The sequence below is a fragment of the Sporosarcina sp. FSL K6-5500 genome (assembly GCF_038005665.1).
Lineage (GTDB): Bacteria > Bacillota > Bacilli > Bacillales_A > Planococcaceae > Sporosarcina > Sporosarcina psychrophila.
In genome coordinates this window covers 1,818,015-1,875,685 of the sequence record NZ_JBBOTP010000001.1, presented here as the reverse complement: position 1 = coordinate 1,875,685, position 57,671 = coordinate 1,818,015, and the positions used below count along the sequence as shown (strand labels likewise).

Below are 57,671 nucleotides of genomic sequence, written 5' to 3'. Positions count from 1 at the left end.
TACAGGGACTGTATTCGAGGATGGGCTAGGACTCATATTCAATTCCAAAGAAGAAATACTCAAGGCAATGGATCATCACCATGTTTCAAAATCGAACTTTCATCATATTATTTCATCCGCAAACATCCCAGAAGCACTTATTTGCGTACCCATTTCCATTGAAGACAAAAGGATTGGCATCATGATTACTCATCAATGGCATCGAAAAAAAGTGTTAGATGAACATGATCTTCTCCTACTGCAGGCGTTTGCTGAACAAGCCGCTATCGCCATTCAAAATGCACAGTACTTTACAGAAGCAAATAATCGAATCGAAAAAATTACGCAGTTAAGTGCGCAGCTGGAAGAACGAAATATTCAACTTCAAAAAAGGCATAAAGTGCATGAAACATTGACCACTATTTCGTTGGAGAATAAAGGTATCGAGGCAATCGTCCATGAATTCAACCTAATGCTCAATTCACCCGTTACCTTTTTCAACGTCATTGAAGACAAATTCTATTTACATGACCCTAATGAAATACCTAATTTCGATCAATTTGAACTGAAAAAAATCTTTTTAACAAGAAGGAAACCTATCCACCTCAAAGCGAATCACCCTTCCGTAAAAACCTATTATATCTACCCTGTTTATAATGGCCCTGTTTTTCTTGGGTGTTTCCTGATTCACGTGACCGAAGAAATTTCCGAGTCAGACCGAATTGCACTCGAACAAGGGAGTTCCATATTAGCTTTGGAATTAATCAAAAATCAAACCGTCACTGAATACTTTTATAAAAAGACGCACGAACAGTTCCTTGCGCTGTTAAACGCAAAAAACGATGATCATCTTGAAACACTAGCAAAGGAGTTCGGTCTAAACGCCTCCACATATTGGTTTATGGCGATTTTTGAAATACCGAATTACACAGATTTGCAGCTACTGGAAATCAAGATTCACCATCTAGTACTGAAATTAAAAAACGAACTACCCAAGACTGAAACAATGATTTATGGGTTACAAAATCGAGTCATCTTCTTCGCCTCTATAACAGAATCCAGCCACTTTAAGATCTTCCAACAAAAGTTCAACGTCGTCAAAGAAGAGTGGGATGCGAAGGATCAACATTCTTTCCGCGCTGGCATTAGCTCGACTTATAAAGGATTACACGCCATTAAAAAGATTTACGAAGAAGCGAACAAAACACTGACAAACCTAACCTCACGTAATCGGCTAGATATCATTCGTTACGAAAACATTGGGTTAAACAAGCTCTTTTTAAATCAGTCGCCCAGGGAAATCCAACAATTTATCGATGAGGTCTTTCTTCCCCTATCCTACCCTCATGAAAAAAAGTCCGAGTTGGAAGAAACCTTGCTGACCTATTTCGAATCAAACCGTTCCGCTACAAAAACAGCTGAAAAACTACATATTCACATCAACACACTATACCAGCGCATTCGGAAAATTGAACACGTACTGCAACTCGACTTAAACGACAATGAAGACTCCTTGAAAATACACCTAGCCTGTCATCTACGTTCTACTTATGTATAAAAATCGAAAAAGCCGACCCATCATAAGGTCGGCTTTCTTCGTATTACGTGTTATGCGTTCATACTTTTCAATGCTGTTCCAACTTTTACTGTACGTCCCGCCTGATGAGCAACTGCCGCTTTAATTGCCGCTTCGTCATCCGCTATTTTTCCATCTTGTCCGACAGTTACGCTTGTACCGTACGGGTTACCACCAGCTGCAAATGTAACTGCGTCGGTGAAACCTGGTGCCGCAACAATTGCTCCCCAGTGGTACATTGTTGTGTATAAGGAAAGAATTGTTGCTTCCTGACCGCCATGTGGGTTTTGTGCTGAAGACATTGCGCTTACTGCTTTATTAGCGAGCTTGCCTTGGAACCAAAGACCACCTAATGTATCGATGAAACTCTGGATTTGCCCAGGTACATTACCGAAACGTGTCGGTACACTAAAGATAATTGCGTCCGCCCACTCAAGATCTTCTCCTGTTGCAACAGGTACATCTTTCGTTGCTTCAGCATGCGCTTTCCAGCCCGGAGATGAATCGATTGCAGCTTGTGGAGCTGTTTCAGCTACTTTCATCAGTCGTACTTCAGAGCCTGCTGCTTCAGCCGCCTCAGCAGCCCACTGTGCCAATTGGTAGTTCGTACCGCCTGAACTGTAATATACGATTGCTGTTTTTGTTTTTGTCATGTTTACCGTCTCCTCTTTACTTGTTGTAGTGTTTTTGCCGAATAACCTGTCTAAAAAACTCATCTTTTTATCTCCGCTTCTTTTTTCATTTCACAAATGTTGTTTTGTACCACTCTGCCGCTGCGTCCACTTCCGTACGTGTTAGCGAATGACCATTCATTTCCCAGTGAACTTCCGTCACCGCGCCCGCACCTGCCAATAATTCCTCGAGATCCTCTGACTCCTTCGCAGGGCAAATCGGATCATTTTTTCCTGCGGTGATGAACACCGGAATGCCGGCTAAATCAGGCAAGTCGATTCCACGCCTTGGGACCATCGGGTGATGAAGAATTGCGCCTTTCAAAGCCTCTGCATAATGGAACAGCAGACTTGCTGCGATGTTCGCTCCATTAGAATAACCAACTGCAATGATATTCAACCTGTCAAAACTATTTTCTTTTGCAGCTTCATCCAGAAACGCATTCAATTCCTTCGTACGGAAGATTAAATCCTCCTCATCGAATACCCCCTCCGCCAATCTACGGAAGAAACGCGGCATGCCGTTTTCAAGGACATTTCCTCGAACACTTAGTACGCCAGCATCGGGGTCAATTAAGTCGGCAAGTCCCAGTAAATCCTGTTCTGTGCCTCCTGTGCCGTGAAGCAAAAGTAACACCGGTTTTGAAGCATCTTTTCCTGGTTTATAAATATGTTTCATAGTATATCTCTCCTCGTATCAATCAATTTCTCGCACTTCAAAAGGGATCAAAGAAGATTCCAGCTGTTCGCGACTGTGCTCATATTGCGTTGGAAGCATAAGATTTTCTCCCATCGTCTCCACGGACTCGTCATGTGCAAAGCCTGGCGCATCCGTTGCAATTTCAAACAAAATATTTCCGTGTTCTCGGAAGTAAATCGCATTGAAATAGTTTCTGTCTTTCACCGGAGTCACGCCATAACCATTCTCTTCAACAAGTGATTTCCAGTCCAGTTGATCCGCATCATCTTCAGCGCGCCAAGCGATATGGTGTACTGTGCCGACACCCATTTGTGCACGACCTGATGATGTTGTTTTCAAATCGACGACATTGCCAATGTCCGCTGTTGAGCGAAACCGGATGTATTCGCCTTCTTCACCGATTTTTTCAAGCCCCATAACTTGTTCAAGAAGATGAGCCGTTTTTTCAGGTTGTGTAGATAATAGCGTTGCGCCGCCAAACCCTTTTATAGCGACATCCGCTGTTATTTCACCAACCATCCATTCATTCTTTACCCCATCTTCTCGCTCGACAATCTCAATTCTCAAACCGTGTGGATCATCAAATGATACATACGTTTCACCAAAGCGGTTTGATTTGCTAAACGCAATCTTAAATTTCTCAAGACGGTTTTCCCAGAAAGTCATTGCCCCGACCGGTACTACGTACGACGTAACACCGACTTGACCATCCCCAATTGTTCCTTGGCGAGCATTAGCCCATGTGAAAAATGTAATGATCGTACCCGGTGCACCGTTTCCATTACCAAAGTAAAGATGATACGTCCCCGGATCATCGAAGTTGACGGTTTTTTTGACAAGACGCAACCCCAGAACACCCGCGTAAAAGTCGACGTTTTCTTGCGGATGTCCGACGATTGCAGTTATGTGATGAATGCCCATTGATTTTTTCGTCATATCAATTCTCTCCTCGAATTAGTAGAAAGTTATTTATCTTGAATTCAAGGTAATCATATCAAGCAGAGTTTTCTTTGTCAACGAGTTGGCTTGAAGCGTATAAATCAGATGTAAGAAACGAGTCACCGCCCGTCTTGTTCAATAATAGACACTAAAAGTAAATAAAGAGGCTATCCGAGATAACCTCTTGTCACAGTACATTCATTATTACCAAGGTTCATCCTATCGAATAGTAGGGATGCATAATTCGCTATCTACGCAACTCATATTTTTCCTTTCCGGATAAACAATGAACTCCTTCCATTTACGACAACGGAAGGAGTTCATTGTTTACTATTCAAAATTAGAGATTCGCCAGTACTGCCAAGCAATTACCTCGGACATCCACGCGAGCCCCTTACTTTCCGCTTGGTGAATTGGTTTCCATTCATTCTCTTCACCGCGCATCAGGTAAATCTCATGATGGGGCGCCTGATCGTGGTAACCCGTCATATCAAACGTTCCGTCCCGCCTCATAACTGCCCGCACTTCATAGTTAATGTCAGGGGCCGTTGTAAGGGGATTGCCGACAGCATGCAGAAGATGAAATCCCGCTTCGTCTTCCCCGTGATTTGTCCGTTTCAACGTAATCCCATCGTGTGAAGCGGTTGCTTGTTTCCTAAAGCGCTTAAAAGCATCATAGACAATCGATGGCCCAACATCCCTTGTAAACGTCAACGGAGAACGTTCAAGGTCATATGCCAGTTCGATGTCCACTCGGGTCCGATAACTGGCTCCATTTGAATCGAATCCCCTGTCATCCCCTTTAAAATAACGATTTCGCGATAAAAGATTCGGATTCAACACCCAGTCATCCTGCAAAAACGTCATGTAGCGGAACCCCCACCTATCTACATTCGGGAGACGAACTCTGTCTTGAACAGGCGTCAGCAACTCCCTCGGCTTGGCAATGGATTTTGTCACCGAAAACTGTTCAATCGCCGCTTCTGCCTTAGACGAAACCGGATTCAACAGCCCAAAAACAGTGGAGACAATCGACTGAAAGACGTTGAATCGTTCTTCCGACTTCGCAAGTGAACGCTTAGATTTAATCGTATACGTATAGATTTCATCCAACGAAAAATCCCTGTCGATGTAAGAATTACCGACCGCCGTTGTCATATGCGTCCCATTTCGGTAGACATCATATTCAGCGACATCTTTAATTTCCTCCCAAGACAATGCAATTTGCGTCTTTGCGACAATCGTTGTCATGACAAGTGACTGAAGCGGACTTTCTTTGTTTTTCTGTTCAGCAAATGCTGACGTTTGCAATGCAATAACGTCAATCACAATACCATCCTCAACACGTTCGATTACGTAATTATATAGTTTCGCATGCTTGAAATCACCGTCACTAAATTCAGAGACCGTTCCTTCATACAAATGATGCCCGTCTCTATAGACTTTGTAGGTTCCGCCGACATCATTCCATGTGAAATAGATTAGATCTGCCTTATGCAAAACGGTTTGTATTTCAAACAGTTTCTTTTTCATCCGCACACCACACCCCTTACTTGGAAGTGTGGTATATTTCGCGAGCAGTTAAACATTACATTTCAATACCTGTTAATGAAAGAAGGACCGCACCTTTTAAACGACTTGCTGCTTCTCCAGGATCTTCTTCTCCAGAAATTGCAGAAATAACCGCTACCCCTGACGCACCCGCTTTAATGATAGCACCGGCTCTGCGTTCTGAAATTCCACCAATCGCAACAATAGGTAAACCAGGTAACAACGATGCCACTTCCCTAATTGTCTCGATACCAATAACCGATTGCGTATCCATTTTCGTCTGTGTCTCATAAACTGGACCTAGACCGATATAATCAGCCCCTGCATCAGCTGCCGCAATCGCTTCTGTTACATTATGCGTAGAAACACCTATTAGCATGTCTGGACCAACCTTGTCACGCACTGCTGAAATATATCCGTCTTCCTGCCCGATATGAATACCGTCTGCACCAATTTCAATCGCAAGACCTATATCATCATTGACAATGAAAGGTACACTATATTGTTCACATAATTGCTGACACGCTTGTGCAAAAGCCTTCAATTCTTCACCCGTTAATGCACCAGGCCCTTTTTCACGTAATTGAAAGCTCGTTATACCACCCTTTAGCGCCTCTTCTAAGACATGTAACGGGTCGCGTCCCGCCAAATTCACTGTACCCATGATGAAATATAAGTTAACTGTTTGCTTATCCATAAACTACAACCCCTTCCATTGTCTTGTTACCGCGGCGTCCATATGCCCAGTGATTCGTCGGACCATGGCCGCCACCAATTTTAAGTCCATCTTCAATTGCTGCGTGGATAAAACACTTTGCAGAAACAACTGCATTCGCTGCCGTTTCCCCATTTGCCAAAAACGCTGTCAGTGCCGCCGAATACGTACACCCTGTTCCATGCGTATCTTTCGTATCAATCCATGGTGCGCGAACCGAGAACCGTTCCCCGTCAGCCCCCATGAACAGATCTTCCGCATAAGGCGCTTCTTTCCGGTGTCCCCCTTTAATAAGAACCGCCCCCGCGCCCAACGCTATTATATGTTTCGCCGCTCGTTCTATGTCTTCATTCGTCTTTATTTCCATTCCTGCAAGCACTTCTGCTTCTGGAATATTAGGTGTAACAATAGCTGCAAGAGGTACAAGTACAGTCTTCAACGCTTCAACCGCCTGTCTTTCTAGCAATGAAGCACCCCCTTTCGCAATCATTACCGGATCAATGACAAGTGGAATTCCGCTCCAATGAAACGCCTCTCCCACTGCATAGATAATTTCTGTCGAAAAGAGCATCCCTGTCTTAATCGCTTTAACATCAAAATCTTCAATAACTGCCTGTATTTGCGCTTTAATAATAGCGGTGTCAACCGGCTGTATCGCCGTCACTCCAAATGTATTTTGCGCTGTCACCGCTGTCAGTGCCGACGTACCGAAAACACCCAATTCTTGGAACGTCTTCAAGTCTGCCTGAATACCCGCACCACCACCACTATCCGACCCCGCAATTGTCAATGCCACACGTACCATTCGATTCGCCACCCTTTTATTTATACTAAAAAGCCGCTTCCCGGTGGCGTAAGAAAGCGGCTAGCCATTTAACTATTCGTAAAAGGCGTACCCACTTTCCTACGCCGGTATAATCCGGATCAGGTTCCAAGGGTCCGCGCATTCATGCACGTCTCAGCCTAAAAAAGGCTCCCCTAGTGGTTGTTAAACTATTCAGCTTTGTAGCAAGTGTAACATATCTAGTGTGAGATTGTGGGAATGTTTGGTCCATTTCCAATAGAAGCATAGAGTAATGGAAATAAAAAACTCCATCAAATAGGTTCAATATATATAATAAACTCGTTTCACGTGGTAACAGTTTATTCCATTCTATCGTCGATAAGAGTATAGTTAGTGACATAAACAGAAAGAAGGCGCAGTTTATGCATAAAGCAGACAGCAGACCGAATAATCCCGACAAATCCATGTGGATCAGTCTTTTCGGGACACTCGTTATTATTGCAGTGGTCATTATTACTAATCTTACAATGGGTTAACATTCACTAAAACCTAGATAGGCCGACATCACAGCGGCCTGTTTTTTTATTCAGAACCCCAAATTCTTTCCACTTCTGAGTCTCCATCCTTAATCCGTATAACATACACGTCTGGATTCGTCAGTGCCTGCCACTGCCCAAAATCGAATCGTTCATCATAACACCTTAATAATAGCGCCATTAAATTCCCGTGTGTCACAAGCACTGTCCGCGAACCGACACCCAGCTCATCCACAACATCACAGACCCTCGACATCGCTTCACTCGAAGATTCCCCACCCTCATATTTTAGATGAAGGTCAAAAAACGTATCTTCCAGCTTTATCAACCAATCCTCGAAATCCATTGAACTTAGCACGCGCTCCATAAGCCGACTATCCACCTCTACATGCAACTTCTTCCGCTCAGCTATAGGCCAGCCCGTCTGACGTGCACGAGAAAACGGACTCGTAATAATCCGATCCACTTCGATATCTTCGAAAAACGCTACAAGCTGACCCGCCTGCAGAATCCCTTCAGCAGTCAATTCCGCGTGTGGTGCCTGTCCTTCTGCGGAGCAATGACGCACGATGTAAATAACTTTTTCCATAACCGCTTCACCCCATTCTTCTTACTAAATAGACATACAGCCCATTCGTAAACTAGCTGTAGTCATCCCTATTACTCTTTTTCCCTTGTATGCTCCAAAGAAAACATCTCAATGTTTTAGATTCCTTAGAAATCACAACAAAAAGTGCCTGTACAATAAACCATCATGAAAATTTAAGCATTCATGGTGGTTTCTTATGCAGGCACTCACTATTATTTATTCATCTGGGCAAGGAAGTCAGCTAAAGGGTCTTCCTCTTCTACAACAGAGGTTTCTTCTGGCTCCTTTAACTGTTCCCAATCAAAATTATCCAGATCATCCTCTATGTTAATCAATTGATGTTCTGTTTCCACCTCAACGGCAGCGCTCGTTTCTTCCTGCAAATATAATGCTGCATTTACATCTATTGCATTGCTGTTCAATGATGCAAAGAGAGAAGCTGTGCGGATTGGATCGGACATCAACTGATAGACGATACTCCCTAGTAGCGCCTCGGAATGTTCGTGCTTTAACCAATCACGTTGCGCTTTAGTTAACCCTTTTGGGAGCGGAATTGTTATGGCCTCTCTATGCTTTAAAAGTGAGTCATTCACCCCATCTATCACGAACTCCGCAATTTTACTGGAAAAGTTTCTTCTTTCGACTTCTTTTAACTTTTGCAGTTGCTTTAGTGTGTGGTCAGATGTATCTGATGGGAGACGAAATGTAATGGGCTGTCCCCTTTTTAATCCCGCGTCATTCATGCATAGTCACCTTACTTTGTTTTAACTAACTTTTCTTCTTCTTTAATTTTGACTTGTTGATTTTTTTTCGCAAAGTCTGAAATTAACTTGTAATAAGCGTTGGCCATCATCCAAACACTTTCTTTTTCATCTTCAAAGAAATCGATATTATAACCATCTAAGCTATTATTTAACGTTTTAAGATAGCCTTTAAGGACAATAGAGCCTCCGCCGATGAAATAGCAGATCTCAGATTGCGAGTTTCTTGCCCATACATTCCGTAAATGGCGATATTGCTTTTTCGCTAACTCCAAGAGAATCCGATCTACAATGTCATGAACACTTGTCCGGCTTCCTTTTACCATAATATGATTACGGTTATTTTTCTTCGTTATAATATCCACAACATCTAGACGACTGTCCAACTCTACGCCATGTCTAACATAAATTTCTTCTCGAATAGCATCCAGAGACTCTGAAACACCCAAGTTAAAGCCTTGCGCCTTATCATCATCAACTTTACGATTCCTAATGACCGCAACATCCGTTGATAACCCACCGATGTCTTGTATCAAGATTTGTTTATCGATTAATTCTTTATTAATGATGTTTAAATTATTATCCATTACAAGGTTGATAAACGCAGCAAAGCCTTCCGGATAAACCTTTACTTCATCAAATTTAATATTTACTTTTATACCTTGATATTTAGGTGTAACCAAAAACTCTACTTGGTGAACAGAGCTAAGCAATTGGGAACGATAACCAACGTCTTTCCCTTCCTTTACTTCTCTCAGTGGAAGTCCTGTACCTAGTGTATACGTAGCTTCAATTACATTATTATTACGTTTAAAAATACCTTTATTCTCATCACGAGCTGCATCTATTGCAAGTGCCGCGAACAACATCACCAAAGTTTGATCTTCCTCAGATTTGTTGCTACCTGGATCTAGTTCAGTTGAATTACCACTTTTCGTAGCAAGATTCCCAACACGGTAAATAGCGTTGTTATCTTTTAATGTTGGAGAGTGCAAACGAATATGAATGCCATCAGTAGGCTCTTGGTTGTCTAGTTCTTCAATGCCGATAATCGGACGATCTGCAATATCTTGTGCAATTACATTGGGTATATTGAGTTCTGCTTCCAATTTACCGAAAATGGCTTTTAATGAATCGTTTCCTACGTCAATTGCTGCAATACGTGTTTCTGTCATAAAAATCATCCTCCCCAATTATTCTATCTTTCTATTGAAATGGTACTGGAATTTTGTTGGCAGGTCAATCCAATTCAACTATTTAACACACAAATGTAATATTGTGTACCCAGCTGTAAACTTGTACACATTAGCGTACACACGCGCCATCACTGGTTGCGTACGTGTTTGTACACTTGTACACATTAATGTTTACAAATGTATACATTAAAGTATACAAGTACACCGTAATGTATACATCCACAAAAATAGTTAAGATGGACGTTTACTCAAGTTCGATATAAGCCCTCCTTCCCCTTCCCTTCCTAACTTCAAGCTGAAGCAGAGCTTGCTTACCATTCAATAAAAAGGGTATTTCACAAATAAAACCCATTAGACATTCCCTTACTTTTCTAAAGTGCCAGTGATTATAAGTTGTTATTCGATCTGTTCCCACCTTCATTACAAGCATGCGAGCTGTTGACCAAGCAATTTCGGCTTCTCAGTTTCGCCTCTAACATGCCTTTACGGGTTAAATAGTATCATCAATCACCAATTAGCTTACGCCACACTCCAGGCCCCCAGCTGCATCTAGGAGTAACCTGACTAATAATAGGTGGCCGAACAAGACAAAATGACAAACATTTCATACACCAAAATAAAAAACACCAAAAAAAGTAGACATCTATTTGAATGTCTACTCATTTTCACGTTTTTACGTACTCCTACTAATTATTCCAAACCCACCAAACGTTGCTACTCAATACTAAGGCGTATCTGACTCAATCCGTTTCATGAATTCCTCTACTGCGCTATAACCTTGCTGCTTTAAATACCAGTTATTTGCAGCGGCTTCAATCAAACCTGCGATATCACGCCCTGGTTGAAGTTGAATTTGGATATGCGGAATCTGGACGTCCATGTATTCCACAAACTTCGTTTCCTGCTCTAATTCATTATTCAAGTCATTTTCTTTCCACTTAGTCAATTCGATGTCCAGTGCAATCCGCGTTTCATCCTGGAAAGCGGCTCTTCCATAAAGGCGCACCACATTTAACAAGCCAATACTACGCAACGCAAGAAATTCTTTGCTATTTTCGTCGTGCGTCCCGAGCAAGGTTTGTGGGCTAAGCTTTTTCAACACCACTACATCATCTGCCACAAGCCGATGTCCCCGACCAATCAATGTATGAGCCGTCTCGCTTTTCCCTACACCAGACTTGCCGCGGAGTAGAATACCCATTCCCGATACATTGACGCAAACGCCGTGTATTGCAATTTCTGGAGCCATTGCTTTCACAACATACGCATCTAATTTCGCACTCAATTCACTCGTGGAATCACGAGTGCGTAACACCGGGATTTTCTCTTCCGTACAGTATTGAATCAGGCCCAGTGGCTCTTCCTGTTGGGATGTTATGATGATACATGGGGGCGCATATTGAACAATATTTGCAATCCGTAGCTTACATTCCTCAAACGTCAGCGTATGAAGGTAATTAACTTCATTTTTCCCCAAAATTTGAATATGTTCTTTTGCAATAAAGTAAAATATATCCATAAACTCTAATCCTGGACGACGTACTTTGGATTTTTTTATAATACGATGCAATTGGTCGTGTCCGCTTAACACTTCCAAGGAAAACGTATTGACTATCTCTTCAATCGTAATCGTTTTCATGAACAGCCTCCATTCTGCATTCTTCTTACTTGACCTCTTCGTTTACTTTAACACCAATTGGAGCTAATTCTTAGCGACTATCTCCGACTTAAAACTACACTAAATATGTTGAACAAATGAATACGGCGTATGCGCTTTACATGGGCTTTTGGGAGGCCACTGAAAAAGCCCTTGTACTGGAAATGAATTAGGATTCCCACTAATACCGCTTCGACGCTTTGTGGATGCCTCCCGCGATAAGCCAGAAAGGAAATCACTTTCGGTCTTATCGCTTCGGCTACCACGAAGTCGCGCCTTCGCTGGATGGTCTATGTGAGAAAGCGCATTTCGTTATCTGTGATGGAATCTGCAAGCTGGAGTACGTCTTTCTTGACTATAAGTAGTATCAACTAGTAATCACATTATAGTCTCGGCATATAAATCTTAAAATCACATTTCTCTCGATAATGAACACCCTAGCGCAGGCGCAGCAAAGGCTTACGACGAAAGGCATCCCCAAAGCGCCAAGTGTTTTACAACCCACACCCCGAATTAAGAGGAAACTGAAAAAGTTCTTTTATATAGTAAGAACTAGTTGATTGTAGTGAAGAGCGGCGACTCCAGCGGGAACAGCGCGAGCTGAAGACCCCGCAGGAACGCAGTGACGAGGAGGCTGAAGCCGTGCCCGCGGAAAGCGTCCGCTCGGAACGGAAATCAACGGGATTGAAGGATATCGTACTTTTTCAGTGCCCCCCGAATTACAACTCTCTCATTATTGAGTACCACAGCAGATTCAATAGGATTCTTTAATTCAACATATATACATGCCTACTTACCGCCATCCACTGGTCCGTTCTACTGTTGGTACGAACGAACTGGATAATGCCTTCATCCTTGCTTCTAGCAATTTAAGACGCCCCTCGACAGTTCTTGTGTAGATGAAGTCTGACTTTCCAACCCGACGTTTCCACTCTTCCAAGAAAAAGTTCACATATTCTTTCTTGTGTCCGATTACTTGCGGGATAGCATGATAATCAGATCTCTTCCAAAGTTTTCCTGCCTTACGAATTAGTATATATCGTGGATTTTCAATTGGATTAAGAAATTCCTTCAATGCGGTCATGAAGATTGTCTTCTCATGCGTCGTCCCTTCTTCAAGCCAGCATGTATATGTCCCTCCGCCGTCTCGCGTCACCCGGATCATCTTGTTATGGAGTGGCGTTATAACAGCACCTGCATGAAGCATGGATGCATAGACAGTTTCCGCAATCTCTTTCATACTCGCTTCTATGGAAGGATGCTTGCTATACAACTTCACCGTTTTATAGCAAGAAGGTGCTGCAAAAAGGAGCCCGAGCACTGTCGCAATCGCCATTCCTTCTCCGAATGAAAACGCACCAAGCTTTCGGAAAAGATTGCTAAAATCGACTACTGCTTCTAAAGCGATAAACCCCGTGATCCACAAAAGACCTCTCAATGTGTTATCTAAATAATATGGACGCGGCAAGGAGCGTTTATCCGCCACGATTTCCTCGGTCATTTCACGGCCTCCATCAATGGCTCTTTGCCAACGGACGAAAAAAGTGTCCCGTTTGCTTGCACGTTGTACCATTTCATGATTTAACATGGTAACGCGCTCCACCGTGCCTGGGGGAGCCCCAGTCTCCAGTCGAGCAATGCCCGTTTCGATGATATCTCGCTTTGCTCCTATGCCAATTAGTGATCGAAATCTCCGCGTTAGATTATCATAATCCGCTCCTCCACCTGCATCACTTCGATCTACACAGACCAGATGCCAGATGGAAGACGTTTTAGCATGATCATTTCGATCTGTCCGAATCGCACGTCCACGCATTTGATTTGACAGCATAAAGGAACCGACATTAGACGCCAAAATAAGTGAATTTATGCAAGGCGCATCCCATCCTTCTCCAAGAAGGGCGGCCGTCCCGGTTAGTACATCCACGCCGCCCCTTTTGAGAACTTCGGTCATTATTGCGACCATCTGTTGCCGATCACCCGAGCCCACCTCAATTCTGATAAAGGACGCATCAACGTCAAGCGGTGATGCAACGACTGTCAACCCACGGTTATTTGCTGCTTCCTCAAATATGGACCATGCACTCACTGGAAGGACGACAATCGACCCAGTTAGGATGCCTGGCTTAACTAATGGACCGAGTTTTCTACGCAGTACTTCAAATATCGGCACGACACCAAGGCGAGCAAATGGACGCTCATCTCCTTTTTTTAATGGCATATCCGCAGCTCGAATGTAATCTGTCAAAATAACCATGCGGAGCTGTTCACCGAGAAGTGCTTTCTCCGCTTTGACGATTTCTTCTATACTCTTCAATTTTGATGCACTATGTATTAGTCCCCTCTTTATGGACGCATTTGAAAGAAGGACGACTTTCCGACGTTCCACCGCCCCGATACGTGTTAAACGTTTTCGTATATCCTTTAAAATGACATCTTTATCATCCACCTGAAATAGCAAGCCTGTTAGTAACTCTTCAAGCCAAGAAAGCGACAACTCCGGCATTTGGTCATCTTTCATTCCGATGATAGGCAGGGCATGGGTGTATGCTTGTGAACCGTTATTTTTCAAGAACAAAAGCATACTGGAAAAGATACCAGGACTGGACAAAATCTGTTCTACATGTGCTTCCGGTTCTGCTATCCATGGATGCTTTTCGAGATACACCACAAATTCTTTATCCTCGATCAGTTGCTCGATGAACCTATCCACTTCGTCACGAAACTCTAAAATTCGCATCATTTCATCCGCTTCAGGAATTGAATAGTGAATAAAATCCTGGTGTGGACAAAGTTCCGACGCTTTCACAAGCTCGGGTACCGATATTTCCAGATCAATCGGTCCGCACAATGCGACATAACGCTGCCACTCTGCAGCACCTACATCGAAAGGCGGTGTGGCAGTTAGCGCAACGACAACAGGTTCACCAAGCCTCTCCTTCACATCCATCATCGTCCTCCACCAAGATGTGCGAAGATGGTGGGCTTCATCCAATATTAGTGTGCCAAAACCAATCTGATCAAATTTACGCATCAAATCGTCAGCATTTCCCGTCATGAATTCTTCTACCGTTTCATCGTCAGTGTGATCTTCACTGTCATCGGTTATTTTTTCTTCTTGTCTATTAAATAGACTATGTAGCGATTGATATGTCGTCACCGTGACAAATGCAGGTTCCTTTAAATTAGTCGACATCCAGGTAGGAAGTTCATCTCCAAGGAAAAGCTCGGTGAACCGCTCCATCCACTGCGCCCGAATGGCCACGGTCGGCGCAACAATCAAGGTCGGTCGATCAAGCCGAAGCATAACTTCAAGACCGAGGACCGTTTTTCCAGATCCCGGTGGCGCCACGAGATGAAGATGCCCATTCACAAGATGACTTTCCAGTTCGTTCAGTATGCGTCTCTGATATGAACGCCACTCATAACAGAATTGAATGCTATCCGGAAACTGTTCCACAATTTATCCCCCTTTGACATGGCTGATCTTCCATACCCCGTTCATTTTTACTTGTACTCAAATTATACCAAATGGACACCACCTTTTCTTACTTGTTAGCGGAAAGTTTTATCTACAGAAACTCTTGTATTCGACTTTAGATCCTGAAACTTTTTATGGAATGAAAAACAGCGTCCCTTTTTGGCAGACGCTGTTTTGAATGACTATTTTCATTTAAAGCAAATACAGAACCCTTTCAGTGGTCTCTATCCACAAAACACTTTGTTTCCACTATCTTCACACTACTAGACTATTTGTTTCGGAAAAAACATTGTCAATATATGTTGAATTAAAGAATACCACTGAATCTACTGTGGTGCTCAATAATCAGAGAGTTGTAATTCGGGGTATGGATTGTAGAACGCTTGGTGCTTTGGGGATGCCTCTCACCGTAAGCCTGGATTAGCGCTTCGCATCCAGTCTTACGGCTTCGGCGACCCCTTTGCCGCGCCTGCGCTAGGGTGTTCATTATCGAGAGAAATGTGAATTTGAGATGTATATAATGTGATTACTTTTTGCTACTCATTATATTCAAGAAAGACACACTCCAGCTTGCAGATTTCATCCCAGATAATGAAATGCACTTTCTACATAGACCATCCAGCGAAGACGCGACTTCGTGGTAGCCGGAGCGATAAGACTGAAAGCGGCCTCCTTTCTGGCTTATCGCGGGAGGCATCCACAAAGCGTCGAAGCGGTATTAGTGGGAATCCTAAACCATTCCAAGTACTAGGGCTTTTACAGTGGCTTCCCAAAATCCCCTGTAAAGCGTATACGCCCTATTCATTTGTTCAACATATATAGTTCTCCATTCACTTCAATGCCCTTAATCTTTTACTTAACTCATTAAAAACCTTATCGAGGTCAGCATACCTTTTATCCCCTTGTTTCATCATACTCAACTGCCCAAGCACTGCCTGCAGCTCCGTTTCAAGCCGCAAACGTTCATCAGCAGTCTTTTCAGGTTGCACTATGGCACTGCGCTCTTGCCATTCAGCATATGTCAGCGGTATTTTCCGCACTGTCCCTTGCTCGAATAGAAGCAGCCCGTCTGCCATCCGCTCTGTGAAATAACGGTCATGTGAGGCGAAAAGCAACGTTCCTGGAAACGTCTCCAGTGTCTTTTCTAGCTCTTCTCTAGAAGGTAAATCAAGATTATTCGTCGGTTCGTCCAACAGCAATACATCCGTTTCCTCGACAATGAACTGCATCAATTTAACCTTCACCCGCTCGCCAACGCTGAGGTCCGACAACGGCAGGTCCCACTGTTGCTTTGAAAATCCAAGGTTTGTCAAATGTGTACGGATTACTCCCTGTTCGCGGAACGTATCCACATGAAAATAATTCGCCATCGTCATGTCTTTTGGAAAGTCAGTTGCTGTCTGACTCAAATAACCAATCGTCATTCCGTTCGTTTTCCAGAGATTTCCTTTATAATTCTCTTCTCCAAGTATCATCCGGAAAAGCGTCGATTTCCCTGCACCATTTGGACCGATAAGACCAATCCGCTCACCCGCTTGTACAGTAAACGAGACGTCTGCAAAAAGTTCATGCCCGCTGAATAACTTTCGGACATCTTTTAACTCCATGACTCGCTTCCCTTTTTTCTTCCCACCTTTGACGTCAAAAGACACGCCAATTTCATCTTTAGGCTTCTCAATACGATCTTTTTCCAATTCCCCTTCTAGCCGTTTATGCTTCGAACGGATTTGGACATCGCGTTTTTTCGCCTTCATCCGGAAGTATTCCTTTGCCCCCATCATTCTTCCGCCCTTTTTCGTCGATTCCGCATGTGCCTTCGCAGACCAATTTTCCAACTCGGCGATTTGTTCTTCCACTTGCTCAATCTTTCGCTGTTGCTGTCCATAATGCTTCAACTGGACTTCCCGATTCGCGTCCTTCAGATTCCGGTATTGCGTATAGTTTCCTTTGTAGACCGTCAGTTTGCCGTGCTCAATTTCGAATACGAAATCCGCCGTCCTGTCGATGAAATGCCGATCATGGGAGACAATCAGATACGTACCAACATCCTCATTGATGATCCGGATCAATTCTTCCAGACTGTCACTGTCCAAGTGATTCGTCGGTTCATCCAAAAGGTTCAGCCTGCTCTTCTCAGCGAGCGCAGACGACAGCCGCATCTTCATCCGCTCCCCGCCGCTTGCAGAACTATATTCAGCACGCTCCGGTACTTTCCACTTCCGCCGGTACGTATGGGTTTCTGCCCGTTCCCAATCGATTGTCCCTTCGTCTTCCTGTTCCTGCCTAAAATAGGTGATGGACGGCGGCTTGCCATTCCAATTAACTGAACCTGACGTTGGCACTCTCTCCCCTGCTAGTAATGACAGTAGTGTCGTTTTCCCCGCACCATTCGCCCCAACAATCGCAATGCACGCTCCTTCCGGAATATCCGCAGACACTCCATCAAAGATTACCGTTTCACCATGTGCTACTGATACTTGATTTAATGTTCCAATAAGCATATCCATTCCTCCAAGTTCGGAGGGAATACAAAAATCCCTCCGACATAAAATCGGAAGGATTAGTCATTATTCATCCAAATTCAAAGTTCTCTAAAAAGCCTCTTGTTCGTGCAAAGAGGAAGGAACTTATTTAAATGTGGACAGACTAATCCTATTTTCCGTTCGAATAAAAAATTCAGTTTCCGGAATCAAAAGATTAGTACTTCATTGTCCACACGTCATTCCTTCCTCTTTTAAAGTTATATGTATTATAGCATACTATTCTGTTTTTCTAACCAAGTTACCATAATTCAAGAATAAATTATTCATTCATTTCTTTCTTCTGTTACTGTAAAATTAGATAAACACTGAAAAACCCTTCTTCACTCTTTCATTTTACTGGAAATTTTGTTTCCTATTACAATAAGGTGGTGATTTCTATTAAATTTAAAACTGTTATATTATCTACTTTTATAATATTGATTTTTTCGTTGACAGCTTGTACCAACGAGGGAGATTGTACAATGTGTTCTTTAGTAAGACCTATACTCCACATCATGTAAGCCCCTATAGAAAGTGACACTTCCTAAAATAAGAAAAGAAATAGAGATTAGATATAACGTACATATCTAACCTCTACTCTGTGAATATGCAATTTAAGAAACTTTGCACGCTAGGTATTACGTAATTCTGTTCAACTCCCAAAAGAGAAAGCGGTTTAACATTTACCTGGCTACTTATTTAGCGTGCTAAGAGGACTGACTGATAGTGCCTTTTTCGGTGGTATTTTTAGTGAACTTGATGTTATCGGTTGAGGAACAGGCGTTTCAATTCCGTACGGAGATACCGTGTTCATTTCGTCAAGTTTCCCTGTAATCGATAATGCTTCAGGATATCCGAAGCTTCCATGTTCACTATAGTCCAAACCGACTGTTTCTTGTTCTGCCGTCACCCTCAATCCCGTCATCACCTTTTTCATGACAAACAAAATTGCGAAGGATACGCAAAACGCATAGGCAGCCGATACGGTCACGCCCATGAACTGGACCCCAAGTTGAGTGAATCCTCCACCATAGAATAACCCCTCATGCCCAACAGTTGCCAATCTGGGTGAGGCAAAAAACCCAGTTGATAAGGTCCCCCATACGCCTGCAATACCATGAACTGAAAGCACATATATTGGATCATCTATTTTTCGTCTTTCAAAAAATCTAGCACTATAAAATACCAGTATTCCGGCAACAAGGCCAATGATTACCGACGCCCATGTCTCTACAAAAGCACATGAAGCAGTAATCGCAACAAGTCCGGCCAATGTCCCATTCAGCATTGTCGGAACATCAGATTTCCCTAAAGCAACCCATGAGATAAGCAACGCACTTATCGCTCCCGCTGATGCTGCCAAACTAGTATTTAAGGCAATAAATCCGAAGAATCCATTCTCTACTCCAAGTGTGCTTCCAGCGTTAAAACCGAACCAACCTACCCATAAGATCAAGACACCTAAAGTAGTGTAAACCTGGTTATGTCCGCTCAAGTTGTTAGCAGTTCCATCGACGTTGTACTTTCCAGCTCTTGGCTTCAATAGAATCGTAGCTGCCAATGCTGCCATTGCTCCTGTTAAATGGACGACTGTTGACCCTGCAAAATCCTGTTTTCCATGCGCTGCCAACCATCCACCACCCCAGATCCAGTGGGCTACTACCGGATAAACGATAATTGAGAACAGCAAGGCAAAGACAAGATAGGTGGAAAGTTTAGCCCGCTCTGCAAAGCCTCCGAAAGCAATTGCTAATGAAATGCCTGCAAATGCAAGCTGAAATACAAAGAATACGGCAGTCGAATAGGTACTTCCCTCTATTTCATAGCCTGAATAGAAGAAGTCAGACCACCCTACAAAAAAGTTCCCATTTTCACCAAATATAAATCCGTAACCAACTGCCAAAAAACAAGTGAGGCAATTCCAAATGTAAATATAGTTTTACCGGCAATGTGACCGGCATTTTTCATCCTTGTCGAGCCCGCTTCCAATAATATAAATCCACCTTGCATCAAAATGACTAAAATAGCGCCCAACATAATCCAGACACTATTTAATAAGAATAAGTTATCCATCTAAAATTCCCTCCTCCTATTTTTTATTACTTCTAATTTATTTGTACGCGGAACTAGCACCAGAACACTTTCAGTTTTCAACACCGTTACTATGTTAATGTTTTAGCCTCATGTTGATTTGCTTTAGGCAGGCAATGAGCTATGATCCTATCATGAGCAGGCCGAACCCAGAAACTTTGATAAGACACGAATGATAATAGTACGTGCTCAATAAATAGCACTTAAGTCTTTCAAGAGCGGTTCATGCTTGCGCCATGACTGTACTAGATACTCCCCCTTTTATGTTCGCCAGTACTGCAAATCCTCAAGCAACAACTCTGAATAAACATTCGTAAAAAAACTTATTGGCTCATTGGCTATCTTCCTCAACTCCTTTTCTCTTTCAATACTATCAGCCAGAGGATCCAAGATATTTAGATTATCTGATCAAACATTTACACTTTTATGTTCATAGATAAAGTTCATGAAATACATAAAAGCCAGGCAACTATATGCCTGGCTCTTGAACGTATGGGTAGATTTCCGAATATGCTTATCGTATCTCTGAGGGGTTTTTACCAGTGTACTTTTTAAATTGTCTACTGAAAAAATGGATGTTGTTATATCCTAGAGCATCAGCAACTTCTGTCACTGTGAGTCCTGTAAAAAGCAATAAATGCTCAGCTCGCTTTATACGAGAATAGACAATATAAGACTTGACGGTATGGCCGATGACTTGTTTAAAATTCTGTGAAAAATACCGTTGAGATAGATTTGCACGTTCAGCCAAACTATTAATCGTATGCGGCGACCCTGGATTTTGTTGAATATAATTGGCAATTTCTCGAATCGTTTCTAGTAATTTATTGCTCGTATTAGTCATTTGTTTTTCTTGTCCTCGTTCTTCTCTTAATAAATGGATCATCAATTGCTTCAAGATTAGCTGGGCCTCAATTTTCGCACCAAATGCCTGCACTAGAAATAATCGAACATATTGAGTTAAAAGCGATTCAAAGGTAATGGAATTTTTGAAGACCCGGTGACCTGAAGGTACCAATTGGAACGGTTCAGTTATATCAAAATGAATGTAAGTTAACACGAGGGGATTTTGCGGATTATGTGTGGCTGTTGTCTCATCGCCGGGTTTAAAAAGAAAGCAATGCCCTTTTTCTACTTTATATGGCTTACCATTGAGCACTACTGTCCCTTCCCCAGCCCAAACATAAAATAAATCATAGTTGGGAATTGGTTTATCACGTTTTTTCCATTGCCAGCTCGGTTCACAATGAATAGTGGCCAAAAATGGTTTCAACATAAAATGATCTGAATTCAGATAAAGCATCCCAACTCCTCCTTTTATTCAGCAACAACTTACCTATTTACTTTATTCTGCATCTATATGTTAAGCAACTCTAATGCATTGTTCCATTAAAAAAACACCTACCACACGTGCTGATTAACCAAATCAACCAGTAAATAACTTGATTCCCCCCTTAGCACTACTTGTATAGTCGCGTTTTTGGATTACTTCGGATTGAATGACTTCTATTACGATTACCGAGATGTCTGAATGTATAAGTACACAGAGTGCTGAAGCTCTTTGGTATGAAAGAATAGCTGGCTTATTAACTGGAGAAAAGCCGCCAAAGATGCAATTTTGGCGGCTGAAACGTTCTATGATGTTTGCCAATTACCAAGCCTGCGCAATCTGGGGCGATACTATTCGAACGGATCGATCGTGAATTCAAGTATTCATCTGATTATATGACCAACCAATTACTAACGATTTCTTGTGATTTTCGTGATATGAGTTGCACCATTTTCATGATTTTTGCTTCATTTGAACATTTTACACTTTTTATTTATTTTTTTTAGATAAAATACACGAATTGGGAAAAGATATGAATTGAGGAATAAAAATAAAGGGGCGGTTAAAGCATGTCAATGGAATGGTTTAACAGAGTAACTACTGAGCTTCATGATCATCTGAATTCAATTTGCGATCAATATGATCAAGTCGGTCATATGTCGATTGACCAAAGTGCAAAACATCCACGTATCGAATTTTTTGTCGAAACGGAGGACGACGAAAGGGATTACTTCTGTACCCTTCATTTTGATCCACATAACGCAGAGTTTTACGTGGAAACTTTTGACTTTGAATTCGAACAGCAAACCAGAATCATTCTTACTGACATTGAAGATATAATTGACGCTATTCATGATATCTTCCATGATTTCATCAGTGATGATGAACTAGATGATCTTGACGAGGAGTTCGTTTTAGACGCCGTCAATAGTGGAGAATACTACGTGGGTGAAATTGCTGATACAGAGTTTGAGGAATTGAGCGTCGAATGGGAAACACCTGAAGTCACTGCTTTCCAAATCGAAGATGCAATAGAAATAACGCATCAATTTGGGGTAGTCAATGCTACTGGAGATGGTTTTCTTCGAAGGGTCAAGCGCTTTTGGTCGGAAGGCAACGAGCTTCACAAAGAGGAAAGCAGCTTCGTCTTTACAAAAGAAGAGGCGAGCACACTCATTGCTTTGGTTGCGAGTAATATGGATAAGATGACTTCATATGAAAATCTGTAAAGCTTAAAGAAAATAAACAGGCATTAGGGAATCTTTCCTAGTGCCTGTTTATCGTTTTCATTTCCACGTAGATTTATTTCCATTGAACCGCTACGGCGCTAGGGGAGGCATCTCGCCTTAAGCCAGATGAGGTATTCTTTAACCTATCCGGAATAACCTCTTGGCATTAACTGTATAATTATAGTCAAGAAATCCGCAATCCAGGTTGCAGATTTCATCACTAATAATGAAATACTCTTTCTCACATAGACCATCCAGCGCAGGCGCGTCTTCGTGGTAGTCGAAGCGGGATTAGTGAGGAATCCTAATTCATTCCAAGTACAAGGGCTGTTTCAGTGGCCTCACAAAAGCCCTTATAAAGCGCATACGCCGTATTCATTTGTTCAACGTATATAGATTTTTAATTTCCCTTTTTAGTTTTATGTAATTGTTAAGCAATACTTCACATACTCTTATTACTGAGTATTTCCAACTAAGAGGAGGAAATGCATGGACATATTTGCTAGACCTGGAGATTCGTTTTGGAATTTCAGCCAGGTATTCAAGATGCCTCTTCAACTGATTATCGATTCCAACCGAAACATCAACACACAAATACTTACGACAGGTCAGCGAATTCAAATCCCTGGATTTGTTGCTACCAATTATAAAATTCAAACAGGGGATTCTTTATGTTTGATCGCACAAAGACTAAATCTTCCTTTGTATTCACTTCTTCTTGTCAACCCTAATCTTGAACCGAACCGCCTGCAAGTTGGACAGTTGATTAAAATTCCTCAGAGGATTACCTGGAGGCTTATAAACGGGAAACAAAATTTTGATTACGACATTATGATGAATGATATCAGAAGGTTACTAGCCGTTTATCCATTTTTGCAAACCGCTCCTATCGGAAATTCCGTTTTAAAACGAGAAATACCAGAAATCTTGGTTGGTAGTGGAACTAAACGAGTTCATTATAATGCTTCATTTCATGCGAATGAATGGATTACTACCCCTATCATTTTGACCTTTTTAAATGATTATTTGCTTTCATTAACGAACCAAACTACTATCCGCGGTCTTTTTACATTCCCCTTTTACCAACAAACGACATTATCCATTGTTCCGATGGTCAATCCGGACGGAGTTAATTTGGTGTTAAATGGTCCGCCTGCAAATGAGCCATGGCGAAGCAGAGTTGTTGAATTGAATAATGGTAGCTTGGACTTTTCAGACTGGAAAGCCAATATAAGGGGTGTGGATCTGAATGATCAATTTCCTGCCAATTGGGATCGGGAAAGAGCTCGTAATCCTAAGTATCCGGGTCCAAGAGATTATGGCGGTGAGCGTCCTTTGTCCGAACCTGAGGCAATTGCAATTGCGGACCTGACAAGAAGGCGGGATTTTGCAAGAGTACTCGCTTTTCATACACAGGGAGAAGTTATTTATTGGGGGTACGAGAACCTTGAACCTCCTGAGTCTGAAGTTCTTGTTAACGAGTTCAGTAGGGTCAGCGGATACGAATCAGTTCAAACAATTGAAAGCTATGCTGGATATAAGGATTGGTTTATTCAGGAATGGCGGAGACCTGGATTCACAGTTGAACTTGGTTCAGGAAAAAACCCGCTTCCCTTGGACCAGTTCGATGAAATTTATCAAGAGACGTTAGGGATTTTTCTAGCAGGGTTATATGTATGATTAATTAACAAAATTCAACTTATTATGCGGATGCCTGTGAACGTAACTGGGTTTGCTTGACGATATGTGGAGTCCTTCTCCAACACGTTAGGCTTTGCACACTAAATAATCATGACCGTTTGATAGCAAAAGGTATTCAATTCATAGTAAGGCAGGTAAACACGTATTGACACGTCAATTTTTCTCTGCTAAATTAACATCTAACACTAAAAGTCTATGACGAGAAAAAGTACGAAAAGGTCCCTGTTCCCTATTAAGTTGGCGCTTAGTGAAAGTCGACGAACAGCCCTTATCCGAAATTCATCTCTGAGATACAAGGCTGAAAAGTTAGTAAGCTTTGACGGTTTTCCACCGTTATCTGGAGCACGTATGAGAATACGTTGACTGAAAGCCGTTTGTTTTTTAGAAACCTGCGGAGTTATGGGTATAATCGCGAGCACAAACTCGTCCCTTATTTAGGGTCGAGTTTTTTTATTTGCCAAAGCTGGAAGGAGATTTACTAGTTATGAAAAATTTAATTGTCGTCTTAGGTTCACTCATTATTGCATTTGCTTTTAACTGCTTTCTCGTTCCTTTCGGGATCTTAAGTAGTGGTATTAGCGGAATCGCAATTTTACTCGGCCTAATCAGCCCATTTAACACCGGTCTATTGAATCTAGTCCTTAACTTGCCTTTGATTGTTTTAGGCTACTACAAACTCGGAAAAACAATTACCATTAACACACTGGTTTGCGTCGTGTCGCTCTCGGCATTCTTATACGTGATACCAGTCGTTGCTGTGACAGACAATATCCTGTTATCAACGGTTTTCGGTGGCGGCATTGGTGGTATGGGCGTTGGTCTTATCCTCAAATACTCAGGAACTTCTGGCGGTTTGGATATTATTGCGATTATCGTTTCCCGTACAAGTTCTTTCAGTATCGGCCTTCTCCTCACGGGGATGAATGGCGTAATCGTGCTACTTTCAGGATTTGTCTTTGACTGGGAAATCGCGTTATATACCCTGTTGTCTATCTATATCACTGGTAAAATGATCGATACAATCTTCACAGATCACGTCAAACTGACGATGCAGATTGTCACGACAAAAGGTGATTTAATACGCAATGAGTTACTGGGATCCATCTATCGTGGGATTACGATTACGGAAGGTTATGGGGGCTATACTCAAGAGAAGAAAGACATTTTAATGATGGTCGTCACGCGTTATGAAACGCTGCATGTTAAAAAGATTGTCCGAAAGCATGATGAAGATGCATTTATTAATATTTATGAGACAGTTGAAGTTGATGGTAAATTTTCAGTTAACTAGTAGATAGTAAAAAATTGGTGCCCGGTTCTGAAAACAACTCAAATTGTTTTAGAACCAGTGGCACCTATTTAAATTCAATATAACGGTTAAGAAACTGATCTATTTTCATATTGTATTTGTCTTCGTCCAACGCAATGGATTCACCGTGGTTTGCATTCGGGACAAGATAGAGTTCTGCGTCACTTGAAGTATGTCGATACAAATCCTTTGTCAACTCTGTTGGAACAAATGTATCGCTTTCCCCATGAATATACAGAATCGGGACACTCGTCTTCTCCACCTCTTTCAGTGCACTCGCTTCCCTGAATGAATAACCTGCCCTGATTTTGGTTAACACACTGGTGCTATCTAACAATGGAAATGCCGGCAGATGAAACATCCGATTCATTTGATACTGGAATAATTGATAGACGGACGCATAGGGACTGTCCGCTATGATGGCTTTGACCTGGCTAGGAAGTTCTTCTTCTCCACTAGCCATCAAGACGGTCGCCGCCCCCATCGATAAACCATGGTAGACCACTTTAATATCAGTTCCAAGTTTCTCCACCAATAGTTGTGTCCAATCAATCAAATCGAGCCGATCTGGCCAGCCAAATCCATAATAATTACCCTCGCTCTTTCCATGCCCTCGTGCATCAGGCATGAAAATATTATAATCCAAATCGTTATGATAATGCTGTCCGAATAGCCCCATTTGCTTCGCGTTTCCTAAATAGCCATGCGTTAAAATGACCAATTTATCCGTTGGCTTGGATGCCGGCAAATAGTAACCTGACAGTTTCAGTCCGTCGCGTGACGTTAAAGTGAGTCGTTCAAAATTTTGATCCGCGACCCAACCTATCCAATCTCCATTCAAAAAGAGGTTCATTGCCTTATCGGATACTTCCAAATCTGCATTCTTCTGCAAGAAATCTTTCGGTCCCCGCTTGACTGCTAGCTCATAAAAAAAGAAACTGCCGATGATTTGGATCAGCAAGAAAACTGTAGCAAAAAGAACAAGTAGCCTCTTCCATTTGATTCGAATCTTACTCATTCCCCTTTACTATGCTGTCTCTTAGCATTCATGACGCCTATGATTAGTATAGTAGAGAAACTGAGAAAAATGAAAGAAATCAATACAATTACAGGAAATACCAATAGAGTTTCTGATAGTCTATCGTATCACCCAAGCAATTCGTGCAAAAAGGAATGGTACCTATTTTGCATTCTCCTACATAGAACTCTGCACCTTGGACACAATAGCTAGGATGAAATCATTCTACAAAAGGAGGTTCAAGTCATGTCGGAAGAAAATAAAAACAAAAACAAAGACAAAGGTAAACAGCGGAATGCCCTCAAATACGATACAAAGCCGAAAGACGATGTTGAGTTTGCACGTGAAAGCGAATTTTTAAATTTAGATGGTAAGAAAAACAAAAGAAAGCGTTGAAAACAGTGCCTGTCAGTTTCCCCCTAGAGAACTGTTAACTGATGCACTGAATTCTACTTATCGCATCTAACATAAATCCCCCAAGTCAGATGAGCATCTGACTTGGGGGATTTGTTTTGGATATTTTTACTTAAAACGTTATTAACTCAGCTACTCATCCTCATACATAATCGATTTCTACCTACAGAAAACGCATCGGCCTAAAGTTTAAATAATCACACGCATATATTAATCGAGGACAGACGTATTTTTGATAAGCATAAGGTATGAGATTTCTTTTTAACAAGGTATCAACAATAACTTGTTACGAATTGCGCTAATTGGAAAATTTAACGGTAGATGATGCATGCTTTCTACTACCTTGGTATTAATTAATTGATCAATAAAGGAATGAGGTCTTTGAATGAAAATTAGTTTTCTAACTCCAGCTTACAATAGTGAAGAATGGATTAAGATAATGCTGGATAGTATTCCGAAAGAATATGCTTATGAAATTATTGTTTGCGACGATGGTTCCACTGATAAAACAGTAGAACTACTAAAGGAATATGAAAAAACTTGTCCACAATTAAAAATAATAACGCATGAAGCAAATAGAGGTGCTAGTGAATCATATAATCGATGCATTGCTGAAGCAACCGGGGATTATGTAGCAATCATTGATAGCGATGATCAATATTTACCTCCGATTCGGGATGTACTAGCACAAGTTGACGGTGAATATGACATTTATTACTACAATATGTTAACGAAACACGGACTACAATTTGTGAAAAGTAAAGATGATGCTTATACGTGGTGTGGACAATTTAAGATCATTCGAAGAAGTTTTATAGGGGATGCAGTGTTCACAACGAGAAAAGATTTTGCCGGAGATTGGGATTTTAATAGAGTATTAATGGATAATAACCCCAAATGTAAATATACTGGACTATTTGCCTATTGGTATAACTATCCTAGAGAAACTTCCGAATCTGATTTGCATCTTAGAGGGCTGAAATAAGGAAATGAATGTCGTTCTATTTCTGGAACAGCCTCTCCAATGAAAGGAGTTGACCTATAACTATATGTTTAAAGATAAAATACTACTAATAACAGGTGGAACTGGTTCATTTGGTAACGCTGTATTAGAAAGATTCTTAACTACTGATATCAAGGAAATTAGGATATTTTCAAGAGACGAAAAAAAACAAGATGATATGCGCATTTTATATCAGAGTAACAAAATTAAATTTTTCATCGGAGATGTACGTGATAGTAGCAGTTTAAATAACGCTATGTACAATGTAGACTTCGTTTTTCATGCAGCAGCCCTTAAACAAGTTCCCTCTTGCGAATTTTTCCCCTTAGAAGCCGTAAAAACAAATATTCTTGGAACAGAAAATGTATTAACTGCAGCGATAAACGCAGGTGTGAAAAAAATCATTTGTCTCTCTACAGATAAAGCCGCATACCCTGTCAATGCAATGGGGATTTCAAAAGCGATGATGGAGAAAACATTCATTGCAAAATCTAGAATGGTTACTCCTGACAAAACCTTAATTTGTGGAACTCGCTACGGTAACGTGATGGCATCCCGTGGATCAGTCATACCATTGTTCATAGAACAAATTAAGAACGGAAAGCCGTTAACGGTTACTGATTCCAAAATGACTCGTTTTATGATGAGCCTTGAAGAAGCAGTCGAATTGGTGTTATATGCCTTTACAAATGCAGTGAATGGCGACATCGTAGTTCAAAAATCACCCGCTTGTTATATAAAAGATTTAGCACAAGCATTGATTGAATTATTTAATGCGAAAAATGAAGTTAATATCATTGGTACCCGTCACGGAGAAAAAATTTACGAGGTACTTCTTACGAAAGAAGAAGCAGCCAAAGCAATTGATATGGGAGATTTTTATAGAATTCCTGCTGATAACCGAGATTTAAATTATGGGAAATACCTCGAAGAAGGTTCCCCTAAAATTACGTTAACCGATGAATATAACTCTAATAATACAAAGACCCTTTCAGTAGATGAAATAAAAGAAAAGTTGTTAAAACTAGATTTCGTTAAAGACGAACTGCGTAAATGGAATGGAGGATAACATGAAATTCCTAGTTCTTGGGGCAACTGGAATGGCAGGTCACACCATCTCATTATTTTTAAGTGAGAAAGGGCATGAAGTTACTACCTTTTCAAGAACAGCATTTCCTTATTGCAAGAACATAAATGGGGATATTATGGATGATTTTTTGTTGAATTCAATTCTAGTAAAAGAAAACTATGACGTAGTGATCAACTGCATAGGTATTTTAAACGAAGCGTGTGAGTTAGTACCGTCAAGAGCTGTCTATCTAAATAGTTACTTGCCACACTTTATAGCCGATAAATTAAAAAACACCAACACTAAATTAATTCATATGAGTACAGATTGTGTTTTCTCAGGTAAATCAGGACCCTATTCCGAAGATAGCGCTCGTGATGGTGAAACTTTTTATGATCGAACGAAAGCTCTGGGCGAAGTTAATGATAACAAAAATTTAACCTTTAGAAATTCAATTATTGGTCCGGATATGAAAAGGAATGGAATTGGTTTATTTGATTGGTTTATGAAACAACAAGGAACCATTAATGGATTTACAGGAGCCATCTGGACTGGCGTCACTACTTTGACTTTAGCAAAAGCTATGGAAAAGGCTGCAATCGAAGATTTAACAGGGTTATATCACCTTGTAAATAATCAGAGTATAAGTAAGTTTGATTTATTAAATCAATTCAATGCAAATTTTAAAGCGGATGAGTTAACGATTTTGCCTAGCGATTCCGTCAATGCTGATAAAACATTGATAAATAACCGACAGGATTTTTCATTCAAAGTACCAAGTTATGAAAATATGATCATAGAGATGAAACAATGGATTTGGACACACAAGAATTTATACCCACACTATTTTCAGTAACCGTTGACCATGTTCTTCAGATAATGGAAGTAAAAACAAAGGTACCTAGTTCTGATGCGATTTAGAATTGTTTCAGAACCAGATACCTTTTTTAATTTGTAGTAAACGGGTTTGCGACCATTACTTTTCTTTAATATCCTAAGGTCACTGAAGACTTTCCCCTTGTAAAAATTACTAATTGCTACCTCGCGTTCACACTGTTCTTAACTTGCTTTATAACATTAATATTTCCCGAATGTCTTCTTCGGTTAAAGTAGACGACGCTTTCTCCTCAGAATCGATGATTTCTTCAATCAGATGCCTTTTCTTATCTTGCAATTCATTTATTTTCTCTTCGATTGTACCGCGGGCAACAAGCTTGATGACTTGTACAACATTTGTCTGGCCAATACGATGCGCACGGTCTGCTGCTTGCTCCTCAACCGCAGGATTCCACCAAATGTCATATAGAATAACGGTATCTGCTCCCGTCAGATTGAGACCTGTACCGCCTGCTTTCAAGGAAATGAGAAATAAATCACGTTCACCTGCATTGAATCGATTACAAATTTCCACGCGTTTCTCTGATGGCGTTTGTCCATCAAGGTAGAAATAAGGCAGTTCTTGATTCGCTAACTCTCTACCTATAAGTCCAAGCATTTTCGTGAATTGGGAAAAAATCAACACCCTTCTTCCCGACAGCTTGGATTCCTCTATAATCTGCATTAGCTGTTCAAATTTCCCCGAACTTCCTTTATAGCCATCCACAAATAAGGCCGGGTGACAGCAAATCTGTCTTAACCGAGTCAAACCAGCGAGAATTTTGATGCGGTTTTTTCGGAGTGTATCCTTGTCGAGATGTTTCAGTGTGTCGTGTCTGAGCTTAGCCAAAAAGGCAGCATATAGCTTCTTCTGATCAGGTAGCAACTCCACCGATTCCAGCCACTCGACTTTTTCAGGAAGCTCCGCAAGGACATCCTTTTTCAACCTACGAAGCAAAAATGGACGAATCCTCCGGGCAATCGTTTTCCTTGGCAGATTACTGAATTCCTTAAGACCCTGAAATAATTCAGGAAAGACAACCCGGTAAATGGACCATAGCTCTTCTAATGAATTCTCTATCGGTGTACCAGTTAGGGCGAAGCGGTTATCTGCCTGTATCTTCCGCGCTGCTTTTGCTGTTTGTGTCACAGGATTTTTAAATGCCTGTGCCTCATCAAAATAAACGGTATGAAAGAACTGTTTTTCGTACCACATGATGTCACTGCGCAACAACGGATAGGAAGTGATAAGAACGTCCATATCTATTACATCCTTCTGTAAATTGCTCCGCTCTGTCTTATTACCATCTACCACAACAGCTTGAATCTCTGGAGAAAACTTCATGATTTCACTTAACCAGTTATACGTCAAAGATGATGGGCAGACAATAAGAACCGGGAACTTCTTTTTACGGATGTTAGGAAGCTCGGATAAAATAAACGTGATGCTTTGCACTGTTTTACCCAGCCCCATATCATCTGCAAGAATCCCGCCGAATCCGTAATGAGCAAGTGTTTTCATCCATTTGTAGCCATCTTTTTGGTAGTCCCGTAATATTGGATCCAAACTTTTTGGGACTTCAAACCCCAAACTGTCTGGATTGTGGACGTTCTCCAAAAATTGCAGGAACGATTTCTCTAACGTGAACACATCACGATTATCGACTGAATCAAGAAGCTGAAGACCTTGAGCAAATGGTAATATCAAACCGCTTTCCAATTCTTCATGCTGTTCAGGAAGTGCATTCAAGAAGCGGTTCATTTCTTCAAACTCCCTCGTCTCCAATGAGAGTATGGATCCATTACCCAATCGATAGTACTTCCGTTTTTCTTTTAGAGCCAATAGAACTTCACGTATATGCTTTTCAGGGATACCATCGAGCTCAAATTTGAATTCTAGCCAATTGGTTCTCTCTTTTTTCATCTTCACAGTAATCTTCGGGTGAGCTTTGCCTCTAAATATCCGATTTTTCACAGCCGTAGTTGCATATATTTGCGCAAACGTTTTAAGCTTCGGAACGACATGATACAAAAATTCATATTCCAATTCTTCATTGTGCAAAAAATAACCGCCGTCTGTCTTGGAAAACAAGCTTTTTTCTATTAACTGCAAGATCTCTTCTTCCTTATCCATATCCCTCACAAAAGTGGAGCTTGCCGGGATATCCCCAGTAGGTTCCAATGGATTGATCATAATATTTTCATAATGAAACTCCAACCCAACGAGCAATCGGTTTTTCACACGATCCAAGTACACTTTAGCAATTAGCGGTGTCTTAAGAAGGTGCTTATACATACTGTCCGATAGTTGTACATTGCCTAGTTTCTTCAAACCAGGCACCACTTTTTCTAGAAAAAAACTAACCTGCTCTTGAGGAATCGAAATTTGATTCGTTCCTGAACCATCAAGCAACTCCTTTAGGTCCGAGAGACGTTTACAATCCTCACTTTTCAGCTGGATTAGTTTCCCTTCAGATAAGACAGAGCTGTATGAATTCAGCACAACCATTTGATTCGACCCTTTGATCTTCAGTTGATAGCCTTTGCCCTCAGCTTCAGCAAAGTCAAACTGTAAAGAAAGTGGTTCGTTCGATACACGAAGACCGGCATACATATTCCCGCCATATTCCAATTTAATCGATGGTACTCTCTCAAGTATGGGAAATAGCCTGTCCCAAGAAGATGGAGGAATCAGTAGTGTATGATGATCGCTGACATAATTTGATTTCCCCAACAATTCATCAACATATACATCTTCATCATGAATTACTTGGATAAGCTGCTGGATCAAAGCATTTGTTTCTTTTTGAAAGCAATGAAGATTAGGGTTAAACGTGAATGAATTAGAAAGCACGCTAGTATGTCCGTCTTTCACATGCTTCAGAAAGTCCCTGATATTCTGCACATTAGTCGGACCAATCCTCACCTTTATTCCAAATATATGCCGCCCCTCTCCTAGGGTAACGGCTTTGCACGTAAATTCCACATCAAGCACTTGCCTGTTTTCAAAGTGAAGCTGATGACCGCTTGAGCGTTTAGGCTGGGCATTGAAAAGTGTCAGTAAGCCTTCCGTTAGTTCTTGATTTGTTAATGAATCAGACTGTAATCCACTTAGACTATTGGGGATTTCCTGACGCTGAAGTGCATTAATCGATAGTAAAACGGCTGCAATATGCTGACAATCCATTTGAAAGGAAGCTAGTGCAGGGCAGCTACACTTCGTGAGTAAACCCCCTTTTTCATCCTTTTTAATGCTGACATGGAAATCTTCCATTCCTGCAACCGTTGCTTCACAACCATTAGGACCGTAGTTTTTAACTGTCACTTTATTAGCCCGATAAAAAGCTTCACCCCTTTTGAAGGAGACTGTACCGCACTTGTCTTTAATTAACTCTCGGTTTAATTTTATATTCATTGGTCTGCCTTCTCCCTCGTTTCGGATTCCGGGTTCTCGCTTATTACCTTGAGTATACCAAACAAGCTTTCGGTAATGTAGGGGTTCTGGAACAGTTTGGAGTTAAATGAGAACTCGTCACCCATATAGGTGATTTAACTGAGATTCACCTTTAAAAACAACCAGATAGCGCAAGGTAAACAGACATCCATTTGAAGGACAATTATATCCTTTAATGGGTGACCATATTTTCACATTCTTGCAACTAGATACTCGGTACTTAACAAAATGGAAGCAAGTTGTTTTTTTGTGCTTAATACTAGGGAGCATTTTCCAATACCGCTTCGTCGCTTGGTGATGGCCTCCCGTAATGAGCCCGCCAGAAGATCACTGTCAGTCTCATTACTTCGGCTCACACTTGTCGCTCCTTCGCTAGAATCATTCGTCGTACAAGGAGATTATTAAAGTTTCTATTGAATTCTAAATATAAATTTAAAGTGCCTAGTATATAGCGGTAAGCCGCAACATAAAATTCATGAATTTCTTCATCAACATTATCGAAAGCCATGATTTTTTTTGAATAGATAGTAAGGTATAGTAAAGCTAGGTGATGATATGAAAACAAAGATTTACGTAAACAATGACAAATTTATAGCAGGGATGACCATGAAAGACGGAGCCGAACTTGAACACAACAACATGGCGCTCCATGCCTGCAAAAAAACCGATAATATAATTGAAAACCGAAAAAGATTAGCCGCTTCCTTACAACTCGAGCTGAGTGACTTCGTTTGTGCCACTCAAACACACAGCGCTAATTTCTATCGCGTGACGCTCAACGATAAAGGACAAGGTGCCGAGCGAATGGACACCGCCATTGCGGACACAGACGCCTTGTATACCTATGAGCCCAATCTTGTATTATGCAGCTTTACTGCTGATTGTGTACCCGTGATTTTTTTCAATGAAGTGAACGGCCTCATCGGCGTGATCCATTCTGGATGGCAAGGCACAGTCAAAGAAATCACGTCGAAACTATTCGAACATTTAACACAAGTTGAACGCTGTAATCCGAGCGATTTTCACGTCCAGATTGGTGCAGCGCTAAGCCAGGAAAAGTTTGAAGTCGATGAAGATGTCTATTTAAAATTTAAAGCGCTTGGCTATGCGGATGATTTTATGTATTACAATGACGACACTCACAAATATCACATCGATAATCAGCTCGTCGTGAAAAGGCAATGTGAGTTGGCGGGAATTCCAGCTGAGCGGATTGCGATTGATCGAACTTGCACGTATGTAGATCCAGATGGTTTTTCTTATCGAGAGGATAGACAATGTGGGAGGCATTTGGGGTTCGTTGTAAAAAAGGACATTGACCAAATGGAGATAGAGTAACAATCAATTACATCAATGCAAGCTATCCGAAAAAGCACATCAGCTTTATACGTTGATGTGCTTTTTCGGATATTACTGTTTTCTCAAATAGCGAAACTTCCCCCTTGCGGCAGGGTCCACCCTAAACTCGCAAAACCTTGTGGCTCTAGGTTCATGAGTCTGTTAAAGGTTACTAAGTCTATTAAGTCTTTAAATAAAATCATTATATAGAATTCGCTAATTAACATGCATTTCTCTTTTTCTATAAAAAATCAAGACGAATTATTACACTTAGACACAAAAGGATCTTACTAGAAAAAAAGAGGATAAATCCTCAAAAAGGACAAGTCCTACTCTCTCAGACTATCAAATATAGCCACGGAAACGCACAGGTTGCTCATAGACCAATGATAAACGGAAATAGGTGTATATGTCTTTACCTCTTCTTTTACGGATGATTCTAGACTATCTGTGAGCGTTTTTAGAAAACCGAAGAAGATCAGCGGAAATGGCGAAAGGATTTTGTATAATTATTCGTTTAGACACGTCTAGCGTCCACCAGAAAGCCCGTTAATTCAACGATGTATAAAAATTTGATGCATAAAAAAGGGAAGGGCTATAGGAGAGAAACTGAGGCATGACAAGGGGTTGCCTGTTGAAAACAACTGCCGAGAATGGCTGTTATGTTAACCTGCTGTGCATGGCGCATGCAAGATTGTTCAGCGATCAATTCGAAGGTTTGCAGATTGATCTCATGTAGCGAATCCAATTTCTTGTTCAACAATCGGGCCATTTTATCGAAAAGAGGTAGTAAGATGACAAATTATTATTATTTAGCCTCAGATAAAATAATGAGGTTAGGCAATGGTTCAGTTGACTTTACTGAGACACATGCAGGTGTAATCCCAGGTTTTGATTATCCAATTCAGTTGGAAATTTATAATGGCATTGAAAAAGAACGGGAATCGCGGGAGCTATTGCAATATATTCGTAACCACACCGCACCTTATAAAGCGTGTACAGTGCAAGTAGCTAATTTATTAAACTCAAATAAAGTGGAGCTGAGAGTACAGAAGAAACATAAATTACTGCTACACGAAATTATTGATCCAAAACAACTTTTATTGCAAGAAGGGCATTTGTTGACTATTGAAAAAGTGCCAGTTACCCAATGATTTTTATAGAAGTTTTTAGAAATAGTCTTTACTCTATCTAACGGGCGCGATTGTTTAATATGCGTCTCTTTTTTCTTCTTCAACTAACGGGTGATTTAGTTCAAGTATTGGCTGCCTTTCATGGCAGCTTTTTCTTATTGAGTAATGGAGTTAACTACTGCCGTGAACTCGCGTTATGTTAACCTGTTGTGCATGTAGCATAATTGTGTGAAAACAAATTCACTAATCACAGAATGAATTTAATCAAAAAATATTGGAGCGACTCGAAGCTCACGAAATACGCCAGGTCGAAAGAGATAAAAATTTATTGATCGCTCTTAGAGAAACCCAAGAAGTAAAAAAACAAATTGCATCCACCCAACAAAAAAATGGTGGATGTTTTGGAAATAAGACCTTGCCCCTTTTGAAAAGGCAAAAAAAAAAGCGTAGCAATTGCCACACTTTTTTCTCTAATTTACTAGATTAGCTATTGGTAGTAATTTTAATAGACTTTTCACCATTTAAAATGAAATTCACGTTCCACCTAGGATGAATAACAACATTATTTTCCTCATCAAACTCTAGAGTTAAATGAATTTCGTCATCATCTTTTGTCAATACAGCTAATCGATTATTATCCTTATCCCAGTAAGTTTTAAGATTTTCAGAAATATCGATTGTCCATTCATTAATTTTCATACTCTCTCTCCTTTAATCAGCTAAAATTTTTCCATTCTTGTCTAAGGACGCTTTTCTGTCTCCGTTTTTCTTTATTTTCCACTTCCTCCCTCCATGTCCTCCTGTATCTTTATCGACACTCCATTTTCCATTGAAAAATTCACCGGAATTCTTATTCAAAGGAGTATTAAGATGTTTATCTTTAAATTGCCCTAAATCAACAGTGTTACCATCTTTCCTCAATGATTTTGGAATAGTAGCCCCAGTAATATATGGAGAAACAACAGATTTTACTGTATTAAAAAGTGCACTTCCCGTACTCGCTATAATATTTCCTATCATAACGCCACCAGTATAAATTGCAACCGTCCCTACACCTATAATTGTTATATTAGTAACAAAATTGCCGATTCCTACTGCTGCTGCAAACATTTTAATCTCAGATTTTCCATTTCTCTCATGAACTTTTATAGCTTCATTTATCAATTCAATTTCAAATGGTTCTAGTTCTAAAACCTCATTATTCACTTCACCAGACAAAAATAATTCAATAAACTCATCTGCCGAGTATTCTTCAGCTTCAACAGACCTACTCATGGTAAAAATAGTGCTAAATGATAATACAAAACACAGAACTAAAACTAAATAATTTTTACTTTTTTTCATTCGAATCACGCCTTTTTTTTATTTGAATAAACTTATAAAATGTAAAATGAAGGATATTCTTTTCCATATTAGCACAAAAAAATAAAATTTTCCCCAATTTTCCATAATTACTATTAACTCGCTATTCGAAGAACTCCGAACACACTTTAGTATCAAATACACTATTTCACATTACGTTTCCCAGAACCCATATACATTTTTTCTTCAAAAATCAAAATCCCGAATTCCGCATTCCGTTTTTCATTTTGAACAAGATTCCACTAGAAAACGAGAAATTCAAATTCCGGATTAACTCGATTCCGAAATTCTGTAATTCAATTAACCCAGTAACTCTTTTAATATAAATCACAATCGTCCAACGTTCTGTTCGCTGTATTTACAGTTTGATCTCGTGGAATTAATCCAATTACTTGTTAAACTAACGGGACAGATTAATGTTCACAAATGGAAACATTCCTTTTTGAGGGAGGTGAAGTTGATGAAACGTATCTTTTTACTTATCCTGGCTTTAATGCTTGTTTCACTATTGATGTATTTCTCAACTACTGCAATCCCTTCACCTTAATCTACATAAACTAACGGGTATTTTAGTTTAAATATCGGCTGCCTTTACAAGGTAGCTTTTTTATTGCGTATTGAGTCCCTAAATTTTCTACGGGATTAAAATCTGTCTTCCTCTCCCAACTTGCAAGCAATCGTCTAGTGTGAAAAGCGTCAAGGATAAAGTCAAGTAAATAAGGTCAAAAGATATATATACCAAACATGTAGAGTATAGGGGGGCGTAAGAAAAGAATGTAAGTATCTTATTTATTGCATTGCAGCTGGGACTCAATGTTTCCACTATTAGGTGGCATATCGAAAATGAATCCAAAAGTGAACTGGAAAATGAATTGGTGAGTATAACGAGGGGGTAAACGAAGAATAACGGTATGATAATGGAAATTATTCCACCGTTTTCGTAACATAATTTCGATAACCTCTACAACTGAAGTGAGCATTCCCAAAAAAGGTTTGGATTTCCCCACCGAAAAAATTATTTTTTTAATGGCTGCTATTGAATATTGAAATTGAAAGTATACCCTTCCTTCTATTTAGCGGTTAGATGGGTAGGACATCGAGAAGTCGTTCCTATATTGACTGTAGGTATGCTGTTTGTGGTGTTTATGTAGTATTAATCCCCCGACGAGGTTCTCAAATTTACTATGTATGCAAAAAGTACAGGAGACAGCCACCCCCCAGACAAGGTACCTCGGTGGGTATCCATTCCGACTATGACAGTGATTACTAATCTAATGGTAGTGGTTAATCGTTAATCGTCGAATCCGTAGCATTGGCCCCCCCTACATTAGACATAGACTTTAGATAGTACTGGAACCGCGTAGGTAGTGGGTTCTTGTTTGACCGTCATATGTGTTGGGTTGTGACAATCTCAGCCTCGCGGATCTCGCGTTCTCTCTCGCTGCTGCTGTTGGTTTGGTGGGCTGTCATCGCCTTACTGTCTAGCTGTCTGCCTTTCCATCTATCCGTGGTGTGGTGGTGCTAGTGGTGTCGCCGCAATTATGGTATAATAAGGAAAAAGATAATCGAACAAAAACGGAGGTGGAAAAATGAGTTTGAAAAGAAAGCCAGTAATTTTCTTTTTAACGTGTTTTGTTATAGGATCTGCACTATTTTGGTATTCACAAAAAGAGTCATATAGTGCAGAGAACGTTGTTGTGTCTGCAATGGACAGATATGAAGTGCAAAGTATCCAAGTTGGTGAAGAAGGTGTAATTGATGAAGTTGATAAAACGAGATTCGTAATTCGGATAGATGTTTACGATAAAAATGATATACCTAAAGTTGAATCATACTTACAAAAAAAATTATCTAAAGTAGATTTAGCACAATATGATATACAAGTGTTTTCTAATAAAGGGATAACTTATTAAACAGGACTGTCAATAGACCGTCTTTTTTTTATTCTCTTTAGGTGTCGTAAGTGCTGAATCTTTGAATACTATTTAAAATAATCAGAAAGTCATGTTAAAATGAAGGGTATTACGAATAAACCTTGTTCAACTAACGGGGCAGGATAGTTCAATAAGACAAGTTGACTTCAAAGTATATTTATTTTTTCTTTGAGGATTTTTACTTTACATAACACTACATAGAAGGGAGCCCATCATTTATGAGTCCTGTAAGATTTTTTATTTATCAATTCATCTTATTTATCGCACTTCTTCTTCTCAATATTTACTCTGACCCATACATAAGCAAACCATTTACTCTTGTTGATTTAATAGCAATATGTATAACAGCTCCTATCTTTATACTGCTTATCAGCCTGATAGGTAAGTTATACATACGTTTCAATACAAGGTTACGAAACAAGGTCTTACTCTCTATAACAGCCTTTATTTTAGCAATCATATGTTTAGTAATAGTAGAGAATATTTGGTTTGAAATAAAAGGGGAGATATTATTCAACTAACGGGTGCTTTACTTGAAGATCGTTGAGATGCTTAGACGGCTCTTTTTTCTTCTTGAACTAACGAAGCAGTTTAGTTTAAGAAGAACATTAGCTTTTAAAAAATAAATTAAAGCTAATAAAGAAATGGGGCGAAAATATGCGTAGAATGGTTACTTTCCTTTTTATTGTACCACTTGTTATATTAGTTGCTTGTGGTAATTCAGAACCTAAAATCACTCAAGAGGAAGTAGAAACAATTGTTTTGCAACATCTTGCTATAAACTACAACAAAGATGAAAATGAAATTGAAATAAAATCAGTGACCAACGATATGGGAGAGTATAGCGTTTCTTGGATAATAGCTGAGAATTGTGAAGTTGGTGTTATTCAAGTAGATGACCAAAACGGTAAAATAATAAAAGCTTGGGAATCAAAGAATTGCTAGGATAATGAAATTTTTTAGAAGATACTTTTTTACTAACGGGTGCTTTAGTTGAACAAGAAGGCCGACCCTTTTATCGGCTATTTTTACACCATAACGGAGTCATAACTTCTAAGTATTGACACCAAAATCAGGATGCAGTAATATCAAGGCATCAATCGGTGTCGTAACTAAGTGTCATAAATAGACCGCAAAAAAGGGGGGCAAATACATATGAAATATGGTTATGGTCGCGTAAGTACAGCATCACAAGATTTAGAGTTACAGCTACAGACATTGAAAAGTGAAGGTTGTGACAAAATTTATTCCGAGAAATTCACTGGAACTAAAGCGGATCGCCCCCAATTTGTAGAGTTACTTTCATTGCTGAAAAAAGGGGATACATTGGTAGTTACGAAGCTAGACCGTTTCGCAAGATCGGCAGAAGATGGGGTAAATCTAATCAAAGAATTGCTTTCAAAAGGAATCAAGGTTCACATATTAAATATGGGACTTGTAGAAGATACATCAATGGGCAGATTAATTTTAAGAATGTTATCAGCCATTGCGGAATTTGACAGGGATATGATAGTTGAACGATTAGCAGAGGGTAAAGCAATTGCGAAGCAGAATCCTGATTTTCGTGAAGGTAGACCGAAGAAATTCACTAAAAAGCAAGTAGCACACGCTTTACAGCTATTAGAAACAAATTCCTATAAGCAAGTAGAAGAAATTACAGGGATTTCTAAAAGCACACTAATCCGTGCCAAAAGAGAAGTAACAAAAGGGTTGCTTTAGTTTAAGTATCGGCTGCCTTTACAGGGCAGCTTTATCTTATTGAGTAATGAAGTTAACTACTTCCGAGAAGAACAGTTATGGTACTTGTAACAGGTGCTGTTATTATTGGAGATGTGATGTGGGAAGCCACTACTTCAGTTGCAAAGAATATCATAAATTTACTTTTTTTTAAAAATGATCCTGTATACAAGACAGATAAGGAAGCAGAAGCAGCTGCAAAAAAACTTGGTTATAAAAAAATTAGTGAGAAATGTGGTAAAGCCGCGATTTTTGATAAGGTGAAAAAATCCACAAAAGGGCCTGGTTATATATCTCGTGATATAGATAATCATAGCGGTAAGGCTGCTTGGAAAGGTGGCACTTCGCCGCAAAATCTCTGTTCAAAAGATAGAAGGAGTGGTACGTATGATACGAAACTCGACAGGGTCGCCGACTAAATCCATTAATACTAAGTCCGGGGTTCTCCTAACTGAACCGTGGAGTTCTTCTATGTATTTTGATGCACCCGTGGAGAATCGTGTTAGATTCTCCACGGGTTTTTTTTGTGAAGTTCGAGTAAAAGGTATTCAAAAGTTTATTAACGACCTCACGTTGGGTGAGCCAACTATCGATCTATTCATTTCCCTAGAATACAATAGGAGAAAGAAATATATTGCTAAAAACTTATCAAAGCGTATATGTTTAGTTAATTGGAAAGAATATAAACTAACAAGTGAAGAGTTTGATCTTGACGATGGGTTTGGTAAGATTGCATCAATAAAAGATGTACCAGTAAGTGAGGCAATCTTATATACAATAGATGTACTTCTCAATAAAAACACTTGTGCTTTCAATGCTTTATTTATTATTGTTACGAGTAAGTATCTAATCCACTTCGGAGCGAGCGGAGACGTAATCAATATCCTTTCTAAAGACCCTAAGAATATTGATTATATAAAAATGGGTTATAAGGGTATTTTTGATACTGTTCACGATGAACCTTTAAGCTGAAATCAAAGTCAAGATGATTTGTTAAAAAGCGACCTATCCATATATCTGAACGGAAGTGCTAATTGTCTCACAAGTTATCTGTATTTACATTCTTACAAACTCCATTACTCAATAGTAATGGAGTTAACTACTTCCTTGAACGGGTGTTATGTCAACCGCATCTATATGAGAGTTAAAAGGTAACAAAAACAGGGTCGCTGTTATATTTCAAAACAGTTCAATATAGCAATTGAAAACTTCGAAATGAAATGATAAACTTATTGCATATCAACTTACTTTAACTTTTAATACCGAACCCATGCGGGATCGGTGATGACTAATAGAGGTCTTTGGACCGATTGAGACACAGTTCTTTTTTTGCTGTGATTAAAAATCGGACCAGGGGCTTTTTTCATTCGATTCATGGCGAGTTATCAAAATTCGCAATACGGAATATCATACAAAAATTAAGAAGGATGTTCCCAAAATTCGAAACGATCGAAGGCCGAGAAATCCGTATGTATGAGGGAAAGGCCAATGCTTTAACCTATCACGGTTTGCGATACAACTACATCCAGAATCGAACGATTTACTGCTGCATGTGTCCTCTCTCCAGGACGAATAAACAGCCGGCCACCTCTTGGAACGTCCTGAATTCTGCTTTCCATCACCTGTCGCCATTTCCCATTTTTCGCTTCAATAGGATAGAAAATGTATCTTTCAGTCCTTTATTATCGGAAAGTTCAAGAAATAGATAAAGGCTATTCTAAGTTACAAGCTGCAGCAATTGTCACAAAAGAAGTTGGTCATGAACGAGTTGAAGTGATCAACGTGTATTTGGCCAGAAAAATAACTACTCAATAAAGAAAAGTTGAGCTCTCGGGCTCAACTTTTCTGTTTGGGTTTATATTTTAATGGGAATCCGTACTTCTTAGAATTTTCACATATGGCTTTTGCATGTTCTTCTACGCTTTTCTTATTGCCTAGATCCTATAAACTTGTGCCAAAAGACTATAACTCAATTCTGGTAGTTGCGCGGTTTGCTAATTCAAGGTCATGTGTTACAAACACAATAGTTTTACCTTCTCGATTAAGGGTTTTTAAAACATCAAAAATGACAGTACTATTATTTTTGTCGAGATTACCTGTAGGTTCATCCGCTAATATATAATCACATTTCTTCAGGATAACTCTAGCTAACGCTATTCTTTGTTGTTCCCCACCACTCAATTCATAGACTTTTCTATTTTCATAGTTAGAAAGATTAACCGCTTTTAAAGCATTTTTAATTTCCTCTTTTTTATTTATGTTTTTTCTATATGCAAGAGCTATTAATAAGTTTTTCTCTACTGTCTCATTATCAATCAATGCATAGTTTTGGAACAAGTATCCAAAACTATTCCTTTGCAATAACAAGATTTGCTTTTTTGTTAAATTACTTTTTCCATCAACGATTAAATCACCACTATCAGGTCGTTCTAACAGTCCAATTATGTTTAATAGAGTTGTTTTTCCTGTGCCACTTTCTCCAACAATAGATATAAAATCCCCTTTTTTAATTTTCAAATTATACTCCTCAAATATTGTTCTACCATGAAATTTCTTTGAAATATTAATTAGTTCTATCAATTTAATGTTCTCCTTTGATTATAGAATTAAAAGTCTTTTTAAATATAACTTGGTCAATAAAGATACCAACTAAAATTTCCAACCCGATTATAAGTCCTCCATAAACAAGTAGGTTTTCCCCATACATCATAACCGCAATAAGAATTGGAACAACATTAATAAGGATTAGTAAAATAAGCATTGACCAATTTCTTTTTAACATACTATAGCCAAATAACTTTTGGATGTATAATTTTATCTTGTTTTTTTGATAATAGCTTGCAACGATATTAAATGTCACGATAAAATTTGACATAGCTAAAATGAAAACAATAATACTATTCATTCTCTTTTGTGATTGTAAAGACTCTATTTCTTTTCCATATACATTATAGACTGGTTTTACACGCTGAATTGAGGATTGAACATCATTTTTTGTAATTAAAGGCCTCAAAATACTGTAAGGGTCGGCACTATTTGAGTGAAAATAAAAACTGCTAGAAAGAAAGGCTTTGTATACTTGATCAGCGAGATTCTGTTTTAAAATAATAGCTATAGGATCTGTAATAAGAAAACCGTTTTCTTCTCCTATATCTGGACTGAACGTAAAGTAATTTTGATTATCTTTTACATAAATAATGTTGATAGATAAATCTTCTAATTTAGTACTATCTAATTTTTTATTTGCTTCTTTGTTGTATACATTAGCCACCTCAACCTTTTGGAAATAAAACCACCTTTTATACTTCTCATATATTTTCTCCTCTAATGATTTTAATTTATTAGGGACAAATATATTAAGAGTATTTTCATTATCAATAATCTGGTCCTCGACTGTAATAGTAGATGCTTTAATTGGATTATATTCTAAGTAGTTGGTGTTTATAATAACCATTTTCCCACTTGGTGATATAAGAGTATCCTCACCATTTGTATTTAATTCATATAGAAGTTCACCGTCTCCGGTATCTGAATAGTTAGCTGCATTCATTAAAAAAGCTTTGTGATTTTGTTCTAGATCTATATAATAATTCTTCAATTTTTTATTCAATTCATAGTCATTCCCACGCCCGGTATATGTAGTTACAGTAGTGTATACGTTTTGCGTTTTCTCCCATACCGATAGGTTAGACAACTTTGCTTCTAATGTAGATGTGTTTTCCAGTAACTGATTAATAGAAAACAATAAAAATCCGACAAATATAAACTTTAAACAATAGTTGACAAATGCTAAAACAGCAAACGGTTTCCTTCCTTTAATAGAGACCGTTATTCTACTATTTCTCACTATGAAGCAAAGACTGAGAAATAGAAATAAGACGTAAATGAACACTACAAAAAATGAATATAACATGTATATACAACTTAATTCTTTTAAATAATCAGCCTGGTAAAATAACCAGTAATAAGTAGTACACACAATATAAGCACTGAGAGTTGAGAGTAGCATTGGTTTTAGAATATCTCTAATGAGGTATAGACTTACTCTCTCTGAACTGAATCCTACAGTTCTTAAAATGGATATTACCTTTAGTTTATCAACTATATAGTACGCAAAAGCGATAAATATACAAAGAGCAACGATTCCAATACTCACCACTAATAAGAGATTTTCTCCAAAGGTCGTATAGTTCATATAGCTATTGTTCTCATTAAATATTTCAGCTGTGGCTATATCGCGATTTAAATCTGATACAATCTGCTTTAGTGTTACATCATTTGTAGTTCCTATGTAATAAATGCCATTCTCACCGAAGTTATTTGCTTCATTTAAGTTTTTTATGGTAATCATTAATTGAGGTTCCGATTGCTTTATAATACCGACTTGATCCTCGCTAATTCTATTTTTCATAGATACAAACTGATTGGAATGTAAGCTTGGAAAAGCACCTTTTTCCAACTCAACTTGGCCATTTAACATTGTATCCGTCGTATAAATTATAAGATCCTTCTCATTTCGAAAAATATATTTTGATATACTAACCTGATACTTTTCTGATAGATTCCGTAAATAGTCAAACGATTTTAATGAAGTTCCTCTTTCCACCTGTGATTTAATCTCAATAGTAATACTAGAAGTGTCTTTATAAAGCAATTGATTATTCTTAAAAGCATTATACTCATTCAACGAAAAGACAGACAATAAGACTAGTTGAACAAAAACAAGGAGCATGATGATTTTTTTCATTAGTAAATATTCTCCTAACTGAAAAAAGGGATGATTATCATCCCTTTTTTTAGACTAATTATATATTTTGTTATTTGAAATCGTAATAAGCTTTATTTGTCCCCTTCAACGTCCATTTTACTTTAGCGGTACTATATTCGTTCGCTGGCTTATATACATCTTCAACAGCATCCCCTTCACCATTGACTACCGAAGCATATCCCATTTTTTCATAATGTTTATAACTGGAATAAACATTACTGTCTTTTTTACCACGAATCCAATACCCACCATTTTTAGGTCCAGATTCTAAGGCTGCCCTTGCTGAAACCATACCATCAGTATCATAGACAATTTCAAATCCTCCGTTGGATTCATTGGCATCACTGTTTGTAGCTTGGACAATCGATAATGGCAAAGCGAAGCACGCTGCTGCTACTAAAGTCATTATCCTCTTTTTCGGAATTGAATACATATCATTTCCCCCTATGTCGTTTTTTATAATACTACCATATATTACCACATAGTAAAATAATGTAAAGGTTATATTTGTAAAAAAAGTTTTATTCAACCATTCAGTTTCCTCAACTCTCACCCCTTTATGGGTAATATTCAACTAACCTGTCTAGTTGCGGTGAAAAACTACTTTGTTAGAAAAAAGGATAAATAAATTATTGAAAGTTGGCTGTTCTTGTTCAACCTTTCGCCCTTGGAATATATTCACTTGCTTCTTTTGAAGTCACTTGTTCTCCTTTGCCTTTTCGCATACCCTCTGTTTCTATAACTAGCTTGGTCGCTCTTTCTTTAATATCTTCATTTTGCATTTTGTGAACAACGCCCCATAGCGCAAACACAACGTCAATCAGTCTTTTTAATTCTTCTGATTGATTGTCTGTTGCTAACGGAACTGTTTTACCTGTTGACCAATGTATTTCAAATCCGACAATAGCCCGACCTTTTTTCTTTTCTTTGAACCACACTTCAAGTTCGGTATATTGGTTAATTTCATTGATAGCTACATCTAATACACCACGTTTAAATTGGGCTGTACTATCTATGTAAGTCTTTCTATTTTCAACACCAAACAAACGCAGGAAAGCCTCTTTTGAAGCAGATACATAGTAAGCCCCATAACGAGCTTTTAAATACTCGTATAATGTCCAGCTAAAGCTACTTTTGAATTTTGATGTAATCGTTAAATCAGTTGTTACATAATAATCTTTCAACTCCAAAATATGAGGGACAAATTTTTGATTCCATTCAATTTTAAATGTTCCGTTGTCATATTGGAGATCAGTGAAGATAGCTGTAAACCTAAACTTTTTTTCTTCTAAATTTTGAGTGCTATATCTTAATGCAGAAACCTTTTCGCTATCTTTATAAGCATCTTCGGTCTTATATCTTTTAAGACCGAATTTCCTTTCAAAATCAGCCTTGATAAACTCTGTGCTACCGTCTTGTTGTGTGCAATAGATAGAGTAAGCAAGTAACTGCATTTGATTTAACGTTAAGCCGTGGTTTAAATTCGCCATCGAAAACTCGTTACTCTTTTTAATACTGTTATCGTAAGATACCAATTGCTCTTTATCATTTTTTCTAGCCATGTATTACCCCTCCTACACGGTTTTTAGTTGATTGATTTTGAAACCATATATGTTGAACAAATGAATATGGCGTATGCGCTTTACAAGGGCTTTTGGGAGGCCACTGAAAAAGCCCTTGTAATTGGAATGAATTAGGATTCCCACTAATACCGCTTCGACGCTTTGTGGATGCCTCCCGCGATAACCCAGAAAGGAGACCGCTTTCAGTCTTATCGCTCCGGCTACCACGAAGTCGCGTCTTCGCTGGATGGTCTATTTGAGAAAGAGCATTTCATTATTTGTGATGAAAACTGCAAGCTGGAGCACGTTTTTCTTGAATATAATTAGCAGCAACTAGTAATCACTTTATAATCTCAGCATATACATCTCAAAATTACACTTTTCTCGATAATGAACACCCTAGCGCAGGCACGGCAAAGGGGTCGCCGAAGCCGTAAGACTGGATGCGAAGCGCTAATCCAAGCTTACGGCGAAAGGCATTCCCGAAGCGCCAAGCGTTCTACAATCCACACCCCGAATTAAAACCCTCTCCTTATTGAGCACCATAGCAAATTCAATGGGATTCTTTAATTCAACATATATACCTTATTTATTCCTGCTAAAATTTATCCCTCTTCCACAAACTGACCCCTAAACTTTAGTGTAAATTGATACTTTTAGAAGTACCAAAACTTTGATAAGGTTATGAACAAATAAGAGTACTACTAAAAAAAGGGAATGATCTATGAACGCAACAAAAGGTTATTCCGACATAGACTCACAGACATCTGATTTGGTTCAAACCGACAAAAAGACTAAGAACCAGAACATCATATCTATGAATACAACAAAAAGTTATTCAAGCACAAAATCACGCACTTTTGATTTAATTCAAACATCAATGTTAATTGCACTCGTATTCATTGCAACTCTCTTAATAAATATCAAACTACCTCTATCACCAAATGGCGGTTTGGTTCATCTTGGAACAGGCATGCTTTTTATTATTTCCATCATATTTGGTCCTAAAAAAGGAGCAATTGCCGGTGCTGTTGGTATGGGGTTATTTGATTTAGTATCTGGTTGGACATTATGGGCACCATTTACGATTGTAGCCCGAGGCTTACAAGGATATATCGTCGGAAAAATTGCCTGGTCGAATGGCCGCCAAGGAAACAGTTTCACATTCAATCTACTAGCTACCATCAGTTCGATTCCCGTTATGTTAGGCGTCTATTATATTTGTGAACGCGTCCTATTTGGTAGTTGGATTATACCGGTAGCCTCAATTCCCGGAAACCTCATTCAAAATATTGTAGGTGTCTGTGTAGCTATTCCGGTTTGCATTGCACTAAAAAAAGTTCCTTTTTTAAATAGATCTTTTAAAAGATGACTTAGTCTGCATGCCGTAGTTATCTCATCGTTGCATAGATGCCTTGAAATATACCTTGTACCTTTAATTGACCAGTTGCGCTAGCTTTCATTAAACCGAAGTATTTTAGCGCCGTTTCGAAAGCAAAAATAAGCACTTCCTTGATCAATCAATGATCAAGGAAGTGCTTTTTTCAGAAGCTCGAGTGTTATATTATCGTGCTGATTTCAATAATTTTAATACCCCTTTGGCAACTGCACCACCTGATGCTGGATTTTGTCCAGTGACAACACGGTCATCAACTACAGCGAACGCTGCCCAGTCTTCGCCTTTCACGTAATTGGCTCCTCTGTTAACAAGTTCATCTTCTGTTAAAAATGGAACTATTTTATCTAATCCAAGTGCGATTTCTTCAGTGTTTGCAAAACCTGCAACCTTTTTGTCGGCAATTAAGTAGTTGCCTGCCGCATTTTTAATATTTAATAAACCAACAGTACCATGACAAACAGCAGAGACGATCCCGCCATTATCATATATTTTACTAGCAATGTTTTGTAACTTTTCATCATTAGGGAAATCCCACATTACACCGTGTCCACCTGTATAATAGATGGCATCATAATCTTCAGGATTAACATCTTCTGCCGATAAAGTAGCACCTAGCTTATTTAAAAAATCATCGTTTGAATAATATTGCCAATCTAATTCAGTCATTTGATCTGGTTGTAAGCTGTGTGGATCAATCGATGTATATCCACCTTTAGGGCTAACGTAAACTATTTTATATCCCTCTTTTTCCATCTGATCTACAAAGTGAACAGCTTCTCCTAACCATAATCCTGTTGCACGTTCCAGATTTGGATATTTAGAAATATTAGTTACAACTACTAAAATGTTTTTCATTATACATGCTCCTTTTTGTTTGATACTATGAACCTTAAAGGTTAAACCATACTTTAAGTCAAGGAGGACGTGCTGTGTATTCTATTCAAAAAGCTAGCCTATTAGCTCAAATTCCTTCAAGCACGATCAGATATTATGAAAAAATAAATTTAATTCCTCCAATAAAAAGAAATAAACAAGAACATCGTACATTTGATGATAAAGACATTGAAATCCTTAATTTAATAAGATGTTTCCGACATCTAGGAATGTCGATTGAAGATATAAGAGCAAGCATTTCAAACATAAATTTAGAATATGAAGATATGAATACTAAAGCAATTTTATTTCAGCATAAGAAAAAATTAGAAGAGCAAATTGGTATTTTAAATTCATACATCCATGAAATTGAAGAAAAAATAGTTATATAAAAATTTCAAAAGTTGATTCCATTTGAGCTGCCCCTGTCAAATAGACAGTGTGAATGTCTTCAATCAAGTGACGGCCAAATGAAATGGGTAATTTTTTAATTATCTTACTAATGATACGGCTCTCCATGATGTGGCTAAGTGCGGTTTTTCATGAAAAAAAGTACCTTGTCCATTTCACATGAATAAGATACTTTTACAATTTGATTATTATTTTCGATTTGCACATCAATACTTACCTTCAGTATTCTTTCTGAATATCCGCAATTCTCTAATTTTCTAGCATAAGCATGTTTTTCTAAACCTGAAGTACGTTGAAATTTTTCAACAACATCTCTATCTCTTTTATTAGCTACATCTATACACAGAAAAAGAATAGGACACTCACATGTCCTATTCCCTTGCTACATTATTCATTTGGAAATTTCGGTAGATAAATCATCGACTTAAATAAATCGCCATCTACTTGAACTAAGAACCGTCCGAGCTGGATGTGAATCAGGCTTTCAGCAATCGACAACCCTAATCCGCTACCTTGACTTGATCTAGATTCATCCCCTCGTTTAAAGCGTTCCATTAGTTCATCGACTGAAATATTTAATTCATATGCCGAAATATTTTTAAATGTCACGAGTATTTCATTCCCTAAATCTTCAACATCAATATAAACCCTTGATGCAGGTTGTGCGTATTTAAAAATATTCGAGAATAAGTTTTCGATGGAGCGCCATAGGAGTTTACCATCAGCCTTCACATACACCTTTTCTGTTGGGTGAGCTAACTTAAAATCTAATGATGACGCTTCAATTTTTTCATCCATCTCTCCTATTCCTTGAGTTAGTAATGATACGATATCAATTCGTTCTAACTGAACAGGCATACTTCCGCTTGACGCTTTAGCCGCTTCAAATAAATCATCCGTTAAGAGCTTGAGTCTTTTCGATTTTTGATCTAACACGTCTACATATTCTGCAATTATTTCAGGGTCGTTTTCTATTTTTAATAAATCGACATACGTAATGATTGACGTTAATGGCGTTCTGATATCATGCGAAACATTTGTAATGAGCTCTGTTTTTAAACGCTCGCTCTTGATCTCACTATCCACTGACTTTTTTAACCCATCGTTAATACTATTAATATTCGCTGCGAGTCGGCTAAACTCCCCTTTTCCGTCTACTTCAATTCGATGATGAATATCCCCATTCTTAATTTGCTCTACGCCCTCTTTAATGCGGTTAAATGACTTCACCTTTTTCATCGCAAACCAGGCAGCTAGACCAATGGTAACGGGAAACATGAAAAACGTTGCTGCAACTACTATTGGATAACCGATGACAAGCAGCACAGTTTTTACACCTATACTGCCACTATCAAATACATTTTTCACCGAAAGAAAAACCTTTTTGAGAATTTGATAGATGAGTGTATGCTGAAGTAATGATCTATTTTTGATATGCTTTACGAGCGATAAAATCATCAGTAAGGCAATGATAAAAATAGGTGCCGTGAGAAGCGTGTGCATATCGTGCAACACTTCAACAATCATTGCTATCCACATCGCTGTTAAAGAAACGACTATCACAATATTGAGATCATTATATAGTTTGTCAATGACATGAAAATGAATTTCTTTATCTTTAAATGACGTTCTTCCAATAACCATGATTAGATAAACAAAAGATAAAATAAATCCTGCTAGAAATACAATTAATTCATTAAGAAAACTTTTGGCAATCGCTTTGTCTTTTTCCCATTCCGACATTTTTTGTTGTAAGAAAGATTCTTTAAACGCCACAAAAATGACATCTTTTTGTGGATTCAATTCTTCAACATTGCTTGTAAAGTAATCGAGGTATTGACTTTCTTTCACTTCATTTGGATAAAGCTTTTGTTGATAATCCTCAAATAGCATATATGCACCAAATGATTCAAATTGCTCTTTCTTATTTAGTTCACTATTGGAGAATGCACGTTCTCCATCACTCGCATAATACACGCTTCCTTCATATGCTTCTAGTGTGCTGAGTAACCGATAAAATTCTCTTACCTGTTCTTTCATGCTTTCGTCTTTTTTACGATTGATGTCATCTGCATATTCTTCTTTAAAGATGCGCTTATTGTCCGCTTCACTTAAGTCGTAATCATATCCGTTGTAATGAAATTCATTGAATAACTCGTTTTCAATTCCTCGTCTATCTTCTTTAGTCAGTGCCTTACCACCTAAAATATATTCTTCACTTTTATACTTTCCGATTAATTGCGTTAAAGAGGTAATAAGATCGTAACTTTCATCAGCAAATACTCGGCTCTCAAAATAATTATCTTGATTTATACTACTAAGATGAACCTCATTAAATTCCATGTTGATAATTGCCTTCGCTGCTCCAGTTAAACAAACGATGGCAATCAGAAACACAACCACTTTCGTAATGAGTGCATGACTAATATTTCTCAACTTTATACCCAACTCCCCATACAACTTTTAAATACTTCGGCTCTTTCGGATTAATTTCAATTTTTTCTCGAATCTTTCGAATATGAACCGAAACCGTATTTTCTGGATTAATGGCCCTTTCATTCCATACCTTTTCATAAATCTCTTCAATCGTGAATACTCTCCCAGCATTTGCTGTGAGAAGCTTTAAAATTTTATACTGCACTGGTGTCAAATAGACCTCTTCTTTATCAACGGTAATGATTTTCTGTTCATCATCAATCATGAGCCCGCCCGTTTGAAGTACATAACTACTCGCCTCAAGACTCCCGAATGTCGTATACCTTCTTAGCTGCGATTTCACTCTAGCCACAAGTTCTAATGGATTAAACGGCTTGGCCATATAATCATCTGCTCCGATATTTAATCCGAGTATTTTATCATAATCCTCAGACTTGGCAGAAAGCATAATTACCGGAATCATATTATCTTGTCGAATCTTCATCGTCGCAGTAATCCCATCCATTTTTGGCATCATAATATCCATAATAATTAGGTGAATAACGTGATCTCGAATAAGATCGATTGCCTCTATCCCATTGTAAGCTTTGAATACTTGATATCCCTCATTTTCCAAATAAACGCTAATCGCTCTTACAATTTCTTTATCATCATCACAAATCAAAATGTTCAACTACATTCATTCCTCCATCTCTTTAGGCTCATGTGATCACCCCTATAGGATCTGTATAAGGATATGATACTATTTAAATCTTAACAAACACGCACACCAATTCTTAAGACTTTCTTAGTTTTTTTCCTAAGTAAATATACTTATGCCGAATAGACAATTCTGTGTTTCCTGATTCAATATAATATCTTAGAAAATTATATAACTTGAAGTACATAAAAATTTGTAAAAGCCGATTTTCTGTTTGCTCAGAAAATCGGCTTTATTTTTGTATTCATATCTAATTTGAAAAATTTAAAGCAAAAACATCACTTACTTATGGTACGACTCCCTGCACCTGAAATTTAGTTTCCATATACCGCTACTAATAAAAATACCTGGATCCGAAACGGTTTAGAGTCGTTTCAGATCCAGGTATCTATATTTCATTTAATAAGCGGTCCATCCTGCATCTGCCGTTAAGACCGTACCATTGACGAAGCTCGAATCGTCTGAAGCTAGGAACAATGCCACCTTCGCAATCTCTTCAGATTTGCCCGTACGTGGATTGATTGCTAGTCCCGGTTGAATACGTCCCATCCCAAACGCATTGATGGATGTCATCGAAGCTCCGATGTTCGTTTCTACGCCCCCCGGTGCAATGGCGTTACATCGAATGCCTTGCTTAGCGTACATAAAGCCCGTATTTTTTGTAAAGCCAACAACAGCATGCTTAGAAGCTGTGTATGCTGCACCCGCACGAGCACCGTATAATCCTCCTGCTGAAGCTATATTAATAATCACGCCTTGCTCTTTCGCCAAAAAGATCGGCAATACTTTACGAGTTGAACGCATAACACTCGTCGTATTTATCGCAAAAATTCGATCCCATTTGTCATCTTCAATATCACCCGCGGCTTCAAAATTGTCCATGATACCCGCATTATTCACCAACACATCAACCGAGCCATACGTGCTGACAGCTGTATCTATTAAATTTTGAATGTCCTCTTCTTTAGCAACATTCGCAACGACACCAATGGCTTCCCCACCATTTGATTTAATTTCTTCTACCACCGTATTAGCAGAATCACCGTTAATATCGGACACAACCACTTTTGCCCCTTCTTGCGCATAGAGCATAGCTATTGCTTTCCCCATGCCTGAACCAGCTCCTGTTACAACTGCTACTTTGTCTTGAAGTTTCATTTTATTCCCTCCTATTTTTAACTGAATGTGCTTTCACAATTACGATAATGAACAGATGTTTAATATCTTTCAATTATAGTATAATCAATTCAAGCTACTCCATTCAATCAGCAAATCAGCATCGACTTGTTGATTACTAGACAATCTATCCGAATTTTGTTCGTTTATCAAAAAAAATGAGGAGGTTTACTAATGTCTACTACACCACCAAGCGTGGATAGAAGAATTCGAAAATCAAAAGTAGCACTAAAAAACGCGCTTTTAAGCTTAATGCAAACAAAAGACTTCAAACATATTTCAATTACAGATATTGTCCAACTTGCCGATCTTAATCGGGGAACATTTTACAAACACTACCCAGACAAAGAAGAACTGTTGGAAGAAATAATCGATGAAGTCATGAAGGATTTAATCACATCATACCGTGCACCTTATGAAAGTCTGACTGTTTTCGAAGTCAGCAAGCTTACCGCTTCAGCCATTAAAATATTCGAACACGTGGCTACTAACGCCAATTTTTATACATTACTAGGAAAATCAAATATATTAGCAGGTTTACAAGCCCGTGTCTGCAACGAATTATCACAACTTGTCCTTCAAGACATATCCAATAGAACCATACAGACAAAAATCAACATCAAGATGTTAGCCAATTACCAGGCATACGCAATTTGGGGGATGATTACTGTTTGGATAGACAGCGAATTCTTATATTCACCGGATTATATGGCCGAACAATTACTCGCAATTCTCCATCAAAACTCGTTCAATGACACGGAATCGCGAAGCTAAAATAATAAAGAAAAAGCGTACCTTGTGCTTCATGAACTTATTGAAAAGGCTTTGTTTAGTGCTGTTTTCAGGAGGATTAAATGCCGGTGGAGGGGTTTGATTGGTGATAGGATAAAGATAATAAACCAAGTAGGTAAAATCATTCAGACTTCTAATTTATAAAGCAACATTTCCATAAATTCGGCAAGCATTCATCTCCCACCTACGCTTCGCGTTGAGGAAGGAGACTTCTGCCTTAGTCGATTAAAGTCCCTTCAACCCTCTATTTATAGAGTCAATAGCAAATTCCTGATAACGCTGCATCCGTCCCCACTTAACCATATGCTCATACTCAGGGTGGCCGGGATCAGCAAGAATCTTGAGAAATTCTTCATAACCATACTCACCGCCTACATCTTCTGGTGGTGTATTCCCTTCGCCTTCCAGGCAAACAGGATAGTTGAACTCATAGTTCTCTATAATGCTTTCTACTTCGATATCATGGTTCCAGTCATCGCCAAAATCATAATTATATGTCAGTTTTTCGCATGCCGGGATATATTCCGATAGCTTCACGCCTTTTTCAAGCTTCATGTTTACTTGCCCGGGATACTCAAAAGCCTCTTGGTCACAAACAAGATTAATGATTGGTTTTTGGATTTTTTCATTATGCCCTTCAGTGATGTGATTCCCCGTATTGTCCGCCTTACCATAAACAAAAAAGTCATGAAGATGGTAATCTTGCCACCGAAAGGCCGTCTGTATAATTTGGTGTAATTGGTTAAATGTTTTATTTACAGGGACCACAAGTCGCCGCCATACTTGACGATTTTCGAGCCTAAGTGTAACTTTCAGGACTGCAGCTTCCGCTTCAAAAATTGATTGGCCAGCAAAAAGGTTGAGATCCTTATACATCTCTTCATGCGGTAGAAAATAACTGTTCTTTCCGTCTCCGACTAAAATGCGACTAATCTTAATACCCATGTCCGGCTGGAAAATAGAATCTACATCCCATAACTCATCAAAAAAGTATACATTATCACAAGCCTTATTCATCCTTGCCACAGAAGTCCGATCCTTTGTCTTCGTCATGGAAACTTGACCAGTATGAAGTAAATACTGGTCAATCACCTTGTCCGATATCCCTTCTGCCTGAAATGTTTCGCGGATCCCTTGCAAGGCAATCTCGGCAAACCTTTTAAAGTCTTTTGCTTTCAGTCCGTACAACACAACGGCATAACGATTATGATCATTCATTAACACAACCACTTTCCTACGATTAACCATGATTAAATTTGCATGCCAAGAGAAAAGTGGATTGTCCTCGGTAACTGATTCAGGTTCGACTTTGAGTTCAACTAAAAGTTTCTTCGTACAACGGATATGCATAATTGACAACTCCTTTGAATGAGGGGTATCTGAAATCTAGTAGTATTAGTATTTTTCTCAAATAAGAGACCTCACCTACTTATAATAAGGCTACCATAGCGCATCAAAATGAGGTTATTATCTTGTCTACTCCAACAATTCTTCTTCAAGTAGCGTAAACCCTTCAATTATCGTGTCTTCTTCCACCTCAATCAATATGCAACGTTTTCCATTAACAGTGACCTGCCTCACATATCTCAAGTCTTGCGGGCTGATAGCAATATTTGCTACTTTCGTTTCAATCTTGATGGACTTGGATGCGTAACTTGGAAGGATGTGGCTTGCCTTCATTTCATATGTTTTATCTTCGATTACTTTCTGAAATGCCCTTTCCACTTTTTCTGTGCTCACATCTTTCACTCCACTTGCCTTCAGCACACGCTCCACTTCTTTAGTATCCAAAGTAGAAAGGCTTTCATCTTCTTCCTCGTTTTCCACAAGCAACATACTGTTTAATTCATCATATACACTGGCAAGGGTTTTTGTATTCATCTCATTACCAGCCACTTCTTTTACGATTTCTTCAAAGACGGCTTTATCATCCTCTGCAGTCATAATCTCTTCGCCGTCCAGCACATTCTCAATGAAGTGGTAATCTGGCTTATTCGCTTTGCCAGCAGCATACAAGATGTGATTGACGTCTGCCGCATTGTCAGTAAAGCAAGGGAACACAAATCCACCAATTGGAGAAGTTAAATTGATAATCGGATCAAGCATGTCACGCGACTTAAATTCCTTCTCATTGAAATCAAATATAAGTGACCGTTTCGGCAGTTCAGTCTGATTCATGCTGCAAAGAATGAATGGGTTCTTGTACACTTCATCCTGCTTTGCGACTTCCTCTTCATCATGATTCCTTTTCGTCGGTTTATAATAATTACCGCGAATAAAAGTCACTACGACGTCCTTTTCATATTGAGCGTCTTGCACCATCTTTCGGGCGATGCTTTCCATATTCGTTTTCCACTCTTCTACTTCATTCGTATGGAGACCCTCATATAAAAGCCGTTGCGTATGGTCCGTTTGCTCCTCCGCTTGCTCTTGAAACTTCACCTCAAATAATTTTAAACCCAGTTTTCCACCTAACACTTTTTTAAAGTTAGTCAGAAACAACTCTTGTTGCTCTCTGTCCAATAGGGCAAATGGTTGGCTTTCCTCATGATAGAAATCACTGCTCTCCTGCTTAATATACACTTTGTAAATGTCAGTGATTTTCAGTAAATCCGTATCCAACTTAAATTGCTTGCGAATCGCTGCAATGTCCTTCTTATTCATCTCTATTTCAACTCCCCAACTAGTATAATCTGTCATGTCGAATGTAAAACTCACATTATAAACTTAAAAAGAGCGTCAATGCTTTGATTCAGCATTTGACACTCCCTTATTATAGCAATGTTTTTGATGATGGTAGAACCACAATCAACTTCGAATGATACGGCGACGTCTTCCACATGATTAAGAGATTAAAATCGGGGTATAACAAGGACATGCTTCACTTATAAAACTAGAC

At 39.0% G+C, this 57,671-nt stretch carries 47 protein-coding genes, 1 pseudogene and 1 riboswitch (1 of these 49 only partly in view); of the genes and pseudogenes, 20 read left to right on the top strand and 28 right to left on the bottom strand.

The annotated features are described in order from the left end of the window. Positions 1-1,537, top strand: the 3' portion of a protein-coding gene (locus MKX62_RS08660) for a helix-turn-helix domain-containing protein (protein ID WP_340741244.1). It extends 275 nt beyond the left edge of the window; only the last 1,537 of its 1,812 coding nucleotides appear in the window; its start codon lies off the left edge, out of view; its stop codon occupies positions 1,535-1,537. A 50-nt stretch (positions 1,538-1,587) separates the two neighbouring features. Here the strand turns inward: MKX62_RS08660 and wrbA are convergent, their stop codons facing one another. The 14 genes and pseudogenes from wrbA to MKX62_RS08590 form a co-directional block, all read right to left on the bottom strand. After that, positions 1,588-2,271 (bottom strand): NAD(P)H:quinone oxidoreductase, encoded by a 684-nt coding sequence (gene wrbA, locus MKX62_RS08655; RefSeq protein WP_082786455.1) that lies wholly within the window; start codon positions 2,269-2,271, stop codon positions 1,588-1,590. Between the two features lie 22 nt (positions 2,272-2,293). Next, on the bottom strand, positions 2,294-2,905 hold the full coding sequence (locus MKX62_RS08650; RefSeq protein WP_340741243.1) for an alpha/beta hydrolase: 612 nt from the start codon (positions 2,903-2,905) through the stop codon (positions 2,294-2,296). Positions 2,906-2,923: 18 nt separating this feature from the next. After that, a complete protein-coding gene (locus MKX62_RS08645; RefSeq protein ID WP_340741242.1) occupies positions 2,924-3,862 on the bottom strand; it encodes a ring-cleaving dioxygenase in 939 nt (312 codons plus the stop codon). A 333-nt stretch (positions 3,863-4,195) separates the two neighbouring features. Then, complete coding sequence (locus tag MKX62_RS08640) at positions 4,196-5,398, bottom strand: DUF3238 domain-containing protein (protein WP_340741241.1); 1,203 nt, start codon at positions 5,396-5,398, stop codon at positions 4,196-4,198. A 55-nt stretch (positions 5,399-5,453) separates the two neighbouring features. Then, positions 5,454-6,113: a thiamine phosphate synthase gene (thiE, locus tag MKX62_RS08635; protein WP_340741240.1), complete on the bottom strand. Its 660-nt coding sequence runs from the start codon at positions 6,111-6,113 to the stop codon at positions 5,454-5,456. Further along, positions 6,106-6,936 carry a bifunctional hydroxymethylpyrimidine kinase/phosphomethylpyrimidine kinase gene (gene thiD / locus MKX62_RS08630; protein WP_067204574.1) on the bottom strand — a complete coding sequence of 277 codons (831 nt, stop codon included), beginning with the start codon at positions 6,934-6,936 and terminating at the stop codon, positions 6,106-6,108. Before thiD ends, thiE begins: the two co-directional genes overlap by 8 nt. Positions 6,937-7,015: 79 nt before the next feature. Further along, positions 7,016-7,121: riboswitch (TPP riboswitch) on the bottom strand. 376 nt (positions 7,122-7,497) lie between these two features. Further along, positions 7,498-8,040 carry a histidine phosphatase family protein gene (locus MKX62_RS08625; RefSeq protein ID WP_340741239.1) on the bottom strand — a complete coding sequence of 181 codons (543 nt, stop codon included), beginning with the start codon at positions 8,038-8,040 and terminating at the stop codon, positions 7,498-7,500. Positions 8,041-8,252: 212 nt separating this feature from the next. Further along, positions 8,253-8,783, bottom strand: a complete 531-nt coding sequence (locus MKX62_RS08620; RefSeq protein WP_187046424.1) for a hypothetical protein — start codon at positions 8,781-8,783, stop codon at positions 8,253-8,255. A gap of 11 nt (positions 8,784-8,794) precedes the next feature. Continuing rightward, a complete protein-coding gene (locus MKX62_RS08615) occupies positions 8,795-9,976 on the bottom strand; it encodes a ParM/StbA family protein (RefSeq protein WP_340741238.1) in 1,182 nt (393 codons plus the stop codon). Between the two features lie 745 nt (positions 9,977-10,721). After that, a complete protein-coding gene (hprK, locus tag MKX62_RS08610) occupies positions 10,722-11,636 on the bottom strand; it encodes an HPr(Ser) kinase/phosphatase (RefSeq protein WP_340741237.1) in 915 nt (304 codons plus the stop codon). Between the two features lie 811 nt (positions 11,637-12,447). Continuing rightward, the gene (locus tag MKX62_RS08605) at positions 12,448-15,114 is read right to left on the bottom strand and encodes a DEAD/DEAH box helicase family protein (RefSeq protein WP_340741236.1); all 2,667 of its coding nucleotides are present in this window, start codon (positions 15,112-15,114) and stop codon (positions 12,448-12,450) included. Between the two features lie 851 nt (positions 15,115-15,965). Beyond that, the gene (abc-f, locus tag MKX62_RS08600) at positions 15,966-17,636 is read right to left on the bottom strand and encodes a ribosomal protection-like ABC-F family protein (protein ID WP_340741235.1); all 1,671 of its coding nucleotides are present in this window, start codon (positions 17,634-17,636) and stop codon (positions 15,966-15,968) included. Positions 17,637-18,492: 856 nt separating this feature from the next. Next, positions 18,493-19,730, bottom strand: a pseudogene (locus MKX62_RS08595) (ammonium transporter); the annotation flags it as partial. A gap of 532 nt (positions 19,731-20,262) precedes the next feature. Then, positions 20,263-21,051: an AraC family transcriptional regulator gene (locus MKX62_RS08590; RefSeq protein ID WP_340741234.1), complete on the bottom strand. Its 789-nt coding sequence runs from the start codon at positions 21,049-21,051 to the stop codon at positions 20,263-20,265. Between the two features lie 596 nt (positions 21,052-21,647). Between MKX62_RS08590 and MKX62_RS08585 the strand changes: the two genes are divergently transcribed. The 3 genes from MKX62_RS08585 (at position 21,648) to MKX62_RS08575 (ending at position 25,299) form a co-directional block, all read left to right on the top strand. Next, positions 21,648-22,307, top strand: a complete 660-nt coding sequence (locus tag MKX62_RS08585; RefSeq protein ID WP_340741233.1) for a hypothetical protein — start codon at positions 21,648-21,650, stop codon at positions 22,305-22,307. Between the two features lie 489 nt (positions 22,308-22,796). After that, complete coding sequence (locus MKX62_RS08580; RefSeq protein ID WP_340741232.1) at positions 22,797-23,987, top strand: M14 family metallopeptidase; 1,191 nt, start codon at positions 22,797-22,799, stop codon at positions 23,985-23,987. Positions 23,988-24,492: 505 nt separating this feature from the next. Beyond that, positions 24,493-25,299 carry a YitT family protein gene (locus MKX62_RS08575; RefSeq protein WP_067204532.1) on the top strand — a complete coding sequence of 269 codons (807 nt, stop codon included), beginning with the start codon at positions 24,493-24,495 and terminating at the stop codon, positions 25,297-25,299. 64 nt (positions 25,300-25,363) lie between these two features. On the opposite strand, the gene MKX62_RS08570 is transcribed toward MKX62_RS08575, so the two are convergent. Beyond that, positions 25,364-26,335, bottom strand: coding sequence for an alpha/beta hydrolase (locus tag MKX62_RS08570; RefSeq protein WP_340741231.1), 972 nt, complete (start codon positions 26,333-26,335; stop codon positions 25,364-25,366). A gap of 246 nt (positions 26,336-26,581) precedes the next feature. Between MKX62_RS08570 and MKX62_RS08565 the strand changes: the two genes are divergently transcribed. From MKX62_RS08565 to MKX62_RS08550, 4 genes are all read left to right on the top strand, one after another. After that, positions 26,582-26,731, top strand: coding sequence for a hypothetical protein (locus MKX62_RS08565; RefSeq protein ID WP_187046415.1), 150 nt, complete (start codon positions 26,582-26,584; stop codon positions 26,729-26,731). A 403-nt stretch (positions 26,732-27,134) separates the two neighbouring features. Continuing rightward, positions 27,135-27,734: a glycosyltransferase family 2 protein gene (locus MKX62_RS08560; RefSeq protein WP_067204523.1), complete on the top strand. Its 600-nt coding sequence runs from the start codon at positions 27,135-27,137 to the stop codon at positions 27,732-27,734. A gap of 64 nt (positions 27,735-27,798) precedes the next feature. Then, on the top strand, positions 27,799-28,821 hold the full coding sequence (locus MKX62_RS08555) for a polysaccharide biosynthesis protein (protein WP_340741230.1): 1,023 nt from the start codon (positions 27,799-27,801) through the stop codon (positions 28,819-28,821). Position 28,822: 1 nt separating this feature from the next. Then, complete coding sequence (locus MKX62_RS08550; protein WP_340741229.1) at positions 28,823-29,677, top strand: SDR family oxidoreductase; 855 nt, start codon at positions 28,823-28,825, stop codon at positions 29,675-29,677. 213 nt (positions 29,678-29,890) lie between these two features. Here MKX62_RS08550 and MKX62_RS08545 read toward each other — a convergent pair whose 3' ends face one another. Continuing rightward, positions 29,891-33,112: a DEAD/DEAH box helicase gene (locus MKX62_RS08545; protein WP_340741228.1), complete on the bottom strand. Its 3,222-nt coding sequence runs from the start codon at positions 33,110-33,112 to the stop codon at positions 29,891-29,893. Positions 33,113-33,706: 594 nt separating this feature from the next. On the opposite strand from MKX62_RS08545, the gene pgeF reads away from it, so the two are divergent. From pgeF to MKX62_RS24425, 3 genes are all read left to right on the top strand, one after another. Further along, entirely contained in the window at positions 33,707-34,489 is a 783-nt protein-coding gene (pgeF, locus tag MKX62_RS08540) for a peptidoglycan editing factor PgeF (protein WP_340741227.1), read from the top strand. Positions 34,490-35,283: 794 nt separating this feature from the next. Further along, complete coding sequence (locus MKX62_RS08535; protein ID WP_340741226.1) at positions 35,284-35,643, top strand: hypothetical protein; 360 nt, start codon at positions 35,284-35,286, stop codon at positions 35,641-35,643. 253 nt (positions 35,644-35,896) lie between these two features. Then, positions 35,897-36,109, top strand: a complete 213-nt coding sequence (locus MKX62_RS24425; RefSeq protein ID WP_445683525.1) for a DUF3967 domain-containing protein — start codon at positions 35,897-35,899, stop codon at positions 36,107-36,109. Here MKX62_RS24425 and MKX62_RS08530 read toward each other — a convergent pair. Both MKX62_RS08530 and MKX62_RS08525 read right to left on the bottom strand, forming a co-directional pair. Then, positions 36,106-36,321, bottom strand: coding sequence for a hypothetical protein (locus MKX62_RS08530; RefSeq protein WP_340741225.1), 216 nt, complete (start codon positions 36,319-36,321; stop codon positions 36,106-36,108). The two genes, MKX62_RS24425 and MKX62_RS08530, sit on opposite strands and share 4 nt — an antisense overlap. 12 nt (positions 36,322-36,333) lie before the next feature. Then, on the bottom strand, positions 36,334-36,966 hold the full coding sequence (locus MKX62_RS08525) for a hypothetical protein (RefSeq protein WP_340741224.1): 633 nt from the start codon (positions 36,964-36,966) through the stop codon (positions 36,334-36,336). A gap of 1,607 nt (positions 36,967-38,573) precedes the next feature. Between MKX62_RS08525 and MKX62_RS08520 the strand changes: the two genes are divergently transcribed. The 6 genes from MKX62_RS08520 to MKX62_RS08495 all read left to right on the top strand — a co-directional run bounded on the left by MKX62_RS08520 (position 38,574) and on the right by MKX62_RS08495 (position 42,470). Continuing rightward, the gene (locus MKX62_RS08520; RefSeq protein ID WP_340741223.1) at positions 38,574-38,897 is read left to right on the top strand and encodes a hypothetical protein; all 324 of its coding nucleotides are present in this window, start codon (positions 38,574-38,576) and stop codon (positions 38,895-38,897) included. Positions 38,898-39,575: 678 nt separating this feature from the next. Further along, entirely contained in the window at positions 39,576-39,863 is a 288-nt protein-coding gene (locus MKX62_RS08515) for a hypothetical protein (protein WP_340741222.1), read from the top strand. 210 nt (positions 39,864-40,073) lie between these two features. Beyond that, complete coding sequence (locus MKX62_RS08510; RefSeq protein ID WP_340741221.1) at positions 40,074-40,637, top strand: recombinase family protein; 564 nt, start codon at positions 40,074-40,076, stop codon at positions 40,635-40,637. 77 nt (positions 40,638-40,714) lie between these two features. Then, positions 40,715-41,074: a toxin C-terminal domain-containing protein gene (locus MKX62_RS08505; RefSeq protein WP_340741220.1), complete on the top strand. Its 360-nt coding sequence runs from the start codon at positions 40,715-40,717 to the stop codon at positions 41,072-41,074. A 52-nt stretch (positions 41,075-41,126) separates the two neighbouring features. Further along, positions 41,127-41,627, top strand: a complete 501-nt coding sequence (locus MKX62_RS08500; protein ID WP_340741219.1) for a hypothetical protein — start codon at positions 41,127-41,129, stop codon at positions 41,625-41,627. A 690-nt stretch (positions 41,628-42,317) separates the two neighbouring features. After that, a complete protein-coding gene (locus MKX62_RS08495; protein ID WP_340741218.1) occupies positions 42,318-42,470 on the top strand; it encodes a hypothetical protein in 153 nt (50 codons plus the stop codon). A 147-nt stretch (positions 42,471-42,617) separates the two neighbouring features. On the opposite strand, the gene MKX62_RS08490 is transcribed toward MKX62_RS08495, so the two are convergent. From MKX62_RS08490 to MKX62_RS08475, 4 genes are all read right to left on the bottom strand, one after another. After that, complete coding sequence (locus tag MKX62_RS08490) at positions 42,618-43,235, bottom strand: putative bacteriocin export ABC transporter (RefSeq protein ID WP_340741217.1); 618 nt, start codon at positions 43,233-43,235, stop codon at positions 42,618-42,620. Position 43,236: 1 nt separating this feature from the next. Then, a complete protein-coding gene (locus tag MKX62_RS08485) occupies positions 43,237-45,402 on the bottom strand; it encodes a DUF1430 domain-containing protein (protein WP_340741216.1) in 2,166 nt (721 codons plus the stop codon). Positions 45,403-45,472: 70 nt separating this feature from the next. Further along, a complete protein-coding gene (locus MKX62_RS08480; protein ID WP_340741215.1) occupies positions 45,473-45,856 on the bottom strand; it encodes a lactococcin 972 family bacteriocin in 384 nt (127 codons plus the stop codon). Between the two features lie 220 nt (positions 45,857-46,076). Next, entirely contained in the window at positions 46,077-46,985 is a 909-nt protein-coding gene (locus MKX62_RS08475; RefSeq protein ID WP_340741214.1) for a replication initiation protein, read from the bottom strand. 817 nt (positions 46,986-47,802) lie between these two features. On the opposite strand from MKX62_RS08475, the gene MKX62_RS08470 reads away from it, so the two are divergent. Further along, positions 47,803-48,357, top strand: a complete 555-nt coding sequence (locus MKX62_RS08470; protein WP_340742566.1) for an ECF transporter S component — start codon at positions 47,803-47,805, stop codon at positions 48,355-48,357. A 192-nt stretch (positions 48,358-48,549) separates the two neighbouring features. Here MKX62_RS08470 and MKX62_RS08465 read toward each other — a convergent pair whose 3' ends face one another. Next, complete coding sequence (locus tag MKX62_RS08465; RefSeq protein ID WP_340741213.1) at positions 48,550-49,239, bottom strand: type 1 glutamine amidotransferase domain-containing protein; 690 nt, start codon at positions 49,237-49,239, stop codon at positions 48,550-48,552. A gap of 74 nt (positions 49,240-49,313) precedes the next feature. On the opposite strand from MKX62_RS08465, the gene MKX62_RS08460 reads away from it, so the two are divergent. Further along, entirely contained in the window at positions 49,314-49,649 is a 336-nt protein-coding gene (locus MKX62_RS08460; protein WP_187046409.1) for a MerR family transcriptional regulator, read from the top strand. A 406-nt stretch (positions 49,650-50,055) separates the two neighbouring features. On the opposite strand, the gene MKX62_RS08455 is transcribed toward MKX62_RS08460, so the two are convergent. From MKX62_RS08455 to MKX62_RS08445, 3 genes are all read right to left on the bottom strand, one after another. Further along, positions 50,056-52,104, bottom strand: a complete 2,049-nt coding sequence (locus MKX62_RS08455; protein ID WP_340741212.1) for a HAMP domain-containing sensor histidine kinase — start codon at positions 52,102-52,104, stop codon at positions 50,056-50,058. Further along, entirely contained in the window at positions 52,091-52,777 is a 687-nt protein-coding gene (locus MKX62_RS08450; protein WP_340741211.1) for a response regulator transcription factor, read from the bottom strand. Before MKX62_RS08450 ends, MKX62_RS08455 begins: the two co-directional genes overlap by 14 nt. Before the next feature lie 426 nt (positions 52,778-53,203). After that, a complete protein-coding gene (locus MKX62_RS08445; RefSeq protein ID WP_340741210.1) occupies positions 53,204-53,962 on the bottom strand; it encodes an SDR family oxidoreductase in 759 nt (252 codons plus the stop codon). Between the two features lie 192 nt (positions 53,963-54,154). On the opposite strand from MKX62_RS08445, the gene MKX62_RS08440 reads away from it, so the two are divergent. Then, on the top strand, positions 54,155-54,754 hold the full coding sequence (locus MKX62_RS08440; RefSeq protein WP_340741209.1) for a TetR/AcrR family transcriptional regulator: 600 nt from the start codon (positions 54,155-54,157) through the stop codon (positions 54,752-54,754). A 243-nt stretch (positions 54,755-54,997) separates the two neighbouring features. On the opposite strand, the gene MKX62_RS08435 is transcribed toward MKX62_RS08440, so the two are convergent. Together MKX62_RS08435 and MKX62_RS08430 are read right to left on the bottom strand one after the other, a co-directional pair. After that, positions 54,998-56,122, bottom strand: a complete 1,125-nt coding sequence (locus tag MKX62_RS08435; RefSeq protein ID WP_340741208.1) for a plasmid pRiA4b ORF-3 family protein — start codon at positions 56,120-56,122, stop codon at positions 54,998-55,000. A 126-nt stretch (positions 56,123-56,248) separates the two neighbouring features. Continuing rightward, positions 56,249-57,436: a DUF4317 domain-containing protein gene (locus MKX62_RS08430; protein WP_340741207.1), complete on the bottom strand. Its 1,188-nt coding sequence runs from the start codon at positions 57,434-57,436 to the stop codon at positions 56,249-56,251. Between the last annotated feature and the right edge of the window lie 235 nt (positions 57,437-57,671).

Bases quoted from the DNA above. Each gene is read 5' to 3' on its own strand.
- MKX62_RS08575 (WP_067204532.1), top strand. From the start codon at position 24,493: ATGAAAAATTTAATTGTCGTCTTAGGTTCACTCATTATTGCATTTGCT.
- MKX62_RS08510 (WP_340741221.1), top strand. From the start codon at position 40,074: ATGAAATATGGTTATGGTCGCGTAAGTACAGCATCACAAGATTTAGAG.
- MKX62_RS08430 (WP_340741207.1), bottom strand. From the start codon at position 57,436: ATGAATAAGAAGGACATTGCAGCGATTCGCAAGCAATTTAAGTTGGAT.
- MKX62_RS08435 (WP_340741208.1), bottom strand. From the start codon at position 56,122: ATGCATATCCGTTGTACGAAGAAACTTTTAGTTGAACTCAAAGTCGAA.
- MKX62_RS08475 (WP_340741214.1), bottom strand. From the start codon at position 46,985: ATGGCTAGAAAAAATGATAAAGAGCAATTGGTATCTTACGATAACAGT.
- thiD (WP_067204574.1), bottom strand. From the start codon at position 6,936: ATGGTACGTGTGGCATTGACAATTGCGGGGTCGGATAGTGGTGGTGGT.
- MKX62_RS08560 (WP_067204523.1), top strand. From the start codon at position 27,135: ATGAAAATTAGTTTTCTAACTCCAGCTTACAATAGTGAAGAATGGATT.
- MKX62_RS08620 (WP_187046424.1), bottom strand. From the start codon at position 8,783: ATGAATGACGCGGGATTAAAAAGGGGACAGCCCATTACATTTCGTCTC.
- MKX62_RS08570 (WP_340741231.1), bottom strand. From the start codon at position 26,335: ATGAGTAAGATTCGAATCAAATGGAAGAGGCTACTTGTTCTTTTTGCT.
- MKX62_RS08565 (WP_187046415.1), top strand. From the start codon at position 26,582: ATGTCGGAAGAAAATAAAAACAAAAACAAAGACAAAGGTAAACAGCGG.
- MKX62_RS08585 (WP_340741233.1), top strand. From the start codon at position 21,648: ATGTCAATGGAATGGTTTAACAGAGTAACTACTGAGCTTCATGATCAT.
- MKX62_RS08520 (WP_340741223.1), top strand. From the start codon at position 38,574: ATGAGTTTGAAAAGAAAGCCAGTAATTTTCTTTTTAACGTGTTTTGTT.
- MKX62_RS08530 (WP_340741225.1), bottom strand. From the start codon at position 36,321: ATGAAAATTAATGAATGGACAATCGATATTTCTGAAAATCTTAAAACT.
- MKX62_RS08615 (WP_340741238.1), bottom strand. From the start codon at position 9,976: ATGACAGAAACACGTATTGCAGCAATTGACGTAGGAAACGATTCATTA.
- MKX62_RS08590 (WP_340741234.1), bottom strand. From the start codon at position 21,051: ATGCTTTATCTGAATTCAGATCATTTTATGTTGAAACCATTTTTGGCC.
- MKX62_RS08500 (WP_340741219.1), top strand. From the start codon at position 41,127: ATGTATTTTGATGCACCCGTGGAGAATCGTGTTAGATTCTCCACGGGT.
- MKX62_RS08525 (WP_340741224.1), bottom strand. From the start codon at position 36,966: ATGAAAAAAAGTAAAAATTATTTAGTTTTAGTTCTGTGTTTTGTATTA.
- MKX62_RS08495 (WP_340741218.1), top strand. From the start codon at position 42,318: ATGTATCTTTCAGTCCTTTATTATCGGAAAGTTCAAGAAATAGATAAA.
- thiE (WP_340741240.1), bottom strand. From the start codon at position 6,113: ATGGATAAGCAAACAGTTAACTTATATTTCATCATGGGTACAGTGAAT.
- MKX62_RS08480 (WP_340741215.1), bottom strand. From the start codon at position 45,856: ATGTATTCAATTCCGAAAAAGAGGATAATGACTTTAGTAGCAGCAGCG.
- MKX62_RS08470 (WP_340742566.1), top strand. From the start codon at position 47,803: ATGAATACAACAAAAAGTTATTCAAGCACAAAATCACGCACTTTTGAT.
- MKX62_RS08445 (WP_340741210.1), bottom strand. From the start codon at position 53,962: ATGAAACTTCAAGACAAAGTAGCAGTTGTAACAGGAGCTGGTTCAGGC.
- MKX62_RS08650 (WP_340741243.1), bottom strand. From the start codon at position 2,905: ATGAAACATATTTATAAACCAGGAAAAGATGCTTCAAAACCGGTGTTA.
- MKX62_RS08485 (WP_340741216.1), bottom strand. From the start codon at position 45,402: ATGAAAAAAATCATCATGCTCCTTGTTTTTGTTCAACTAGTCTTATTG.
- MKX62_RS08580 (WP_340741232.1), top strand. From the start codon at position 22,797: ATGGACATATTTGCTAGACCTGGAGATTCGTTTTGGAATTTCAGCCAG.
- hprK (WP_340741237.1), bottom strand. From the start codon at position 11,636: ATGAAAACGATTACGATTGAAGAGATAGTCAATACGTTTTCCTTGGAA.
- MKX62_RS08505 (WP_340741220.1), top strand. From the start codon at position 40,715: ATGGTACTTGTAACAGGTGCTGTTATTATTGGAGATGTGATGTGGGAA.
- MKX62_RS08465 (WP_340741213.1), bottom strand. From the start codon at position 49,239: ATGAAAAACATTTTAGTAGTTGTAACTAATATTTCTAAATATCCAAAT.
- MKX62_RS08640 (WP_340741241.1), bottom strand. From the start codon at position 5,398: ATGAAAAAGAAACTGTTTGAAATACAAACCGTTTTGCATAAGGCAGAT.
- MKX62_RS08545 (WP_340741228.1), bottom strand. From the start codon at position 33,112: ATGAATATAAAATTAAACCGAGAGTTAATTAAAGACAAGTGCGGTACA.
- MKX62_RS08440 (WP_340741209.1), top strand. From the start codon at position 54,155: ATGTCTACTACACCACCAAGCGTGGATAGAAGAATTCGAAAATCAAAA.
- MKX62_RS08555 (WP_340741230.1), top strand. From the start codon at position 27,799: ATGTTTAAAGATAAAATACTACTAATAACAGGTGGAACTGGTTCATTT.
- MKX62_RS08550 (WP_340741229.1), top strand. From the start codon at position 28,823: ATGAAATTCCTAGTTCTTGGGGCAACTGGAATGGCAGGTCACACCATC.
- MKX62_RS08625 (WP_340741239.1), bottom strand. From the start codon at position 8,040: ATGGAAAAAGTTATTTACATCGTGCGTCATTGCTCCGCAGAAGGACAG.
- pgeF (WP_340741227.1), top strand. From the start codon at position 33,707: ATGAAAACAAAGATTTACGTAAACAATGACAAATTTATAGCAGGGATG.
- MKX62_RS08515 (WP_340741222.1), top strand. From the start codon at position 39,576: ATGCGTAGAATGGTTACTTTCCTTTTTATTGTACCACTTGTTATATTA.
- abc-f (WP_340741235.1), bottom strand. From the start codon at position 17,636: ATGCTTATTGGAACATTAAATCAAGTATCAGTAGCACATGGTGAAACG.
- wrbA (WP_082786455.1), bottom strand. From the start codon at position 2,271: ATGAGTTTTTTAGACAGGTTATTCGGCAAAAACACTACAACAAGTAAA.
- MKX62_RS08535 (WP_340741226.1), top strand. From the start codon at position 35,284: ATGACAAATTATTATTATTTAGCCTCAGATAAAATAATGAGGTTAGGC.
- MKX62_RS08645 (WP_340741242.1), bottom strand. From the start codon at position 3,862: ATGACGAAAAAATCAATGGGCATTCATCACATAACTGCAATCGTCGGA.